This is a genomic window from Aeromonas aquatica (genome assembly GCF_000764655.1).
Classification (GTDB): domain Bacteria; phylum Pseudomonadota; class Gammaproteobacteria; order Enterobacterales; family Aeromonadaceae; genus Aeromonas; species Aeromonas aquatica.
This window is the reverse complement of record NZ_JRGL01000126.1, coordinates 1-54,530: the sequence shown is the minus strand read 5'-3', so window position 1 is coordinate 54,530 and position 54,530 is coordinate 1. Positions and strand designations below refer to the sequence as shown.

General features: G+C 61.7%; 45 protein-coding genes. 24 read left to right on the top strand and 21 right to left on the bottom strand.

Features of this window, described 5'->3' with window-relative positions:
• Positions 1–156: 156 nt before the first annotated feature.
• Positions 157–825, bottom strand: coding sequence for an alpha/beta hydrolase (locus tag LG30_RS21030; protein ID WP_152599353.1), 669 nt, complete (start codon positions 823–825; stop codon positions 157–159).
• Between the two features lie 341 nt (positions 826–1,166).
• On the opposite strand from LG30_RS21030, the gene LG30_RS0116790 reads away from it, so the two are divergent.
• Complete coding sequence (locus LG30_RS0116790) at positions 1,167–2,060, top strand: LysR family transcriptional regulator (RefSeq protein ID WP_033131845.1); 894 nt, start codon at positions 1,167–1,169, stop codon at positions 2,058–2,060.
• Between the two features lie 59 nt (positions 2,061–2,119).
• Here LG30_RS0116790 and LG30_RS0116785 read toward each other — a convergent pair whose 3' ends face one another.
• Both LG30_RS0116785 and LG30_RS0116780 read right to left on the bottom strand, forming a co-directional pair.
• On the bottom strand, positions 2,120–3,109 hold the full coding sequence (locus tag LG30_RS0116785; RefSeq protein ID WP_033131850.1) for an aldo/keto reductase: 990 nt from the start codon (positions 3,107–3,109) through the stop codon (positions 2,120–2,122).
• Positions 3,110–3,157: 48 nt separating this feature from the next.
• The gene (locus tag LG30_RS0116780; RefSeq protein WP_033131844.1) at positions 3,158–4,009 is read right to left on the bottom strand and encodes an aldo/keto reductase; all 852 of its coding nucleotides are present in this window, start codon (positions 4,007–4,009) and stop codon (positions 3,158–3,160) included.
• Positions 4,010–4,569: 560 nt separating this feature from the next.
• Here LG30_RS0116780 and pheS point away from each other — a divergent pair.
• The 9 genes from pheS (at position 4,570) to LG30_RS0116735 (ending at position 17,152) form a co-directional block, all read left to right on the top strand.
• On the top strand, positions 4,570–5,553 hold the full coding sequence (pheS, locus tag LG30_RS0116775) for a phenylalanine--tRNA ligase subunit alpha (RefSeq protein WP_033131843.1): 984 nt from the start codon (positions 4,570–4,572) through the stop codon (positions 5,551–5,553).
• 12 nt (positions 5,554–5,565) lie between these two features.
• Positions 5,566–7,953, top strand: a complete 2,388-nt coding sequence (pheT, locus tag LG30_RS0116770) for a phenylalanine--tRNA ligase subunit beta (RefSeq protein ID WP_033131842.1) — start codon at positions 5,566–5,568, stop codon at positions 7,951–7,953.
• A gap of 3 nt (positions 7,954–7,956) precedes the next feature.
• Positions 7,957–8,253 (top strand): integration host factor subunit alpha, encoded by a 297-nt coding sequence (gene ihfA / locus LG30_RS0116765; RefSeq protein WP_005300715.1) that lies wholly within the window; start codon positions 7,957–7,959, stop codon positions 8,251–8,253.
• Positions 8,254–8,307: 54 nt separating this feature from the next.
• Positions 8,308–12,243: an ATP-binding protein gene (locus tag LG30_RS0116760; RefSeq protein WP_033131849.1), complete on the top strand. Its 3,936-nt coding sequence runs from the start codon at positions 8,308–8,310 to the stop codon at positions 12,241–12,243.
• Between the two features lies 1 nt (position 12,244).
• The gene (locus LG30_RS0116755; protein WP_033131841.1) at positions 12,245–13,495 is read left to right on the top strand and encodes a response regulator; all 1,251 of its coding nucleotides are present in this window, start codon (positions 12,245–12,247) and stop codon (positions 13,493–13,495) included.
• Positions 13,492–14,106, top strand: coding sequence for a GNAT family N-acetyltransferase (locus LG30_RS0116750; protein WP_033131840.1), 615 nt, complete (start codon positions 13,492–13,494; stop codon positions 14,104–14,106). Before LG30_RS0116755 ends, LG30_RS0116750 begins: the two co-directional genes overlap by 4 nt.
• Before the next feature lie 72 nt (positions 14,107–14,178).
• Complete coding sequence (gene cobB, locus LG30_RS0116745; RefSeq protein ID WP_033131839.1) at positions 14,179–14,952, top strand: Sir2 family NAD+-dependent deacetylase; 774 nt, start codon at positions 14,179–14,181, stop codon at positions 14,950–14,952.
• Between the two features lie 86 nt (positions 14,953–15,038).
• Positions 15,039–15,515, top strand: coding sequence for a putative pterin-binding protein (locus LG30_RS0116740; RefSeq protein WP_033131848.1), 477 nt, complete (start codon positions 15,039–15,041; stop codon positions 15,513–15,515).
• Positions 15,512–17,152 carry a GGDEF domain-containing protein gene (locus LG30_RS0116735; protein ID WP_033131838.1) on the top strand — a complete coding sequence of 547 codons (1,641 nt, stop codon included), beginning with the start codon at positions 15,512–15,514 and terminating at the stop codon, positions 17,150–17,152. The genes LG30_RS0116740 and LG30_RS0116735 overlap by 4 nt, the downstream gene beginning before the upstream one ends.
• A gap of 80 nt (positions 17,153–17,232) precedes the next feature.
• Here the strand turns inward: LG30_RS0116735 and LG30_RS0116730 are convergent, their stop codons facing one another.
• The 7 genes from LG30_RS0116730 to LG30_RS0116700 form a co-directional block, all read right to left on the bottom strand.
• Positions 17,233–18,249 carry a substrate-binding domain-containing protein gene (locus tag LG30_RS0116730; RefSeq protein ID WP_033131837.1) on the bottom strand — a complete coding sequence of 339 codons (1,017 nt, stop codon included), beginning with the start codon at positions 18,247–18,249 and terminating at the stop codon, positions 17,233–17,235.
• Positions 18,249–19,181: a ribokinase gene (rbsK, locus tag LG30_RS0116725; protein ID WP_033131836.1), complete on the bottom strand. Its 933-nt coding sequence runs from the start codon at positions 19,179–19,181 to the stop codon at positions 18,249–18,251. Before rbsK ends, LG30_RS0116730 begins: the two co-directional genes overlap by 1 nt.
• A 103-nt stretch (positions 19,182–19,284) precedes the next feature.
• Positions 19,285–20,160, bottom strand: coding sequence for a ribose ABC transporter substrate-binding protein RbsB (rbsB, locus tag LG30_RS0116720; protein WP_033131835.1), 876 nt, complete (start codon positions 20,158–20,160; stop codon positions 19,285–19,287).
• A gap of 22 nt (positions 20,161–20,182) precedes the next feature.
• A complete protein-coding gene (gene rbsC, locus LG30_RS0116715; protein ID WP_025327024.1) occupies positions 20,183–21,148 on the bottom strand; it encodes a ribose ABC transporter permease in 966 nt (321 codons plus the stop codon).
• Positions 21,145–22,710 carry a ribose ABC transporter ATP-binding protein RbsA gene (gene rbsA, locus LG30_RS0116710; RefSeq protein ID WP_052101157.1) on the bottom strand — a complete coding sequence of 522 codons (1,566 nt, stop codon included), beginning with the start codon at positions 22,708–22,710 and terminating at the stop codon, positions 21,145–21,147. Before rbsA ends, rbsC begins: the two co-directional genes overlap by 4 nt.
• 21 nt (positions 22,711–22,731) lie before the next feature.
• Positions 22,732–23,151: a D-ribose pyranase gene (gene rbsD / locus LG30_RS0116705; protein WP_033131834.1), complete on the bottom strand. Its 420-nt coding sequence runs from the start codon at positions 23,149–23,151 to the stop codon at positions 22,732–22,734.
• A 209-nt stretch (positions 23,152–23,360) separates the two neighbouring features.
• A complete protein-coding gene (locus tag LG30_RS0116700) occupies positions 23,361–23,978 on the bottom strand; it encodes a glutathione S-transferase family protein (protein WP_033131833.1) in 618 nt (205 codons plus the stop codon).
• A gap of 302 nt (positions 23,979–24,280) precedes the next feature.
• Between LG30_RS0116700 and LG30_RS0116695 the strand changes: the two genes are divergently transcribed.
• Both LG30_RS0116695 and LG30_RS0116690 read left to right on the top strand, forming a co-directional pair.
• Positions 24,281–25,033 (top strand): DUF2189 domain-containing protein, encoded by a 753-nt coding sequence (locus LG30_RS0116695; protein WP_052101154.1) that lies wholly within the window; start codon positions 24,281–24,283, stop codon positions 25,031–25,033.
• A 27-nt stretch (positions 25,034–25,060) separates the two neighbouring features.
• Positions 25,061–25,726 (top strand): DUF2987 domain-containing protein, encoded by a 666-nt coding sequence (locus LG30_RS0116690; protein WP_033131831.1) that lies wholly within the window; start codon positions 25,061–25,063, stop codon positions 25,724–25,726.
• A gap of 76 nt (positions 25,727–25,802) precedes the next feature.
• Here the strand turns inward: LG30_RS0116690 and ttcA are convergent, their stop codons facing one another.
• The 11 genes from ttcA to ccoN form a co-directional block, all read right to left on the bottom strand.
• Positions 25,803–26,711, bottom strand: a complete 909-nt coding sequence (gene ttcA / locus LG30_RS0116685) for a tRNA 2-thiocytidine(32) synthetase TtcA (RefSeq protein ID WP_033131830.1) — start codon at positions 26,709–26,711, stop codon at positions 25,803–25,805.
• Between the two features lie 67 nt (positions 26,712–26,778).
• Positions 26,779–27,726 (bottom strand): universal stress protein UspE, encoded by a 948-nt coding sequence (gene uspE, locus LG30_RS0116680; protein ID WP_033131829.1) that lies wholly within the window; start codon positions 27,724–27,726, stop codon positions 26,779–26,781.
• 141 nt (positions 27,727–27,867) lie between these two features.
• Positions 27,868–28,623, bottom strand: a complete 756-nt coding sequence (locus LG30_RS0116675) for an FNR family transcription factor (protein ID WP_033131828.1) — start codon at positions 28,621–28,623, stop codon at positions 27,868–27,870.
• Positions 28,624–28,691: 68 nt separating this feature from the next.
• A complete protein-coding gene (locus LG30_RS0116670) occupies positions 28,692–29,378 on the bottom strand; it encodes a sulfite exporter TauE/SafE family protein (protein WP_033131827.1) in 687 nt (228 codons plus the stop codon).
• A complete protein-coding gene (ccoS, locus tag LG30_RS0116665; protein WP_033131826.1) occupies positions 29,362–29,550 on the bottom strand; it encodes a cbb3-type cytochrome oxidase assembly protein CcoS in 189 nt (62 codons plus the stop codon). Before ccoS ends, LG30_RS0116670 begins: the two co-directional genes overlap by 17 nt.
• A 130-nt stretch (positions 29,551–29,680) precedes the next feature.
• Positions 29,681–32,086 carry a heavy metal translocating P-type ATPase gene (locus LG30_RS0116660; protein WP_033131825.1) on the bottom strand — a complete coding sequence of 802 codons (2,406 nt, stop codon included), beginning with the start codon at positions 32,084–32,086 and terminating at the stop codon, positions 29,681–29,683.
• A gap of 99 nt (positions 32,087–32,185) precedes the next feature.
• Positions 32,186–32,674 (bottom strand): FixH family protein, encoded by a 489-nt coding sequence (locus tag LG30_RS0116655; protein ID WP_033131824.1) that lies wholly within the window; start codon positions 32,672–32,674, stop codon positions 32,186–32,188.
• Positions 32,675–32,787: 113 nt separating this feature from the next.
• A complete protein-coding gene (gene ccoP / locus LG30_RS0116650) occupies positions 32,788–33,777 on the bottom strand; it encodes a cytochrome-c oxidase, cbb3-type subunit III (RefSeq protein WP_033131823.1) in 990 nt (329 codons plus the stop codon).
• Positions 33,777–33,956 (bottom strand): cbb3-type cytochrome oxidase subunit 3, encoded by a 180-nt coding sequence (locus LG30_RS0116645; protein ID WP_033131822.1) that lies wholly within the window; start codon positions 33,954–33,956, stop codon positions 33,777–33,779. Before LG30_RS0116645 ends, ccoP begins: the two co-directional genes overlap by 1 nt.
• Before the next feature lie 11 nt (positions 33,957–33,967).
• The gene (gene ccoO, locus LG30_RS0116640) at positions 33,968–34,582 is read right to left on the bottom strand and encodes a cytochrome-c oxidase, cbb3-type subunit II (RefSeq protein WP_033131821.1); all 615 of its coding nucleotides are present in this window, start codon (positions 34,580–34,582) and stop codon (positions 33,968–33,970) included.
• A 16-nt stretch (positions 34,583–34,598) separates the two neighbouring features.
• The gene (gene ccoN, locus LG30_RS0116635) at positions 34,599–36,023 is read right to left on the bottom strand and encodes a cytochrome-c oxidase, cbb3-type subunit I (RefSeq protein WP_033131820.1); all 1,425 of its coding nucleotides are present in this window, start codon (positions 36,021–36,023) and stop codon (positions 34,599–34,601) included.
• Between the two features lie 281 nt (positions 36,024–36,304).
• Between ccoN and LG30_RS0116630 the strand changes: the two genes are divergently transcribed.
• The 12 genes from LG30_RS0116630 to uup form a co-directional block, all read left to right on the top strand.
• Positions 36,305–36,763, top strand: coding sequence for a hypothetical protein (locus LG30_RS0116630; protein ID WP_033131819.1), 459 nt, complete (start codon positions 36,305–36,307; stop codon positions 36,761–36,763).
• Positions 36,764–36,873: 110 nt separating this feature from the next.
• Entirely contained in the window at positions 36,874–37,332 is a 459-nt protein-coding gene (locus tag LG30_RS0116625; protein WP_033131818.1) for a GAF domain-containing protein, read from the top strand.
• A gap of 102 nt (positions 37,333–37,434) precedes the next feature.
• On the top strand, positions 37,435–38,073 hold the full coding sequence (gene proQ / locus LG30_RS0116620) for an RNA chaperone ProQ (protein ID WP_033131817.1): 639 nt from the start codon (positions 37,435–37,437) through the stop codon (positions 38,071–38,073).
• 8 nt (positions 38,074–38,081) lie between these two features.
• Entirely contained in the window at positions 38,082–40,097 is a 2,016-nt protein-coding gene (prc, locus tag LG30_RS0116615; RefSeq protein WP_033131816.1) for a carboxy terminal-processing peptidase, read from the top strand.
• 148 nt (positions 40,098–40,245) lie between these two features.
• Positions 40,246–42,870 carry an aminopeptidase N gene (pepN, locus tag LG30_RS0116610; RefSeq protein WP_033131815.1) on the top strand — a complete coding sequence of 875 codons (2,625 nt, stop codon included), beginning with the start codon at positions 40,246–40,248 and terminating at the stop codon, positions 42,868–42,870.
• A gap of 89 nt (positions 42,871–42,959) precedes the next feature.
• Entirely contained in the window at positions 42,960–43,181 is a 222-nt protein-coding gene (locus tag LG30_RS0116605) for a DUF2835 family protein (protein WP_033131814.1), read from the top strand.
• A 274-nt stretch (positions 43,182–43,455) separates the two neighbouring features.
• Positions 43,456–48,297, top strand: a complete 4,842-nt coding sequence (locus LG30_RS0116600) for an NAD-glutamate dehydrogenase (protein WP_033131813.1) — start codon at positions 43,456–43,458, stop codon at positions 48,295–48,297.
• A gap of 64 nt (positions 48,298–48,361) precedes the next feature.
• Entirely contained in the window at positions 48,362–49,372 is a 1,011-nt protein-coding gene (pyrD, locus tag LG30_RS0116595; protein ID WP_033131812.1) for a quinone-dependent dihydroorotate dehydrogenase, read from the top strand.
• A gap of 85 nt (positions 49,373–49,457) precedes the next feature.
• A complete protein-coding gene (locus tag LG30_RS0116590; protein ID WP_033131811.1) occupies positions 49,458–49,994 on the top strand; it encodes a cell division protein ZapC in 537 nt (178 codons plus the stop codon).
• 323 nt (positions 49,995–50,317) lie between these two features.
• Positions 50,318–52,498: a bifunctional 23S rRNA (guanine(2069)-N(7))-methyltransferase RlmK/23S rRNA (guanine(2445)-N(2))-methyltransferase RlmL gene (gene rlmKL, locus LG30_RS0116585; protein WP_033131810.1), complete on the top strand. Its 2,181-nt coding sequence runs from the start codon at positions 50,318–50,320 to the stop codon at positions 52,496–52,498.
• Positions 52,498–52,740: a glutaredoxin family protein gene (locus LG30_RS0116580; protein WP_033131809.1), complete on the top strand. Its 243-nt coding sequence runs from the start codon at positions 52,498–52,500 to the stop codon at positions 52,738–52,740. Before rlmKL ends, LG30_RS0116580 begins: the two co-directional genes overlap by 1 nt.
• An 86-nt stretch (positions 52,741–52,826) precedes the next feature.
• Positions 52,827–54,530, top strand: a 1,704-nt coding sequence (gene uup / locus LG30_RS0116575; RefSeq protein WP_033131846.1) for an ATP-binding cassette ATPase Uup, incomplete at its 3' end; no start/stop codon positions are given.

Genomic DNA, 54,530 nt, shown 5'->3' with positions numbered 1-54,530 from the left:
TTCAAGGTTAGCCTTTCAACACGTAATTGGGACAGAGCCAAAGTTAAGGGCGTAGCCATTGGCCACGCCCTTGTATGTCTGAATGAGCAGCGGCGCTACCGCCCGCCATCGGGGGAGGCGCCGCGAAAGAGGGTTCATTTCGTCTGGGTGGCGGCTTCAATGATGAGGGCTGTCACCTCGTCGGCTTGAGACCAGAGACGCATGGCTGGCCGTGAGCGTGATGCATTTGCGTGGCTGGATCCGCGCCGCCATCCGTTGCTGGTTATCCGGGCTTATCATGCGGTCTTCGCTGGAGATCTGGTACCAGCTCGGCTTCTGCTGCCAGGCCGGCGCCTGGATGTTGTTGCCGAAGGTGGAACCCAGTGGTGCCTTCTGGGTGACGGCCATCACCTGCGCCTCTTCCGGGGTGAGATCCTGGCAGAAACTGGCGTGAAACTCGCTTTGCTTTAGCCAGAGATAACCGTCACTGTCGGGGACTATGTTGGCCATGGCTACCGGTGGGCTGGCATGAGTAATGGTGCCTGGGCTCTCACCCGCATCGGGAGCGAAGGCGGCGATATAGACCAGGCCGATGACGTTGGGCATGTCGCCCATCTCGGTGATCACGGCGCCGCCGTAGGAGTGACCGACCAGCAGCACGGGACCGGCCTGCTGCGCCACCATCTTGCGGGTTCGCTCGGCATCCTCAGCCAACGAGGTCAGGGGCAGCTCAACCGCATGCAACTGGGTAAAACCGTGTCGAAACAATTGGGTGATGACTCTGCGCCAGTGCATGGCACCGCCCCAAAAGCCGTGAACCAGAATGATGGTGGGTTGTTCGTTCATGGTGCCGTTCTCCTCGTGGTAACCAGGCGGCCACTTGTGGGTCGTTGACAGTACACCAGTATAGTGACGGCCAATCCAGTGAGTCGCGGCTGGCCTGCACGCGGTTTTTGATCTGGTGGCAAGCTTGCTAACATGCCAGCCACCCCGCATCCACCCCGGCAAAAGGTCATGGGTGGCATGGTGCCGGAGATTGACGTCCCAGCTCATGCTCAATCATCAGGTCGACGACGACAAGGTTCGGCGATGCCTGTTCTCACCTTTCAAGAGGGAAGGGATGACGTGGCATCCACAGCCATGTTGTTTATTGCGGGCTCACTCGGTGATCACTCAAGGAAAAGTGCGTGCTGAAAGAAAACTTCAATGAACTCCAGCTCTTTCTGGCCGTTGCGAGAGAGCGAAGCTTCACCCGGGCGGCGAGCAAACTGGGGGTCTCCCAATCCGCCCTGAGCCATGCCATCAAGGCGCTGGAAGAGCGGTTGAATATGCGTCTGCTGACACGTACCACCCGCAGTGTGGCGCCTACAGAGGTGGGAGAGAGGATCATCGCCTGCCTGGAGCCCCGCCTGGCGGATCTCGAGCTGGCGCTGGGGGCCATCCTTCAGATCAACGGTACCGCCACCGGCAACCTGCGCCTCTCCGCCGGTGAGCATGCGGTGCGTAGCCTGCTGTGGCCGAAGCTCAAACCCTTTCTCAAGGCCCACCCGCAGATCAAGGTAGAGCTGGTGGTCGACAACGGCTTCGTCGATATCGTTGCCGGGCGCTTCGATGGGGGTGTCCGGTTGGGGGAGAGCGTCGACAAGGACATGGTGGCGGTGCGGATAGGGCCTGACATACGCATGGTGGTGGTCGGCGCTCCCGCCTATCTGGCGAGCCGGGGCACGCCGCAGACGCCCCATGAGCTGTCGCATCATTGCTGCATCAACATGCGCCTGCCCACCGCTGGCGGCCTCTATCACTGGGAGTTCGAACAAGGCGGCAAGCCATTGCGGGTAAGAGTGGAGGGCCAGCTGATCCTCAATCTGCTGGGCGAGCGGATCGAGGCCGCCGAGGAGGGACTGGGGCTTGCCTGTGTGCCGGAAGACATGGTGCAAGGGGCCTTGGGGGCGGGGACCCTGGTGCAGGTGCTGGCCGATTGGTGCCCCACCTTCGCGGGTTATCATCTCTACTACCCGAGTCGCAAGCAGCACACCCCCGCCTTTGCACTCCTGATTGAGGCGCTGCGTCATGGGCAATGAGGGCCTTGCCAGCAAGGATTGACGATAATCGCCAGACCCGAGCAAGGCCCATCTTGCCATCAACGCCCGACGTGGGCCTGCAGCGCGGCCGGATAACGATCTCCGACGATCTGCACCTGCTCGAGCAGGCCGGCTATCTGAGCAAGCTCCGCCGGTGTCAGCCCCAGCTGCGCCGCCCCCAGATTCTCATCGAGGCGCGGCAACTTGGTGGTGCCGGGAATGGGCACTATCCAGGGTTTCTGTGCCAACAGCCAGGCGAGGGCGATCTGGGCCGGGGTGACCCCTCTTTGTGCGGCCAGCGCACGGAGCAACGCCACCAGTCGCTCATTGGCCGCCAGCGCATCGGCGGCGAAGCGGGGCACCTTGCTGCGAAAATCGTCCGCCGCGAAGGTCGTACCCGTCTTGATGGCGCCAGTCAGGAAGCCTCTGCCCAGCGGGCTGAACGGCACAAAACCTATTCCCAGCTCTTCCAGCAGCGGCAAGATTTCCCGCTCGGGCTCCCGCCACCAGAGGGAATATTCACTCTGCAGCGCCGTCACCGGTTGGACCGCGTGGGCTCGCCGAATGGTCTGGGCACCGGCCTCCGACAGGCCAAAGTGCTTGACCTTGCCCTCGGCTATCAGATCTTTCACCGTGCCAGCGACCTCTTCAATCGGCACCTCGGGATCGACGCGATGCTGATAGAGCAGATCGATCACTTCCGTCTGCAGGCGGCGCAAGGAGCCTTCGACCGCCGCCCGGATATGCTCTGGGCGACTGTCGAGGGGCCGTTGTTGGCTGTCATCGCCAAGGTTGAAGCCGAACTTGGTGGCGATCACCACCCGATCCCGCAGCGGTTTCAAGGCCTCACCCACCACCTCTTCGTTGAGATAGGGGCCATACACCTCGGCGGTGTCAAAGAAGGTCACGCCACGCTCCACGGCGGCGCGAATAAGGGCGATCGCCTGGTGGCGATCGGTGGCCGGGCCATAACCCTGGCTCAGCCCCATGCAGCCAAGGCCGAGCGTGCTGACGCTCAGGCCGGATTGACCAAGAAGACGGGTCTGCATCATCAAGTTCCTCAATGGGTTATTGGTGTTCGAGTCGTGTTCGCGGGTTTAAACGTCGAGCCGGCGGCCGGTCAGCCACTCCACCCTGGCCGGATCCCGGTGAGAGAAGAAGGCGCTGGTACCGGTATCCAGGGCGGCTACCTGCAACATCTCTGCGTCGCTCAATGTAAAATCGAAAAGGTCGAGGTTTTCCGCCATTCGCCCTTTGCGCACCGTCTTGGCGAGGGAGGGGATGCCGCGTTGCAGCAGCCAGCGCAGCACGACCTGGCCCACGCTCTTGCCATGGCGCTCGCCAATGGTCGCGAGCAGCGGGTGCTGGAACAGGCCGTTGCGCCCCTCGGCAAAGGGGGCCCAAGCCTGGGGCATAATGCCGCGGCTCTGCATCCAGGGTACGGGGTGCAGCTGCTGATGGAAGGGGTTCACCTCTATCTGGTTGACCGCAGGGGGGATCTGGTTGAAGGCGACGAGATCCGCCAGCCGATCCGGGTGGAAGTTGCTGACCCCGATGGCGCGGCACTTGCCCGCCCGATGGAGCTCTTCCATGGCGCGCCAGGCGCCATGCACATCCCCGTAGGGCTGATGGATGAGGTAGAGATCCACATGGTCCAGTTGCAGCCGGTTCAGGGATCGCTCGAATTGGGCCTTGGCCCCCTCGTAACTGGCGTCCTGCAGCCACAGCTTGGTGGTGACGAACAGCTCGCCGCGCTCGATCCCGCTGCGCCTGATCCCGTTGCCCACCTCGGTTTCATTCTGGTAGGAGGCGGCGGTGTCGATGAGGCGATAGCCGCTCTCGATGGCATCGATGACGGCCCGCTCGCACTCGGCTGCCTCCGTCATCTGAAAGACCCCGAAACCCAGCTGGGGCATGGCGTTTCCGTTGTTCAATCGGACTGTTTGCATGACGTTATCCTCTCTGTGCGGTGCAGGTAGCATAACGCGGCAGCATTCATCGGATTAGATAGCGGTATCCGCTAGGGCCTATCGACCGGGCTCATCAATCGGCGTGCCTCGACCCGGATCGCACCGGACGAATCACCAGTTTTTTCGCTGTCGTCTTCACGAGGAGGGCTCTTCGCGGTGGGGATGCTCCCTCTTATCTCAGCCCCGGTTGGTCATCGCCAGCGTCAGACGCGGCTCTTGAGCAGACGAAATGCCCGGTAGACACGGGACTTGGCGGGGGAAGCGGCAAGCTGGCGGCAGGAATCCGGGGAGAAAAAATCCATCATATTGATTTGGCACTATATTCTAGAACGTGATCGGGCAGGGCATGGCCGTTGCAAAAATGACCGTCAGGCACAGGGGTCTGGTCGCCACTGACTCCGCTTGTCATAACAAAATGATTTCTCGGGAGAAAAGCCCACCTTAACTATGGTCAGCCGAGGGGCTTTTTTTGTATTATCCCCCTCTTGACCTTATTTAGCCTAACAGGCTCCTGTTCCGGGAGTGGTGACGAGGAAGACATGCAACAGCTTGAAGAAGTAGTCGGCCAGGCCAAGGCCGAAATTGAGGGCGTCAACGACGTTGCGACCCTCGACGAGATCCGGGTCAAATATCTGGGTAAAAAAGGCTTTTTTACCGAGCAGATGAAGACCCTCGGCGCCTTGTCCGCCGAAGAGCGTCCCGCCGCGGGTGCCGTGATCAACCAGGCAAAGCAACAGGTTCAGGATGCCCTGAACGCGCGCCGCGATGAGCTGGCCGCCCAGGAGCTGAACCAGAAGCTGGCTGCCGAGACCATCGACATCAGCCTGCCGGGCCGTCGCATCGAGAACGGTGGTCTGCACCCGGTGACTCGCACCGTCGAGCGCATCGAGCGCCTGTTTGGCGAGATGGGTTTCAAAGTGGAGCGCGGTCCCGAAATCGAAGATGGTTTCCACAACTTCGATGCCCTGAACATCCCGGCCCATCACCCGGCCCGGACCGATCACGACACCTTCTACTTCAACCCGGACCTGATGCTGCGTACCCACACCTCAGGTGTGCAGATCCGCACCATGCAGCAGCAACAGCCGCCGATCCGCATAATCGCGCCGGGCCGCGTCTATCGTAACGACTACGACATGACCCACACCCCCATGTTCCACCAGGTCGAAGGCCTGCTGGTAGACGAACATGCCAGCTTTACCGAGCTGAAGGGGATCTTGCACGACTTCCTGCGCAACTACTTCGAGGAAGATCTCACCATCCGTTTCCGTCCCTCCTATTTCCCGTTCACCGAGCCGAGCGCCGAAGTGGACGTGATGGGCAAGAACGGCAAGTGGCTGGAAGTGCTGGGCTGCGGCATGGTGCACCCGAACGTGCTGCGTTCGGTCGGCATCGATCCGGAAAAATACTCCGGCTTTGCCTTCGGCATGGGCGTTGAGCGCCTGACCATGCTGCGTTACGGGGTCAACGACCTGCGTGCCTTCTTCGAAAACGACCTGCGCTTCCTCAAGCAGTTCAAGTAAGGGCGAGAGAACATGAAATTCAGTAAATCCTGGGTGATGGAGTGGGTCCGCACCGAGTTGAGTGATAACGCACTGGCCGAACAGATCACCATGGCCGGTCTGGAAGTGGACGCCATCGAGGCGGTGGCCGGTCAGTTCAACAATGTCGTGGTCGGTGAAGTGGTCGAGTGCGCCCAGCACCCGGACGCCGACAAGCTGCGGGTGACCAAGGTCAACGTGGGCGAGAGCGATCTGCTGGACATCGTCTGTGGCGCGCCGAACTGCCGCACCGGCCTCAAGGTCTGCGTGGCCAAAGTGGGTGCGACCCTGCCGGGCGATTTCACCATCAAGAAGGCCAAGCTGCGCGGCCAGCCGTCCCACGGCATGCTCTGCTCCTTCAGTGAGCTCGGCATCGAGGTGGAAGCGGACGGTATCATAGAGCTGCCGGCCGATGCCCCTATCGGCACTGACATTCGCGACTACCTCAATCTCAATGACGTGGCGATCGACGTGGATCTGACCCCGAACCGGGCCGATTGCCTCGGGATTGCAGGGCTTGCCCGCGAGATCGGCGTGCTCAACAGCGTCGACGTGGTCGAGCCGAGCTGGACTCCGGCGCCTGCCACCATAGACGCCAGCTTCCCGATCCGGGTCGATGCGCCGGCAGACTGCCCCCGTTACCTCGGCCGTGTCATCAAGGGGCTGAATCTGCACGCCCAGAGCCCGCTCTGGATGCAAGAGAAGCTGCGCCGTGGCGGCATTCGCTCCATCGATGCCATCGTCGACATCACCAACTTCCTGCTGCTGGAATATGGTCAGCCGATGCATGCCTTCGATCTGGCCAAGCTGGACGGGGAGCTGGTGGTACGTCGTGCCAAGGCCGACGAGCCCATGACCCTGCTGGACGGTAACGAGGTCAAGCTCAAAGAGACCACGCTCGTAATCGCAGATAGCAAAGGCCCTGCCTGCATGGCCGGCATCTTCGGCGGCGAGCGTACCGGTGTGTCCACCGAGACCACCGACGTGCTGCTGGAGTGTGCCTTCTTCGCGCCGCTCTCCATCACCGGCCGCGCCCGTGCCTATGGCCTGCACACCGACTCCTCCCACCGCTTCGAACGTGGGGTGGATCCACAACTGCAAGCCAAGGTCATGGACCGCGCCACCCGTCTGCTGCTGGACATCTGCGGCGGCGAAGCGGGCCCGGTGGTCGAGGTCAAGTCTGACGCTCATCTGCCGAAGGCTGCCCCCATCAAGCTGCGCCGCACCAAGCTCGACAAGGTGATCGGCATCAGCGTGGGCGATGCCCAGGTACTCGAGATCCTGACTCGCCTCGGCATGCAGGTGACGGTAGAAGCCGATGGCTGGACCGCACTGGCGCCGTCCTGGCGTTTCGACATCGCCATCGAGGAAGACCTCATCGAGGAAGTGGCCCGTATCTACGGCTACAACAACATCCCGAACCTGAAACCGGCGGCCTCTCTGGCCATGGTCGAGCAGGCGGAAGGTCAGGTGACCCTCAAGCGGGTGCGCGACTTGCTGGTGGACCGTGGCTTCCAGGAAGCCATCACCTACAGCTTCGTGGATCCCAAGGCCCAGCAGACCCTGTTCCCGCAGAGCGACGCCATCGTGCTGCCGAACCCCATCTCGGTCGAGATGTCCGCCATGCGCGTCTCCCTGTTCCCGGGGCTGGTGCAGGCGGTGGTCTACAACCAGAACCGTCAGCAAGGTCGTGTGCGTCTGTTCGAGCAGGGCCTGCGCTTCATCAAAGACGAGAGCGCCGAGAACGGCATCCGTCAGGAGCCCATGCTGGCCGGCATCATCACCGGCAACCAGAGCGACGAGCACTGGGACATCAAGAGCCGTGGCAGCGACTTCTTTGATTTGAAAGGGGATCTGGAAGCCGTGCTGGATCTCACCGCCGAAGGGGCAACCTTCAGCTTCGAGCGCACCGAGCACAGTGCCCTGCACCCGGGCCAGAGCGCGGTCATCCTGCGCAACGGCGCCGTCATCGGCCATATCGGCGTGATCCACCCGAGCCTCGAGAAGAAGCTGGGTCTCAAGACCCGTGCCATCATGTTCGAGCTGGAGTTGAACAAGCTGATCCCCGCCAAGGTGCCGGTTGCGGCCGAAGTTTCCCGCTTCCCGGCCAACCGCCGCGACATCGCCGTGGTGGTTGACCACCAGGTTCTGGCCGGTGATGTGCTCGCAGTAATTAAAAAAGTTGGCGGAAATCAGTTAGTTGGAATAAACTTGTTCGACGTATACCAGGGTGCTGGTATGGCAGAGGACAAGAAGAGCCTGGCCATCAGTCTAGTTTTACAAGACAACCAGCGCACCCTGGAGGAGAAAGAGATTGCCGAGACCGTAGACAATGTCGTGCGGGCCCTCGGTGAAGAGTTGAATGCATCCTTGAGGGATTGATCTATGGCGCTTACCAAAGCCGACATTGCAGAGCACCTGTTCACCCAACTCGGGATGAGCAAGCGTGAAGCCAAAGATATGGTGGAAGCCTTCTTTGAGGAAATCAGACAGGCGCTTGAGCGCGGTGAACAAGTCAAGATTTCAGGCTTCGGTAACTTCGATCTTCGCGAGAAGAACCAGCGTCCCGGACGTAACCCCAAGACGGGCGAGGATATTCCCATCAGCGCCCGGCGGGTGGTGACCTTCCGGCCTGGCCAGAAGCTCAAGGCCAGGGTAGAAAATGTTGAACCCAACGAGTAATAGAAAGCCAGGCAACCGCCTGGCTTTTGCGTTTCGATGAGAAAAATACTCCTCCTGTTGGGGGCGCTGCTGGCCTTGCCACTGCGCGCCGCCGTGCTTCCCCTGTCGTCTGAGACCCAGGCGTATGTCGATTCACTCAGCGAACTGACCTTCTGCTATCCCGCCCTGCAGCGCCCTCCCTATCTGGAAAAACAGGGGGGATTGCTCATCGATCAGATGAAGCGGCTGGCACAGCAACTGCCGGTACCCCTGCGCTTCGAGAAGCTGCCCAACTGGTCGGCGGTGGAGCAGGGGCTGCTCGACGGGCGTTGCGATCTCATCCCCCATGTCGGCCCCTCCTTACAGACGCTGCCGGGCATGGCGCTGAGCCGGGCCATGCTGGAAGCGGAGTCCGCCATCCTCTATCAGGGGGAGCTCGAGCACGCCACCTTTCTGGTATCGCCCATCTGGCAGGCACAGGAGACCCTCAAGCGGCTCTATCCCCTTTCATCCCAGCAGGAGCTGACCGATGCCGATAACTGGTATGGGGCGCTGATCGCAGGCAGGGGCAGCGCCTATCTGGGGGATTATCTGCAACTGCGCTACCTGATGCGCGAATACCCGGACGAGGGGCTACGCCTGCGGCGCCTGCGCAGCGACGATCTGGTGATCGGCTACCGGCTGATGATGCGCGATCGACCCGAGTTGCTGCAACTGGTGGACACGGCGATCCGTTTCCTGCCGCCGGGCAGTCTCTATCGGGATCTGGGGCGCTATCTGCCCCAGAGCGAGCAGGACATCAATCCGCTGCACTTCAACGACAAGGAGCAGGCTTGGCTTATCGGCAACGCCCGCACCATCAAGCTGGTGGCGGATCCCGGGTTCATGCCCTATAGCGGCGTCAATCAGCAAGGGGATCTCGTCGGCTGGAGCGGCGACGTGCTGCGGCGGGTGAGCCGGCAGACCGGGCTGGATTTCGAGCTCATTCCGGTGGCCAGCAAGGAGGAGGCGCTGGCCAAGCTGCGCAGCGGGGAGGCCGTCATGATGGCCGGCCTGCTGGAGTCTCCGGCGCTGGAGGCGGAGTTCGACTTCACCCGTACCGTGGCCATGAGTCGTTACGCCCTGATCAGCCGCAAGCGCATCGCTCATCAGTCCCTTGCCGAGGTCAAGGGCAAGGTGGTGGTGCCCAAGATGCTGTATGACACCAGCCTGCTCGCCCTCTTCGGGCAACATGAATGGGTGGAGGCCGACGATCTGGTGCAGGGGCTGGCGGCGGTGCAGGACGGCAAGGCGGAGGCCATGCTGGCCGAGCTATATCAGTTGCAGTATCCGCTGCGCAACAACCAGCTGAGCGAGCTGACCATCAAGGAGCTGCCCCAGACCTTCGGGCTGGGGTTTGCCATCCGATCTGATCAACCCAGGCTGGCGGGGGTGATCGAGCAGAGCCTGATGACCATCAACGATCGGCAGGTGGATGAACTGGTCCAACGTTGGCGCCGGCTGATCCTCACCCAGCAGGAGGGGGTCAGTTACGGCTTCTGGCTCGGCTCGGTGTTGCTGGCGCTGCTCGTCAGCGCGGCCGTGATCTGGTCGGTCTGGCGCTCCCGTCAGCAACTGGCCCAGGAGGCAAGGGAGCGGCGCAAGGCCGAACAGGCGCTGGCGCTGGAGAGCAAGTTCCGGGAGTCCCTGTTCCAGGCGCTGCCCGTGCCGGTGTTCCTGCGCAATGCGCAGGGGGAGATCATCAAGCGCAACAAGCGGGCCAAGCGGCTGGAGGCGCGCTACTCCGCCGCCCTGGTCCTGCCTGCGCCCCAGTTGCAAGGGGCGGAAGGGGAGTTTGCCCTGCGCGAGCAGATCTTCTCCTACGCCCAGATCCCGCTGCGGTTGGGGGAGCAGGCGCCGGCCGGCGATCTCATCGCCCTGTCCGACATCAGCGCCCTGCGCGAACGCACCCGGTTGCTGCGCCAGGCGGAGCGCCGTCTGCGCGCCCTCACCAATACGGTGCCCGGGGTGGTGCTCCAGTTCACCCTGCACAGGGGCGCCATCTCCCGGGTGGAGTTTGTCAGTCGCGGCAGCTATGAGCTGCTGGGGCTGGCCAGCCAGCAGATCCGGCTCAATCCCAACGAGACCCTCACCCGGCTGGCACACCAGGACAGGCGGGAGATGCGGGCGCCCATGCTGACCATGTTGCAGATGGGGCGCCCCTTTGCCCATCTGCTGCGCTATCGCCATCCGACCAAGGGCACCTGCTGGCTGCAGTTCTCCGGTCGGGGCCGTCGTCAGGGGGAGGGATGGCGCATCTATGGGGTGGTACAGGATGTGACCATCCGGGTCGAGCAGGAGAAGGCGCTGCAGATTTCACACGAGCAGGCCCAGCAGGCCGTGCTCGCCAAGGGACGCTTCCTCGCTGCCGTGAGCCACGAGATCCGCACCCCCATGAACGCCATTCTGGGGTTGCTGGAGTGGCTCGATCAGACCGAACTCTCGCCGGAGCAGGCATCGGCGCTGACCCACGTCAGGCAAGCGGGTAACGAGTTGCTGGGGCTGCTCAACGACGTGCTCGATTTTAGCCGCAACGAGACGCGCCAGCTGCGGCTCTCGCCCCAGCCAACCGATCTGGTGGAGCTGTGCGAGCACGTGGCGGCGGTGCACTGGTCCAAGGCGCGCTCCAAGGGGTTGCAACTGCGCCTCGCACTCGATCCCGCGCTGCCGGCACTGATGGAGCTCGATCCCCATCGAGTGCAGCAGGTGCTGCATAACCTGATTTCCAATGCCATCAAGTTCAGCTCGGTTGGCGAGGTGGTGATATGGGCGCGGCGCCAGGGGGAGTGGATCGCGTGCGGGGTGGATGACGAGGGGCCCGGCATCAGTGCCGAGTTGTTGCCCCGGTTGTTCCTGCCCTTCGAACAGGGGGAGGCGCCGGGTCAGACGAGGGCGCAGGGCACCGGGCTCGGGCTTGCCATCTGCCGTCAGCTGATGGAGCAGATGGGAGGCACCATCGGGGTCGAGTCACTGGCCCATGGCGGCAGCCGCTTCCGCTGCACCTTGCCCCTGCGCCCCCTGCAGGAGGGATCTCCCTGGCAGCCAAGGGTGCGCGAGATCTGCCTGCAACTGGTGGGTGAGGAGCTTGACTACATGCGCAGCTGGCTGCGCGAGGTAGGGGTGACGGAAACACCGACCGGGCCCTGCCTGAGCGCCACGGTGGATGAGCGGGGCCTGCGCCACTGGTACTGGCAGGACGAGCCCTGGATCCCGGGCTCAGTGGTCACCCTGTTGCAACCCAGGCTCAGCCAGGGGCCCGAGGAGATGACCAGCCTGCCGGGTGCAGGCATGTGCGTCTTGCTGGTGGAAGATCACGAGGTGAATCGGGTATTGATCAGCATGCAGCTCAGCCAGTTGGGTGCCCGGGTACTGAGCGCCGCCAACGGTCGTCTGGCGCTCGAGATCCTGCAGCACGAGTCGGTCGATCTGGTGCTAACCGACCTGCAGATGCCGGTAATGGACGGCGCCGAGCTGTGCAAGCAGTTGCGGGGCTCTGCGGCCTGGCAGCATCTGCCGGTCTATGTGATCACCGCCGACTTGAGCGAGCAGGCGGCAGAGCGGCTGGCCGACTGCGGTTGTCACGGTCATCTGGACAAGCCGGTCCTGTTGAATGATCTGGCCATCTTGCTGCGTAGCGTCTCCGGCCAGGGGGGCGAGCTTGCGATCGCGCAGGAGGAAGATGCCGTAGGTCGGTCCGATAGCACGTTGATCCCGCTCAGCCCCGAGCTTGTCAGCCTCTATCTGGCATCGACCAGGCAGGATTTGGCCGACATTGAGCGCTGTGTCACACAAGGGGATGGGACAGCCCTCAAGACTGCTTTACACAAGATGAAGGGGGCCGCCAAAATGGTGGGGGCCAGCCAGCTGGTACAGGTCATCGAAACCTGGCAGCAGGATCCTGAACACCCCTTGATTGAGCCGCTGACAGAGGCCGTGGATGAGGTCTGTCGGCAACTGAACAAGAGAACATGAGATGATCATCACAGAGGAAGAGTTGTTAGCGCTGCTGGAGGAGGACGTGAGCCTGGAGTCCCTGTTCCACCCTGTCAGCATCTATGCCCTGGATGCGGTCTCCTATCAGGCGGTAAAAGCGGTGGGAGTACCTGCCTATGCCAGCTTGCATCGCACTCAACCCGACGCCGACTGGCGCTGGGAAGGGGGATTCACCGCCAGTGACATCGCCCTGTTCGATCCGGCGGCCCATGTGGGAAAGGCCTATGCCGAGCAGTTGATGACCCCGGGACGGGGGATCTTCCAGATGACGGACCCCTGGCTTGCGGGACTGCAGGAGCGAGAGCAGCGCTGGCGCACTTGGCTGGCGGGATTGCGGGTGCTGTTACTGGAGGATCACCCCTTCCAGGGCGCCTGCATTGCGCAGGAGGTTCAAGGGCTGGGTTTGCCCTGCCACTGGGTACAGAATGGTGACGCCTGCCTCCAGGCCCTGGAAGGGGGCGAGGTGGGGCTGCTGATTTGCGATCTCAGCCTGGCGGAACAGGATGCCATCAGCTTGCTGATGGGCCACCCCCAGTCCTGCCGCAATGGTCTGCCCATCATTTTGCTCTCCGCCCACGATCAGACTCTGATCGACGGTGCCCGTCGCCTGCTGCACGATGCCGGTTTCAATGTGCTGGCGGCACTGGCCAAGCCGCTCAAGAACAACGATCTGCTGCGTCTGCTCAAGGCGCTGTATCTGGGGCCGCAATACCCGCTGAGGCTCGGCGGCTTGAAGCGGACCATCCGCAGCTGGCAGGGGGATCCCCTCGGCCAATTCGGCTTGCTGGCGGATGCCGCCTCATCGAATTTGCCCATCTGGCTGGCTGTGAGCGGGCTGCCTCCCTACTGGGATAAGCTCAAGGCGTGGCTGGAGCAGCACGGCCGGCAGGCGGTCGAGTTGACCCTGGTGGTTCACAAGCGGGATCAGGTGCTGAGTCAGGCGGATCGCTTCGCCTTGGCGTTGCAGGCGAGCATGGCGGGGGGACGCCTGGCGCTGCTGCTCGACAACGCCCAGCATCTGCCATTCGATGAGCTGGAGCGGTTGCCGTTCCAGTACCTGTTGCTGGGACAGCAACTGTTGCAGGAGCTGGAGGCGATGGCGGTGGACTCCCTGCTTGGCCGCTTCATCGGCCGTGCCAGAGAGTTAGGCATCGCCCTCTATCTTGACGATCCCTTCAACGTGCAGGATGTCGCCCTCTGGCAGGATCGCGGCATCTCGGGGCGCTGGTGACGCGCTATCTGTGCTGGCCGGCCGACGAGGCGCGTCTGCGCGCGGGGCTGGCGGGCTGGCTGCATCCCGCCGGCCGGAGCGCGCTGCCCATCATGATGGTGGTGGGTGGGCGAGATTGCTGGTTGCGGGAGCTGGCGGGCTACGACAGCGCCCTGCTTGAGACTGCCTACGCCGCCCAGAGCGAGCAGAGTATTTATCTGCGCTTCATGCGCCCCAAATTGCCCCCCAGTGCCGAGCAGGTCGCCTTTTTTATCGATTATCCTCGTGCTCCCCAGATTGGCCTGCTACTGACCGATGCGGACGGCGTGCCTCTGGCCATGGCCCAGTCCATCCAACGCCGGTTGCACCCGGATCGGGCCGAGTTCTCCTGCATAGTCGCAGACCACTTTCAGCATCGCGGGGCCGGGCGGCGCATCTTGCTGGCGCTGGCCCTGCTGGCGCGGGCGGAGGGGATCCGGGAGTGGACGGCGGAGGTGCTGAGCCAGAATCGCCCCATGCTGGCCCTGCTCAAGGGGTTGGGGTTGCCGCTGACCCTGGTGACGGGGCGGGAGATGATATTCGTCAGGCTGGACTTGAGCGTGCTCGACGGCCTGGATCAGGATCGCTCATAAGACCAAGGGCGAATGTGCCTGCTTCGCCCCCTGTGCTAAGGTCAGGCTGTCATTCGTCGGAGGAAATCCACCATGGTGCAGTCAGCCAAACATATCGTGATCCTCACCGGTGCCGGCATCTCGGCAGAGTCCGGCATCAAGACATTTCGGGCCAGCGACGGCCTGTGGGAAGAGCACAGGGTTGAGGATGTGGCGACGCCGGAGGGCTATGCCCGGGACCCCGTGCTGGTGCAGCGCTTCTACAACGCGCGCCGTGAACAACTGCAAAGAGCCGAGATCCACCCCAATCCGGCCCACTACGCTCTGGCCAGGCTGGAGCGTTTGTTGCCGGGGCGGGTGACCCTGGTGACCCAGAACATCGACAACCTGCACGCCGAGGCGGGCAGCAAGAGCCTGATCCACATGCACGGGGAGCTGCTCAAGGCACGCTGTCCTGTGTCGGGCCAGGTGATCGAGTGGCGCGGCGATCTGCATCAGGATGAGCTCTGCTCTTGCTGTCAGCTACCCCAGCCGCTGCGACCTCATGTGGTCTGGTTTGGCGAGATGCCGCTCGGGCTGGACAGGATCTATAGCGCCTTGGCGCAATGCGATCTCTTCATCTCCATCGGCACCTCCGGGGCCGTCTATCCAGCGGCTGGCTTCGTGCACGAGGCCGGTCTCAACGGTGCCCACACCATAGAGCTCAATCTGGAACCGAGCGAGGTGGGCAGCCAGTTTGACGAGAAGCGCTACGGTCCGGCGTCCGTGCTGGTACCGGCCTTCGTGGATGAGCTGCTGCTGCAGCTGGGCGTGCATCAGCCCAAGGCCATCCCGGGGCACAACTGGATGGAGATGCGCGGCCAATAACTATTGCGTAACAACACAGTTGCAATGGGTTAATGAAGTCGCCACACTGGCCCATAAAATCCCGAATGCAGCTGGCGCGACCCAAGATGCGTATCTCCAAGCACTGGTTTTCTTGTTTATTGCTGGCGCTGATCACCTTCGGCGCCCAGGCCTATTCCCCCCTGCTGCAGCTGGTGCTGGCTGACAAGCGGGTCGTCAATCTGGATGAGGCGGCGCTGGCCGCCTTGTCCCAGACCGAGTTCAAGACCCAGACTCCCTGGACCACGGGCACCCACAGTTACCGTGGCCCGACCCTGGCATCCGTGCTGGCGGCGCAGGGGGTCGAGCACGCGAGTCTTATCGAGGCCTCTGCCCTCAACGGCTATCAACAGCAGCTGGATCTCTCCCTGTTCGAGCAGGTGCCGCTGGCGCTGGTGCGTTATCAGGATGACAAGCCGCTGACGCGCCGCAACAAGGGGCCGCTCTGGCTGTTGATGCCCTTCTCGGCATATCCCGAGCTGGATGTGCCCACCATTCACAGCGGCATGGTGTGGCAGGTGATCCGCATCGAGGTCATCAAGTGACCCGTCGTCAACGCCACAATCTGCTGCTCGCCCTCATCTCGCTCTCCTTCCTGTTCTCCTCCGTCTGGGGTCTCTACCTGCAGAGCCGGCACGAACAGCTGGTCGATATCTTCTATCGCAACACCCACTGGAATATCAGCCAGGCCATGCTGGAGTCCCAGCGCTTCCTCTACGATCTGCGACTCTATCGGGTGGGCGAGCTGGACATGGCCACCCTGAGCCTGGATTACGATCTGTTGTGGAACCGGCTGGACATCTTTTTGGTCAGCAGCGAAACCGCCGATGCGCGTGCCCGGCACGGACTGGGGGAGGTGCTGGCCAAGATGTTTTACCAGATAAAACTGCTGGAGCCCCAGATGCAGGCCGGCGCACTGCAGGAGGGGGAGGCGCTGGACCGGATCCAGACCAATCTTGCCGAGCTGACCCGCCAGGTGGAGCAGATCGGGGAGCATATCCTCTCCGGCCAGGAGCGGGAGGCCTCGGTCAACCAGATGCGCCAGAGCCTGTTCTGGCTCCAGATCTGGCAGCTTATCCTGCTGCTGACGGGGGGAATCCTGGTGCTTGCCCTGATTAGGGCGAACCTGCAAAACCGTCGCCTCTCCCTGATCGACCCCATGACGCGGCTGGGTAATCGCCGTGCCCTGCAGGCGCAGTTGAGACAAGCCTTGTTGAAGAGCCCGACCTCAAGCCTGGTGGTGCTGGATCTGAAGCGTTTCAAGCAGGTCAATGATCTGCTCGGCTACCAGGTCGGCGATCGCCTGCTGCAGACGGTTGCCGCCAAGCTGCGGCAGGCCCATCCCGGGCGAGCCTATCGCCTGGGTGGCGATGAATTTGCGGTGTTCCTGGCCGGCGATCAGGCGCAGACAGATGAGCAGATGACCGCCTTGCAAAGCCTGTTGCAGTTCGAGTTTGTGACCCGGGAGAGCAGCTTCGATCTTGCCTGCCGCTTCGGGGTGGCACGGGCCGAGCGGGGGACGGATGGCAATCTGTTGCTGGAGCAGGCCATATTGGCGCTCAATCAGGCCAAGCGGGACAATGCTGCCTTGGTCTGGTTCCAGCCCGGGATGCGAGCCGCCCTGAACGTGCATCAACGCCAGCTGCATCAGCTGCGGGGCTGGCTGGAGGGGGTGGCAACATCCCCACTGGAGGCCGTGCGGGATGAGCTGGAAGACGAGCAGGGTGAGCGGGTCGTGGCCATCAGCCTGCGCTGGCGAGCAGGCCAGGAGTGCGAAATGAGCTGGCTGCAGGCGCATGGCATCCTGGGCCCAGTGGTGGCTCGGCTGCTGGCTGACGCAACCGGTTCGTTACCGCAACTTTTCAGGCTGCAGCAACAGGCGCAATTGGCCCATGTGCTGGCCTATTTGCCTGCACTGCCCGAGGGGAGGTTGATCCTGGCGTTGCCGACCCTGGTGCCGGATGCCGTCTTGCTGGCGCAGGTACGCCAGAGCGGCTGCCTGCTGGCGCTGCGTGAGCTTGGCAGCCAGGCGCCTGAGCTGCTGCAGGCCGGTTGGCCAATTCGCTACTGGCTGCCAGCCCCTTCCGAGTTCGAGGCCTTGCTGCAACCCCTGGCGACCAGGCTGGCATTGCGGCGCCTGGTCAGGACCGCGCCGGCGCAAGGCGAGGTTGGCGTGGCCTGAGTTCGCGCTGTGAATGGAAAAAGAGAAGGGCAGCCAATGGGCTGCCCTTCTCATTATCTCTTGCTCTTGCTCGCGTCGGTTCAGTCGAGCAGGGGAAGGAAGGGAGCGCAGGAGTCCCTGATCACCAGGTCAGGGTCGACGGTGATCATGTGATTATCGATGGTCTCGCCGTTGATCCTGGCCAGCAGGCGGGTGACGGCGAGGCGACCCAGCTCCTCTTTCGGCTGATTGACCGTGGTCAACGGGGGCGACATGTATTGGGCCAGGGCCACGTTGTCGTAGCCGACGAGGGAGAGATCCCGCGGGATGGCGAGGCCTGCGCGGTGCGCTGCGCTGATGACCCCCATGGCCATCATGTCGTTGCACACGAAGAGCGCACTCGGTCGTGTCGGCAGAGCCAGCAGGTGGAGCATGGCGTCGTGACCACTGGCACAGTCGAAATCCCCCTCCAGGATCCAGGACGGGTTGATGGCCAGGCCAGCCTCCCGCATCGCCTGCTCGAAGCCCGCCAGGCGCTGATCGGCAGGGGCCCGGCTCTGGGGGCCCGTGATGCAGCCGATATCGCGGTGACCGAGCTCGATCAGATGGCGGGTGGCAAGATAGCCCCCCTGATGGGAGTTGTCGGCGATGAGATCCACCTCGCGGCTCTCCATGCCCCAGTCCATCACCACCACCGGCAGGCTCTTGAGCCAGTCGAGCTGGTTGAACACCTCCTGTTGCCCCTCGCTGCACATGATGAGCAGGCCATCCACCCGTTTCCTGAGCATCATCTTGAGGTAGGAGAGGGCGGTCTCGGCCTGGCCCTCGGTGTTGCCCAGCATCAGGTTGTAGCCTTGCTCGAAACAGTAACGCTCCACCCCGCGCACCACCTCGGCGAAGAAGGGGTTGCTGGAGGTGGTGACCAGCATGCCGATGCTGTTGGTCTCCTTCACCTTGAGGCTGCGGGCCACCAGACTGGGGGCGTAGTTGAGCGCCTGCATGGCCGCGAACACCCGCTCCCGGGTCTCCTGCGCCACGACGCGGGTCTCGTTGATGACGTGGGACACCGTGGTGGTGGAGACTCCCGCCCGCGCCGCGACCTCCTTGATGTTGGCCATCAGTGTCCCTGCGCGGCTTGCGCGAGCAGGAATGTGTCGACTTCGGCCTTGGCCGGGATGGAGCTCTGGGCACCGAGTCGGGTGACCGACAGCGCCGCCGCCCCGTGAGCGAAGCGCACCGCAGCGTTAAAATCGGCTCCCGCAAGCTCAGCCGCCAGCAGGGCGCCATTGAAAGTGTCCCCTGCGGCAGTGGTATCCACAGCTTCTACCTTAAATCCAGGTGCAAGCATCTGTCGGGAACCGTTGCTGCAATAGACCCCCTGGGAGCCAAGGGTGATCATCACCTCCGCGATGCCCATCTGGTGGAAGCGGGCGGCTGCCTCTGCGGCGCTGGCCTCGTCGGTCACCTTGACCCCGGTCAGCAACTCGGCCTCGGTCTGGTTGGGGGTGATGAGATCCACCAGCGCCAGCAGATCGGCTGACAGCGGTTGGGCGGGCGCCGGATTGAGCACCACCCGGGTGCCCTGGGTGCGAGCCAGCCTGGCGGCTTCGAACACGCTCTCGAGCGGCACCTCCAGCTGCAGCAGCAGGGTATGGGCGTTGGCAATCAGGGTCTCATGGCGCTTGACCATGGCGGGGGAGAGGGCGCCATTGGCTTCGGCGGAGATGCCGATGCTGTTCTCCCCCTCGTCGCTCACATAGATGATGGCGATGCCGGTGGGCAGCCGCTCATCCTGCTCCACCGCGCTGACGTCGATGCCGTCGCCGGCGAAGCCAGCCTTCATCTGATGGCCGATGGCATCATCGCCGATGCGGGCGATAAAGGAGACGGCCGCACCGAGGCGGGCGGCGGCCACCGCCTGATTGGCCCCCTTGCCACCGGGGACGACCTGGTAGCCGTGGCCGGTCAGGGTTTCACCGGGACGGGGAAAGTGGGGGACGCGCAGCACATGATCCGCATTGACGCTGCCGAGAACTACGAGACGATTCATATCGATCACCCTTGCTTGAGAACATCTTGGCTTGAGTGGGCCCAAGCCGAGCGGCTCTGTAAGAACCAGCAAAGGGGGAGGCTCGCCTCCCCCTTTATCAGACTTATTTGCTGACGATTTGCAGCGGCACCGGGATGGATTGCTCCACCGGCTGACCCTTGAGCACCTTGTCGGCGGTTTCCACGCCGATGGCACCGATCAGGGCCGGTTGCTGGGCCACGGTGGCGGCCAGTTTACCCTTGGCCACCGCCGCCTTGCCATCGTCCGTGCCGTCGAAGCCGACGATCATCACCTCTTTGCCGGCCGCCTGTACGGCGCGGATGGCACCGAGCGCCATCTCGTCGTTCTGGGCGAACACGGCCTGCACGGTGGGGTGGGCGGCCAGCAGGTTCTCCATGACGTTCAGACCCTTGGTGCGATCGAAGTCGGCGGGTTGGGAAGCCAGCACCTGCAGCTTGTTGGCGGCCACCGCCAGGGCGAAGCCCTCACCGCGGTCACGGGCGGCTGAGGTACCGGCGATCCCTTCGAGCTGGATCACCTTGGTGCCGGTACCCAGTTTCTCGGTGATGAAGTCACCGGCCAGCTTGCCACCGGCCACGTTGTCGGAGGCGATGTGAGCCTTGACCTCACCTTGGGCCGCGCCGCGGTCCAGGGTCAGCACCGGAATGTTCGCCTTGTTGGCCAGGCGGATGGCGTTGCCCACGGCCTCGGAGTCGGTCGGGTTGATCAGGATGGCGTCGACCTTGCGCACGGTGAGATCTTCCACGTTGGAGAGCTCCTTGGCCGGATCGTTCTGGGAGTCCAGCACCACCAGCTCGTAGCCAAGCTCCTTGGCCTTGGCTTCGGCCCCTTCTTTCATGGTGACGAAGAAGGGGTTGTTGAGGGTGGACACCACCATGGCCAGGGTGTGATCGGCAGCCTGGGCAGTGCCCAGCACGGACATGATGGCGGCGGCGAGCAGGGTATTGAGCTTTTTCATCGTTTCATTCCTTGTGTGTGCATTACTTGCTTTTGTTATCGATCATCACGGCGAGCAGGATCACGCTGGCCTTGGCAATCATCTGGTAATAGGACGAGACGTCGAGCAGGTTGAGGGCGTTGTTGAGGAAGCCGATGATGAGTGCCCCGATCAGGGTCCCCATGATGCGGCCCTTGCCCCCCATCAGGCTGGTACCCCCCAGCACCACGGCGGCGATGGCATCCAGCTCGTAGCCCATGCCGGCGGTCGGCTGGGCCGACGACAGGCGGGAGGTGACGATGAGGCCGGCCAGGGCCGACAGCATGCCGCACAGGCCGTAGACCGCGAGCTTGACCCGGGCCACGTTGATGCCGGAGAGGCGGGTGGCCGACTCGTTGCCGCCGAGGGCGTAGATGTAACGGCCGAGGCGGGTGTGATTGAGCAGGTACCAGGCCAGCAGGAAGACGATGGCCATCAGCCAGATGGGCACCGGCAGGCCAAACAGGTAACCGGTCCCCAGCCAGGCGAAGTGATCGGCACCGTCGCTGAAGCCGGTGGAGATGGGGCGCCCCTCGGTGTAGACCATGGTCACGCCGCGCAGGGCTGTCATGGTCACCAGGGTGGCGATGAAGGCCTGCACCTTGCCCTTGGCGATGATGAGCCCGCTGACGCCGCCGAGCAGGGCGCCGGCGCCCAGGGTGAGCGGCACCACCAGCCAGATCGGCAGCTCCATGGCCACCATGGTGGCGGCCAAGGCGCCGCACAGGGCCAGCACGGAGCCGACCGAGAGATCGATGCCGGCGGTGAGGATGACCAGCGTCATGCCGACCGCCATGATGGCGTTGACCGAGGTCTGGCGCAGTATGTTGAGCAGGTTGTCGGCGGTGAAGAAGTTCGGGCTCAGGAAGGAGACCACGCCGATCAGCACCAAGAGGGCTACCAGGGATTTGTTCTCGATCCACCAGGCCTTGCTCATGACGCCACGGCGGGGAAGGGTTTGGGTTGTCATTGCTGTGCCTCTTGCTCTGCTTGCCACTGTTTACCGACTGCCGCGGCCATCAGTTTCTCCTGATTGGCGTCACGGGACATGAATTCTGCGCTGATGCGTCCCTCGTGCATCACCAGGATGCGGTCGCTCATGCCGAGCACCTCCGGCATCTCGGAGGAGACCAGGATGATGCTCATCCCCTCCTTCTTGAACTGGTTGATGAGCTGGTAGATCTCTTTTTTTGCCCCCACGTCGACGCCGCGGGTAGGCTCGTCGAGGATCAGCACCTTGGGACGAGTCAACAGTCCCTTGGCGATGGCGACCTTCTGCTGGTTGCCGCCGGAGAGCAGCTTGATCAGCTGTTCGCCGCTCGGGGTCTTGATGTTGAACAGCCGCACGTAGTCGGCCACCGCCTGGCGCTCCGCCTTGCCGTCGATCCGGCCACCCTTGTTGAATTCGTTAAGGGCACAGAGGCTCATGTTCTCCCGCACCGACAGCTCCAGCACCAGGCCATCCCCCTTGCGATCCTCGGAGATGTAGGCGATGCCGGCCTTGAGGCCATCGGCGGGGCTGCGGGGCCGCAGGGCGTGACCATCCACGGCAATCTCACCGGCGCTGATAAGGTTGGCGCCGTAGATGAGCTTCATCAGCTCGGTGCGCCCCGAGCCCATCAGGCCGCTGAAGCCCAGGATCTCTCCCTGGCGCAGGGAGAAGCTCACCCCGCGCACGCCGGGGCCGCTCAGATCTTTCACCTGCAGGCTGACGGGGCCGAGCTCGCGGGCGAGGCGCGGGTACTGCTCCTCCAGCCGGCGGCCGACCATCATCTCGATGATCCTGTCCTCGTCCAGCTCGCTCACCGCCTGCTCGCCAATCCACTTGCCGTCCCGCAGCACGGTGACGCGGTCGCAGATCTGGAAGATCTCCTTCAGGCGATGGGAGATGTAGACGATGCCGCAGCCCTGCTCACGCAGTTCGCGGATGACAACAAACAGCTGCTCGGTCTCGGTGTCGGTCAGCGCATCGGTGGGCTCATCCATGATGATGACGCTGGCATCGAACGACAGCGCCTTGGCGATCTCCACCATCTGCTGTTCACCGATGGAGAGATCCCCGAGCCGGGTGTCCGGGCCATGCTTGACCCCGAGTCGAGCCAGCAGGGTGCCGGCCCGCGCGCGCAACTGCGGGTGATCGATGTTGCCAAAGCGGGTGCGCGGTTCGCGGCCGAGGAAGATGTTGGCGGCAATGGAGAGCTCCGGCAGCAGGTTCAGCTCCTGATGGATGATGCTGATGCCCTGATCCTGAGAGTCTCGCGGCCCCTTGAAGTGGACCGGCTGGCCGCGATAGCTGACAGCGCCGCTGTCGGCCTGATAGATGCCGGTCAGCACCTTCATCAAGGTGGATTTGCCGGCGCCGTTTTCACCGAGCAGGGCCATTACCTGGCCCGGGTAGACTCGCAGGCCGGCCTCATCGAGGGCGCGCACCCCGGGGAAGGTCTTGACGATCCCGGTGAGCTCCAGAATGGGCGAGGGGAGGGCCTTGGCGTTCCCGGTGAGGTCGGGGGAAGGCGAGGAGAGGGTGCTCATGGCAGTTTCCTTAGGATGGCCTTAAAACGCCACGCCGGCGCAGAGGATGAGGTTGGCGTAGGGCGTCACCTCGCCGGTGCGCACTATGGCCTTGCTCTGCCGGGTACGGCTCTTGAACGTTTCGTGCAGGCAATATTCGACGGCGATGGGCTTGCCCTGATCGAGCGCGTGCGACGCAATCTGATCGAGCAGTGCCTGGTGAGCGAGCGGACTGATCAGCTTGAGCTCGCTCGCCATGATCACCTTCTCCACCACCAGATCGGTAAAGAGTGCGGTCAGCACTGCCTCAAGGCTGGGGGTGCCCGCCATCAGCGCCAGATCGATGCGCTCCGGGCCCGCCGGGATCGGCAGACCGGCATCGCAAACGGTGATCTCGTCGGTGTGACCCATCTGTGCCACCAGGGCACTCAGGGGGGCATTGAGCAGCTTGCCTCGTTTCATACAGCACCTCGGCGGGTGGACCCCGCATCTCTGTTATCCTGTCAGGCAACCGGTTACGCAACCGGTTGCGTCTTGAGGCGAAAGATAGGCGCTAACCGTTAACGGGTCTAGCGACAGATGATGAAAGTGTGAAAACGATCTCAATGCGGGTGGGACAGTGGGGCAAAGCGGGTGCCAGAAGAGCACTGGCACCCGATCATGCGAAAAATTCAGAGGGAGAGGGCCTGCTGCACGGCGGGGCGGGCCAGCATCCGGCGACTGTGCGCCGCCACCTTGGGGAATTCGTCGATAGCGACGCCGTCGTTCGCAAGCCAGCTGGCGACCACGAACAGATAGATGTCGGCCAGGCTGAACTGCTCACCCAGCACCCAGGGGCCGGCAAGGTAGTGGTGCTCTATCTCGGCAAAGCCGTCACGCATGTTTTGCGGCATCTTGGCCTGCATGGCGGCGATGGCCTGTTCGTCGTCGGCCCAGCGACTGGCGCGCCGGCCGTGGGCATGAGAGACGTGCACAGTGGAGGCGAGGAAGCTGTTGACCTCCTGCATGCGGGCCAGCAGGAAGGGATCCTCAAGCGGGGCGAGCCGTGCTGCCGGGAAGCGCTGAGCCACATAGAGCAGCAGGGCCGGGGTTTCGGTCAGCACGCCGCGCTCGGTGACCAGCGCCGGCACTCGCCCCTTGGGGTTGATGGCGAGATAGGCGGGGGAGCGCTGCTCACCGGCGGCGAAGTCGAGCAACTTCAGCTGGTGCGGGGCGTCGGCCTCCACCAGGGCGATGCGGACCGCCATGGCGCAGGTGCCGGGGGCGAGATAGAGCGTCAGGTCAGACATGGCAGATCTCCTTGTGTACGGGTTATGCAGCGAGTCAGGTTTCGCCCGGCGGGTAACCGGGCGAGCCTTCGGCATCCTACCCCCATGTGCCGCCCGGGCCAAGGGAGGCTTGTTCGAGTCGCTGCCGTGGTCGCGTCAGGGCCTCATAGTTGTATGGAAAAACTGAACACCCCTCAGTGAAATCAATGGCTTTCTGAACAGAAGATAACAGGAAAAACGGCTACGCATGCCCGGTCAAATCGCTATAATGTGCCACCTTGGATCAGTCGCTTTCGATGTTGGATAGTCAATTGAGTAATAAAATGCGGATCGGTGGAACCCTCGAACAGTCCCTCAACCAGGGATACCGTCTGGACCTGCAAGAGGTGTTGAAAGAGGGCTGGCAACAGACCCGCCGCACCGGTTTCGGCCTGGCGCTGGCCATCGGTGGGGTCATGGCGATCTGGATCCTGCTGAGCAACCAGCTGTTGGCGCCCTATGTCAGCCAGGAGGGTGACATGGACATGGCGCTGGTGATCAGCCTGCTCATCACCGTTATCATGTCCCCCATGACCTCCTCCCTCGACATGCTGGGATTGCAGCAATCGGTGGGGGTTCGGGCCCGTCCAAACCAGGTGTTCGACTTCTTCCGCCACTTCCTGCGCCTGGGCAGCCTGAGTCTGCTGGGCAGCCTCATCACCAGTCTGTTTGGCCCGCTGTTCGAGCTGGTGGGGCTGCCGGTGGTGCTGGCCTTCATTCCCTCCGCGCTGGTGGGCATGGGGCTGGTGTTCACCGTGCCGCTGGTGCTGGAGCGCGGCCTGTCGCCCGCCCAGGCCATTCTGGTCTCCCTCAAGCTGTTTGCCCGCGGCTGGCCCAGCATAGTGCTGCTGCATGGCGTCATGATGGCGCTGTTCTTCCTGGCCTTGATCCCCATGGGGTTGGGACTTATCTGGCTGGCCCCCCTCTATTTCAACTGCAAGGGGATCCTCTATCGGGACTTGTGCGGGATCGCCGTCGAGGTGACCGAGGTGGGTGATAACAACCCCGAGGCCGGCCCTGATCATTTCAATGCATGAACCATGCGTGACGCAAAAGGATGGCACATGAAGCGGTTTCGATACGGCGCGGCGGCAAGCTTGCTGATGCTGCCGGCCCTGGTGCTGGCGCAGCCCTCCCTTGAGCTGCAATACGGCACCTTCTACAGCCAGATGAAGACCTTTGCCAAGGGCGAGTTTGGTCAGGCCCGGCTGGGGTTTTATCTGACCGATCCACAAAACGGTCAGCGCTGTACCCTGACCTCGGCGCGGGTGACGACGGCGGATCGGGAGGTGGCCGCCGAGGTCACCATGGACAGCGAGCTGCGCCTGCCCTATGACGACGATCTCAACCTCGACAAGGCCAGCGTGCTGGTCGAATTGGGCGAGCCTCATGAGCGCTGCGATCTGTCGGTGCAGGTGATGGCGGATGTGCCCAAGGGGGCGCTTGAGGTGAGCGCATTGCAAGCAGGCCAGCAGGACATGCAGAGGCTGTTGGACAAGCTGGCGGGCATGATCGGCAAATACTTCCTGCCCAGCATGGAAGGGGTGCGGATAAGCCTGGCGCAGCCGAGCGGCACCGCCTATCTCATCGACGGCGCCCGCCAGCAGGCCTTGCCCTGGCAAGGGGGTCAATTGCTGCTCGGCAACGAGCAGCTCACCGAGTTTGCTGCGGGTTCATTGCAAGTGCAGGGGGAGATCCTGCGCCTCACGCCCTGGCTGCACAAGGAGTGAGGGCGTCAGACCGATGAATGAAAAAGGAGCGCCGGGCGCTCCTTTTTCATGGTTGCATGATGGGGCTAACGCGGGTTTACCGCACCTCGATCACATCCAGCACGTCCATCTCGTCGATGTTGAGCAGGGGCGCGGTCGGCAGCTCGGGCGGATCGAAGGCCTTGTCACCGCCATCTATGATGCCGGAGTCGCGATTGATGCTCTTGAAGTCAAACAGCTTGTGATCGAGCAGGTGGCTCGGGATCACGTCCTGAATGGCGGTGAACATGGTCTCGATGCGGCCGGGGAAGCGGCGATCCCAATCCTGCATCATCTGCTTGATGGCCTGGCGCTGCAGGTTCTCCTGGGAGCCGCACAGGTTGCAGGGGATGATGGGGAAGGCCTTGACCTCGGCGTAACGCACCAGGTCCTTCTCCTTGCAGTAGGCCAGCGGGCGGATCACCACGTTCTTGCCATCGTCACTCACCAGCTTGGGGGGCATGGACTTGAGCTTGCCGCCGTAGAACATGTTGAGGAACAGGGTCTCAAGAATGTCGTCGCGGTGGTGACCCAGGGCAATCTTGGTGCAACCCAGCTCCAGGGCGCTGCGGTAGAGAATACCGCGACGCAGGCGGGAGCAGAGGGCACAGGTGGTCTTGCCTTCCGGTACCTTGTCCTTGACGATGGAGTAGGTGTCCTCCTCGACGATCTTGAAGTCGATGCCGAGGGTGGCCAGGTACTCTGGCAGCACGTGCTCGGGGAAGCCGGGTTGTTTCTGATCCAGGTTGACGGCCACCAGATCGAAATGGATGGGGGCGCTCGCCTTGAGGCTCATCAGGATGTCGAGCATGGCGAAGCTGTCTTTGCCGCCAGACAGGCATACCATGATCTTGTCACCCTCTTCAATCATGTTGAAGTCGGCGATGGCCTGACCCACGTTGCGCCGCAGGCGTTTCTGCAGCTTGTTGAAACTGTATTTCTCTTTGGCGTTAAGCTCTTCGTGCATGGCCTCAAACCCGGGACAAAAATAAGCGGCTTATTATAGCCATGTCCCGGGGGAGGGCAAGAAACGCTTATGCCGGATGGCGCCTGTCATCCACCGGGCAGCTGTAATCGTCCGGTTTGAGGATCAGGATGTCGCAGTTGAGCCGATCCACCACATGCTCCGCGGTATTGCCGAGCAGGGCGGCGGAGAGGCCGGTGCGGCCGACGCAGCCCATGATCATCAGGGTGGCCTTGAGATCGTCCGCCATGTCGGGCAGCACCTCTTCCGGCAACCCTTCGGCGACCCGGGTCCACATATGGCCGATACCGAACTGATCGGCATGCTCGCGCAGCAGATCCTCGTGGTGTTTGCGAATGGCGTCGTTGTAGGCGTTGGGGTCGAACTCGGGCAACTCGATGGCCACATTGACCGGGGTACCCGGGTAGGTGTTGACCAGATAGAGGTTGGAGCCGAGCAAGTCGGCGATGGCGATACCCTCGCGGGTGATGCGCTCGTTGAGCACCTTCTGCTCCAGATCGTCGCTCGAGCAGTTGATGGCGGCGATGATGTTGCCACCGCGCTGCCAGTGACCCTCCTTGACCAGCAGGACGGGGCAGGGGCACTTGCGCAGCAGGTGCCAGTCGGTCGGGGTGAAAATGAAGGTCTGCAGGAAGGAGTGTTTGTGGGTCGCCTTGACCACCAGATCATGGCGCTGGGTCAGCACCTCCTGGATCACGCACTCGAAGGGACGATTGTGCCAGAGCACCTTGATCTCGCACTCCAGCCCCCTGGCGCGATAGGGCCGCAAGATCTCGTCGAGCCATTCCCGGCGCTGGGAGATGACGCCGTGACGCATCTCTTCGCGCTCATCCACCGACAGCATGGCGGTCATCTCGTACGAGAAGTCGTAGATGGTCAGCAACAGGGTCAGCTGGGCGCCCTCGTCCAGCTCGGCGACCTTGACCGCGCGTTCGAGCGCGATCTGGCGCTCCTCTTCCGGGTTGATCACCACCAGAATGTTTCGGTACTTGACCATGTTCTCCTCCTTGGCAAAAAGCCAATGATGGCAGTTCTTTAGCTTTTACAGCTTAGTCCAAGGGGGGGCACGAGAAGGTGTGCCGGATCAAATTTCGGGTCAAACCGATCCGGCTGGGGATAAATTGTGCGGGGCAGCAGATCAGCCGCAGGAGGGGCGGGTTGCACCGGCCATGACGCCGAGGGCCACGTGATCCAGCACTGTGATGTACTTGCCCTTGACGCTGATGAGGCCGGACTTCTGGAAGCGACCGAGCAGACGACTGATGGTCTCGACGGTGAGGCCGAGGTAGTTGCCGATGTCACCGCGGGTCATGGAGAGACGGAACTCCTTGGCGGAGAAGCCGCGCTCGGAGAAGCGCACCGACAGATTGTGCAGGAAGGCCGCGAGACGCTCTTCGGCATTCTTCTTGGAGAGCAGCAGTATCATCTCCTGATCCCCCATGATCTCGCTGCTCATCAACCGCATGATCTGTTGACGGAGCTTGGGCATCTTGCCGGAGAGATCGTCGAGCACATCGAACGGAATTTCACACACCATGGCAGTTTCCAGCGCCTGGGCGAAGGAGGGGTGTGCCTGTTTGTGGATGGCGTCGAAGCCGACCAGATCGCCCGCGAGATGGAAGGCGGTGATCTGCTCGTCACCCTGTTCGGTGATGGTGTATGACTTGATGGTCCCGGAGCGAATGGCATAGAGCGACTTCAGCTCATCGCCGGCCTTGAACAGTTCCTCACCCTTCTGGATCGGCTTCTTGCGCTCGATGATGCTGTCCAGCTGATCGAGCTCGCTGTCGTTCAGCGTGAAGGGAATGCAGAGCTGGCTGATGCTGCAATCCTGGCAATGAATTGCACAGCCACCGCTCTGAATACGTCTGCCAGGTTTCTTGTCCGGGATCATAGGCTCATATGAATAATTGATTTATATCAAACAAGTTTACCATTAACTCATCCGTTTTGGATAGGGTTTCAAAAGGATGCAATGCTGATCCAGAGGGTATGCAGTCCATACAGGATGAGCAGCAGAGCCCCTCCGACGCGCAGGCTGCGCAGGGTCAGCCAGTAACGCAACCTGTCCGCCAGACCGCCCAATGCAAACAGGGTCGGCAGGGTCCCCAGGCCAAAGCTCAGCATGAGGAGTGCCCCGCCGCTGGCCGAACCCGCCGCCGCGCTCCAGGTCAGCATGGAGTAGACCAGACCACAGGGCAGCCAGCCCCACACCATGCCGAAGGGGAAGGCCTGCAGGGCCGAGTGGAAGGGGATGAATCTACCTGCCAGCGGCTTGATATAGGGCCAAAATTTCGCACCAACACGCTCCAGTAGCAGAACGCCCTGCCACCAGCCCGCCAGATAGAGGCCAAGGGCGATCATCAGCAGGGCCGCCACCAGCCTCAGGCCGGCGATGGCGTGTTTGCCGGCCCCCAGCTCGCCGGCGGTGGCCAGCAAGCCTCCCACCAGGGCGCCCGCGATCACATAACTCAGGAGCCGGCCAAGGTTGTAGTTGAGCAGGTAACTCAACCTGCCCCAAAAGTGCTGTTTCTCGGGAGGAATGGCCATGGAGAGGGCGGCGGAGACCCCGCCGCACATGGCGATGCAGTGGCCAGAGCCTGCCAGCCCTACCAGCAGGGCTCCCATCAGATCAAGACTGCTGGTCATCACGCTGCTTGTCCTGCGGCTTGGTCATGCGCTCTTCCTCGTCGAACAGTATGTTGGAGCCCTGGCGGTCGAGATCCTCGAATTGTTCGGAGCGAATGGCCCAGAAGAAGACGACCCCGGCGATGATGACGAACAGGATGGCGATGGGGATGAGGACGAAGATGATGTTCATGGTCTCTACCTTGGCAGTGGTGCCTTTGGCGGCGAAGCCCCATGGTAACCCTGTTCGGGCCCGGGGCCAGCCGCCATCGGCCAGAAATGTGGCCTGCGACGCAGGCAGGCCATGAATGTAGCGATGGGAGTCAGCGGTTCAGGCGCATGGAGTTGGTGACCACGATGAGGGAGCTCAGGGACATGCCCGCCGCCGCCAGATAGGGGGGCAACCAGCCGCTGGCCGCCAGCGGCAGCACCAGCAGGTTATAACCGATGGACCAGGCGAAGTTCTCCTTGATGATCTTGCGGGTGCGCAGCGCCAGGGTACGGGCCGTCAGCAGGCGGGAGAGATCGTCCGCCAGCAAGATGGCATCGGCACTGTTCTTGGCCAGATCCGTGCCCCCCGCCATGGCAAAGGAGGCGTGGGCACCCGCCAGCACGGGGGCGTCGTTGATGCCATCCCCCACCATGATGCTGATGTCCCCCGCGGCCTCCCGCGCCTTGAGGTAGGCGAGCTTGCCATCGGGGGTCATGCCCTTCACCAGCTCATCCACCCCGAGCTCGCGGGCCACCGCATCGGCCTCGGTAGAGCCGTCGCCGGTGAGTATGGTGGTCTTGAGGCCAGCGGCCTGGAAGGCCGCAATGAGCGCCTTGGCATCCGCTCTCACTGTGTCGGCCAGGCTGAAACGGGCCAGCAGCCGGCGGTCGTCGGCCAGGTAGATGGCGAGGCCGCTCTCCTGGTTATCCTGCCCCTTATCGCCTGCCAACCCCAACCAGCGGGCACTGCCGATCCGGTATTGGGTGCCTGCTACCAGACCCTGAATGCCGTATCCAATCACGGGGGTGACCTCGCTGGCCGTCAGCAGGGCATCGGTGGAATCCAGGTGCTTGAAGGCGCGGGCGATGGGGTGCTCGGAATGGCTCTCCAGGGCGCAGGCGATGGCGAGACAGTCGGCCTCACTCAGTTCGGCCAGCAGTTGGGTGCTCACCAGGCTGATATTGCCCGTGGTCAGGGTGCCGGTCTTGTCCATCACCACCCGGTTGGCGCGGGTCAACACGTCCAGTACATGGCCACGGCGCAGCAAGATGCCGTTGCGAGTGAGATTGGCGGTGGCCGAGGTGAGCGCGGTCGGGGTGGCGAGCGACAGGGCGCAGGGGCAGGTCGCCACCAGCACCGCCAGGGTGACCCAGAAGGCCCGCTGTGGCTCGTGGAAGTGCCAGAAGGTCCAAACCGCGGCCGCAATGAGGAGCAGTACCAGAATGAAGTGGCGGGAGAGCACATCGGCCAGCTGCGCGATGGCGGGCTTGTCATCGAGGGCGCTGTCTTGCAGCCGCATGATCTGGGCGAGGCGCGACTCCTCGATGGCGTGGCTGACCCGGATCTCCAGCGGCGCATCGGTATTGATGGTGCCGGCATAGACGGGATCTCCCCCCTGCTTGAGCAAAGGCAGCTGCTCGCCGGTCAGCATGGATTCGTCGAGGCTGGCGGTCCCCGCCACTATGATGCCGTCGGCGGGCAGGGTGGCACCGGCCAGTACCCGCACCCTGTCGCCGACGCGCAGGGTCTTGGCGGCCACCTCGTGCTCGCCGTCTTCGTCGATGCGGGTCGCCATGATGGGCACCAGCCGCGCCAGGTTGGAGCTCGACTCCGACGCCTTGCGCCTGGCCCGCAGCTCAAGCAACCGGCCCAGCAGCAGGAAGAAGACAAACATGGTGATGGAGTCGTAATAGACCTCACCTGTGTTGAACACCGTGGCCCAGATGGAGGCGGCGAAGGCACCGATCAGCGCCAGCGACACCGACACGTCCATGGAGAGGTGGCCCTGTTTCAGGCTTCGCCAGGCCCCCACGTAGAACGGCTGGGCGGAGTAGATCATGATGGGGGTCGAGAGCAAGAGGCTGATCCACTTGAAGTAGATCATGAACTCTTCTTCGACGCTGATGAAGAGATCCATGTAGAGCGCCACGGCGCACATCATCACCTGCATGGAGCCCAGACCCGCCAACGCCATGCGGAACATGTAGCTGCGCACCTCGCGGGCGTAGAGTGCCTCCTGGCTGTGGGTCTGGAACGGATAGGCGCGATAGCCAATTTTGGCGAAGCCCTTGAGGATGTCGCTCAACGAGAGGGTGGCCGGATCCCACTTGATGCGAGCCCTGTGGGTGGTGGTGTTGACGTTGACATAGTGCAGGCCGGGCAGTTTGGTCAGGTGGCGCTCGATGAGCCAGGCGCAGGCGGCGCAGGTGAGACCTTCCACGCTGAGCTGTATTTCGCGAAGTGTTTGACTGCCAGAACCGGTTTCCACCACGAAATCCTGCTGCACCTCGGCCAAATCGTAGTGGGTGAGGGCGGCCAGCTCGCTGGGTACCAGCTCCCCCTTGATGCCGGGGGCGGTGCGATGTTCGTAATAACTGGCGAGGCCGCATTCGAGAATGGTCTGGGCCACGGCCCGGCAGCCGGGGCAGCACATGGGTTGCACTATGCCCTTGATCTCGAGGGCATAGTCGTGACTGCCATCGGGCACCGACTCACCACAGTGAAAACAGCCGGTCATGGTATTGATGCCTCCTTGAGATGGCGATCCGAAGCGGAGCAAGGGGTTGTCGTGCGTGGGATGGATTAACCGCGGTGAACACTGCCGTCCATGGGGGGCTTATCGCCCCTTGGGATCCAGCTCTATGGGGGCCTTGGTCGGCAACTGGACTGTCTCTTGCAGGCGCCAGTCGTGGTCGAAGGCATCGACCCTAATGTGCCACTTGCCGGTGAGGGGCTTGTCCAGCATGAGGCGATAGACGCCATTGCCGTCGGCCGTCATCAGGTGCTCGCTGTCATGGCCTGCCAGGGTCGGGTGGAACAGGGAGAGGCGCAGCGCCTGACCGGGGGGGATCTCGCCGGCCAGCGGCTTGAGGGTGAGTTCGCGGTCGCTGACCTCGAGGGCGATGCGGATGCCCAAAGCCTCGGCGCGATCGAACTTGCTGAGATCCTGATTGATCTCCTTGCCCTGTTTGTAATAGTCCTCGGCCACCAGATTGACACCGTCCTTGCTGGCGATGATGGCGGTGGCGATGCTCGCGACCACGGCGGCGCAGGGGAGGGCGATGATGAACCAGGGCCAGAATTGGCGATACCAGGGTTGGGTCATAGTGCTACCGAAACCTATGATTAACAAAATGGAGGGGTTTTAGCCAAGACAAGATAACAAAAAGCCTCGAAGAGTCGAGGCTTTTTGCTGCGTAATCACGTGCTTATCACATGTTACTGCTTACTTTGCTCTGTATTGTGGGACAAGCTGTAGACGTAGGATGCCAGCAGTTGGACCTTGTCTTCCCCCAGAATATCCTTCCAGGCGGGCATGACCCCATGACGGCCGTGGGTGATAGTCTGTTCGACCACCTGACGGGAGCCGCCGTACAACCAGGTGTTGTTGGTGAGATCCGGGGCGCCGAAGGCGGTGCCGCCCTTGGCATCCGGGCCATGACAGGCGGCGCACATGGCGAAACGGGCTTCCCCCTTCTTGGCTTCCACCAGATCGACCTTGCGACCGGACAGGCTCAGCACATAGGAGGCCACCTCCTTCACCCCGTCCTGACCCAGGATCTCGCCCCAGGCCGCCATGACCCCTTGCCGACCGCCCATGATGGTGGTCTTGATCTGGTCTGGCTGACCGCCCCATTGCCATTCGCTGTCGGTCAGGTTCGGGAAGCCGCGCCCGCCACGAGCATCGGAGCCATGGCACTGGGAGCAGTTCTGCAGGAACAGACGCTGACCCACCTTGCGGGCCTCCGGATCGGCGGCGATCTCCTCGATGGCGCGATAGGTCTTGCCATCGGCCTGATAGGCCAGCTCGCGGAACTTGGCGCCGTAGACGGCATCGGCCTTGGCGAGCTCGCGATCATACTCGACCGCGCGCCCCTCGGCCTTGGCGGAGGCAACCGCTGCCTTGGACTCTTCCAGGGAGCGAATGTCCTGGTTGGAGCTCTGCCAGCCCAGCAGTCCCTTGAAGTTGCCAAGGCCCGGGAAGGCGAGCAGGTAGATGAGCCCGGTTACGATGAAGAAGAGGAACATGTAGGACCACCACTTCGGCAAGGGGTTGTTGATCTCCTCGATGCCGTCGAAGGTGTGCCCCATGGGTTGACCTTCTTCGGTGCCCATCTTGTCCTTCATGCACCACATCAGCAGCAAGAAGCAGCCGATGATGGTGCCCAGACTTATGACGGTCACAAAAATGCTAAACAAAGTGCTCATTATTGCTTCGCTCCTGCGTTCTTGTTATCAGCACTGGGTTGCTCGTCGTCGGCAAAAACCAGGTTGGCAGCCTCGTCGAAGGAGGCCTTGCGGCGCTTGCTGTAAGCCCAGACGATGATGGCGATCATGATGATCATCAACAGCAGGGTATACAGGCCGCGAAATGTGCCGTAATCCATATCCCGACTCCTTATTTCAGGGCATGACCCAGTGATTGCAGATAGGCCACCAGGGCATCCAGCTCGGTCTTGCCCTTGACGGCTTCGCTCGCACCTGCGACGTCGGCATCGGTATAAGGCACGCCGAAGTTGTCGCGGAACAGCGCCAGCTTCTTGCCGGTCAGCTCGCCGGTCAGGACGTTGCGATCAAGCCAGGGGTAGCCCGGCATGTTGGACTCGGGGACCACGTCGCGCGGGTTGATCAGGTGAGCGCGGTGCCAGTCGTCGGAGTAACGACCGCCGACCCGGGCCAGGTCCGGACCGGTACGCTTGGAGCCCCACAGGAAGGGGTGCTCCCACACGCTTTCGCCGGCGACCGAGTAGTGGCCATAACGCTCGGTCTCGGCGCGGAACGGACGGATCATCTGGCTGTGGCAGTTGGTGCAGCCTTCGCGGATGAAGATATCGCGGCCTTCCATCTGCAGCGCGGTGTAGGGGGTGAGGCCCTCCACCGGCTCAGTGGTCTGCTTCTGGAAGAACAGCGGGGTGATCTCGACCAGGCCCCCCAGGCTGATGGCAAAGATGATGCCGACCACCAGCATGGGGACGCTTTTTTCGAAGATCTCGTGACGGTTATTGTTGCTCATGCTTGGACCTCTTCAATCATGCGGGCTGGGCGACGGGTTCCAGGGAACCCTTGGGCGCAGTGATGGTGCGATAGGCGTTGTAGGCCATCAGCAACATACCGGTGACGAAGAAACAGCCACCCAGGAAGCGCACGAAGTAGAAGGGATAAGAGGCCTGCAGCGCTTCCACGAAGCTGTAGGTCAGGGTGCCGTCGTCGTTGACCGCGCGCCACATCAGACCCTGCATCACACCGGAAATCCACATGGAGACGATGTAGAGCACAGTGCCCACGGTCGCCAGCCAGAAGTGAATGTTGATGAGACGGATGCTGTACATGCGGCCCTGCTCGAACAGGTTCGGGATCAGATGGTACACGGCGCCAATGGATACCATGGCAACCCAGCCCAGGGCACCGGAGTGAACGTGACCTACGGTCCAGTCGGTGTAGTGGGAGAGGGCGTTGACCGTCTTGATCGCCATCATGGGGCCTTCGAAGGTGGACATGCCGTAGAACGACAGGGACACGATCAGGAAGCGCAGGATGGGGTCATAGCGCAGTTTGTGCCAGGCGCCGGACAGGGTCATGATGCCGTTGATCATGCCGCCCCAGGAGGGAACGAACAGGATGAGGGACATCACCATCCCCAGGGACTGGGCCCAGTCTGGCAGCGCGGTGTAGTGCAGGTGGTGCGGACCGGCCCAGATGTAGAGGGAGATCAGCGCCCAGAAGTGGACGATGGAGAGGCGGTAGGAGTAAACCGGACGTCCCGCTTGCTTGGGCACGAAGTAGTACATCATGCCAAGGAAGCCGGCGGTCAACAGGAAGCCTACCGCGTTGTGACCATACCACCACTGCACCATGGCATCCATGGCACCGGAATACATGGAGTAGGACTTCATGCCCGACAGCGGCACCTCCATGTTATTGACGATGTGCAGCACGGCCACCGTGATGATGAAGGCACCAAAGAACCAGTTCGCCACATAGATGTGGGAGGTGGTGCGCTTGACCAGGGTACCGAAGAAGACCACGGCGTAAGCGACCCAAACCACTGTGATGGCGATGTCGATGGGCCACTCCAGCTCGGCGTATTCCTTGGCGGAGGTGAATCCCATCGGCAGCGAGATGGCGGCAGAGAGGATGATGGCTTGCCAGCCCCAGAACACGAAGGAGGCGAGTTTGCCGCCGAACAGTCGGGTCTGGCAGGTGCGTTGCACCACGTAGAAGGAGGTAGCCATCAGGGCGCTGCAACCAAATGCGAAGATGACCGCGTTGGTGTGCAGGGGACGCAGGCGGCTGTAAGTCAGCCAGGGGGTGTCGAAGTTGAGGGCAGGCCAGATCAACTGGGCTGCGATCAGTACGCCTACCGACATGCCGACAATTCCCCAGACGATCGTCATAACGGTGAACTGGCGCACAACGGTGTAGTTGTACTCAGGGTGGTTTGTTGTATGGCTCATCGTTGTTTTCCGCTTCCGATGCTGTTGTTTGTTTTTTGTCCGGTGACCTGGACCATTTTCACCCCATATTTGCGAAATTCTCTCGTTAACATCTGTTAATAAAAGGAAAAGCAAAAGGTGGTTAAATGAAAATTCATTGGGAATGATACTGAACTGACCGGTAAAATAACAGTACAAACAGTGATATATTTGGCTCCGGCGGGTCCCGTGCTTGTCAGTTTTTACCTTGCGCGAGATCACGAAAATGGCATTTTTTAAGTACCTTACAGGGCTGTTTTTTCATGAAAGAGAGACTCACTTCACGCAAAATCGGACACTTGGCGATAGTTCTGGCTATTTTGCTCTCCCTGGTGGCCTATCGAACCTGGTTTTCGGGCCCGCAAACGACGGTCGCCGCGGGAACAAATGATCAGATTTGTGATCTGTCCCACAGCCCGTGCCCCCTGCTGGTCGGCGACAAGCCGCTGACGGCCGGCGTCGAGACGCTGCCGGTCAAGGCTGAACATGACTTTGTTTTGCGTCTTCAGGGCGGAGATGCCGCCATCACCCCGGTCAACGCCTGGCTGGAAGGCAAGGAGATGTTCATGGGCCGGATCCCGGTGCAATTTGAGGCCAGCGACGGCGGTTGGCAGGGAAAGGCTCAGGTCGGTTCCTGCACCTCGGCGACCATGACCTGGCTGCTCAACATCGAGTGGAGCAATGGCCAGCGCCAGCAGTTGGCGCTCTCCGTCTCCCGTTAAATCTGCGTATTATTTGGAGCCAAGCGGGGGGAGTAAGTGAAATTTGATTTGAATTTTTCAGGCAGGACGGTACCTTGCAGTGATTATCAAGGAGTGAAGTTCATTTAATCATGATTGAAAAACAAGCATTTTATCGCACCCTCAACCAGCAGGCCCAGGCGCTGCTGGAAGGGGAGCCGGATCTTATCGCCACCCTGGCGAACCTCTCTGCCTTGCTCAATCAGGAGCTGACCGATATCAACTGGGTCGGCTTTTACCTGCTGCAAGGGGATACTCTGGTGCTGGGTCCCTTCCAGGGCAAGCCTGCCTGTGTGCGCATTCCGGTGGGCCGGGGCGTCTGCGGCACCGCGGTGGCCGAGGGCAAGACCCAACTGGTGGACGATGTGCATCAGTTCGTGGGCCACATCGCCTGTGACGGTGCCAGCAACTCGGAAATCGTGATCCCGCTGCGCCGGGGTGGCGAGATCATTGGGGTGCTGGATATTGATAGTCCGATTTTTAACCGTTTCGACGCCGAAGACCGCGTTGGTCTGGAAGAAACGGTGCAAATTTTGGAAAGCATGCTCTAAGTCATTGCTAGATGGTTCGCAAAAGGCCCCAAGCTCTCTATAATAGGGCCTTTGTTGTGTTCGGGGTTGCCCCGTACGTCTATATGAAAGCCAAGGTTATACATGGAAAACACTGAAAAGCTGAAGAACAGTAAAGAGATCGTTGCCTACCTGGTCGAGAAATTCCCGGCCTGCTTCATCGCTGAAGGAGAGGCCAAGCCACTCAAGATTGGCATCTTCCAGGATCTGGCCGCGCGTCTTGCTGACGACGAGAGAGTCTCCAAGACCATGCTGCGCTCTGCTCTGCGTCAATACACCTCCAGCTGGCGTTACCTGCATGGCCTCAAGGCTGGCCAGGCCCGTGTCGACCTGGACGGCAATCCGGGTGAAGTGCTGACCGAAGAGCACATCGAACATGCCAAGCAGGCGCTCAAAGAGAGCAAAGAACGTGTCTTTGCCAGCCGCCGCACCAATACCAAGGAAAAGGAAGACAAGCCCAAGCAGCCGCGCCGTCCCGCGCCGCGCAAGGCCGATGCCGCCCGCTCCGACAAGCCTAAAGCCGCTCCCAAGGCTGCCCCCGTTGCCGAAGCCCCGCTGGTGAAAGTCGATGCCGCTACGCTGAAGGTGGATCAGGGTGTGCGCGTGGTGCTCGGCAAGTCTCCTGTGCCTGCGACCATCAAGGAAGTGACCAAGGATGACGTACAGGTTCAATTGCAGACCGGCATGATGTTGCGGGTCAAGTTCGAGCATCTGGTTCTCTAAGGAGACAAATGTTGAAGCATGGCGTAATTCGTTTTTCCCTCGTTGCCTGTAGCCTGGCGCTTGCCGGGCTTGCACAGGCCATCGAGCCGGTGCTCAAGGAAAGTGATTTGCCTGTGTTGGCTCAAGAGAGCCAACATGCTACGGCCAGCAAGCGAATTGCCAATCTGTTTACCCGCTCTCATTACAAACAGTTCAAGCTGGATGATGCCTTTTCTTCCGTGATCTTCGACAAGTATCTGGAAAACCTGGACTTCAGCCGTAACCTGTTTTTGGCCTCTGACATCAGCCGTTTTGAAAAATACCGTACCGGTTTTGACACCGACCTCGAAAGAGGGCGGCTGGCGCCGGCCTACGAGATGTTCAACCTGAGTCAGCAGCGGCGTTACGAGCGGTTCGAATACGCCCTTAAACTGCTCGACACTCCCTTCGATTTCACCCAGAAAGATAACTACATCTTCGATCGGGAAGGGGCTGCCTGGCCCAAGGACGAGGGCGAGCTCAACGAGCTGTGGCGCCAGCGGGTCAAATTCGACGCCCTGAGCCTCAAGCTCAGCGGCAAGGAGTGGCCCGAGATCAAGGAGCTGCTTGGCAAGCGTTACAACAACGCCATCAAGCGGATGTCCCAGACCGAAAGCGAGGACGTGTTCCAGCTCTTCATGAACTCCTTCGCCCGTGCCATCGAACCGCACACCAGCTATCTGTCGCCGCGCAGTGCCGATCGCTTCAACACCGAGATGAACCTCTCGCTGGAAGGGATAGGGGCCGTGCTGCAGGCGGAGGATGACTTCACCGTCATTCGATCCCTGGTGCCTGGTGGCCCGGCCGCCAAGTCCAATCACCTCAAACCCGATGACAAGATCACCGGGGTCGGGCAGGACGACGGCAAGATTGTCGATGTGATCGGCTGGCGTCTGGATGACGTGGTCGAACTCATCAAGGGTCCCAAAGGCAGCAAGGTGAAGCTGGAGATCCAGCGCGGCAAGGGTGCCAGCGCCAAGACCGAGCTGATCGAGCTGACCCGTGACAAGGTACGTCTGGAAGACAGGGCCGCCAAGTCCAAGGTGATCAATGCGGAAGGCAAGAAGATAGGGGTACTCGAGATCCCGAGCTTCTACGTCAATCTGCACGACGATGCCATCAAGGAGCTCTCCAGCCTCAACAAGCAGAAGATCGATGGCCTCATCGTCGATCTGCGCGGCAACGGCGGCGGCGCCCTGACCGAAGCCTCGGCCCTGAGCGGTTTGTTCTTCGCCAGCGGTCCTGTGGTGCAAATTCGTGATCACATGGGCCGTATCACGGTCAATGGCGACGATGACGGCAACGTCTACTACGGCGGCCCCATGTCGGTGATGATCGACAGATACAGTGCCTCGGCCTCCGAGATCTTCGCCGCCGCCATGCAAGACTACGGCCGCGCCCTGATCCTCGGCGAGAACTCGTTCGGCAAGGGCACGGTGCAGCAGCATCGCAGCCTCGCCAAGGTGTACGACTTCTACGAGCAGCCGCTGGGTAGCGTGCAGTACACCATCGCCAAGTTCTACCGGATCAACGGTGGCAGCACCCAGAACAAGGGCGTGGCACCGGACATCGGTTTCCCCACGGCCGCCTCGTCGGACGAGACCGGGGAGAGTCAGGAGTTCAACGCGCTGCCCTGGGATCAGATCGCCTCGGCCAGCTACGGTAAACTCGGGGACTTCAGCAGCCTGTTGCCCAAGCTGAAGGCGGATCACGAGGCGCGGATCAACAAGGATCCGGAATTTGCCTACGTGATGCAGGACATCAAGGAGTATCAGGCGGACAAGGACAAGAAGTCCGTCTCCCTGAACGAAGCCGAGCGGCTGGCCGAACAGGCCAAGCAGGACGAGAAGGCGCTGGCGCGAGCCAACGAGCGACTGACCCGTCTTGGCAAGCCGACGGTGAAGAGTCTGGATGCCTTGCCGACCGATTTTGAGGCACCGGACGAGTATCAGGTTGAGGCCGCCAACATCACGGCGGATCTCGCCGGCCTGAGCAAGAAAAGCTGACACATCACAGATATCTGTGTTGAAAAGGGCGACTTGGGTCGCCCTTTCTTTTTGTCTGCGCCGGGCACTGAATGCAAACTATTTGACCCTGCCGGAGCGTTGTGACAGCCTCTGACACGTCTATAACAACGCGTGGAAGCAGATAATAATGACCGATCACTCCCAGGCCATGACGGCCAAATATCGCCAGGATTACCGGGCGCCGCTCTACTGGATCGACAGCATCGATCTCGACTTCCAGCTGCAGGAGCCGCTGACCCAGGTCACCGCCATCTCCCGCCTGCGTCGCAACGGCGAGCACAAGGAGCCGCTGGTGCTCGATGGCGAGGGACTCTCCCTGCACAGCATCAGCGTGGATGGGGTGCCCTTCACCCAGTACGAGCAGGGAGAGAGCAGCCTGACCCTGTTCAACCTGCCGGCCGAGTGCGTGCTGACCGTCGTCACCCTGCTGGATCCCGCCGCCAACACGGCGCTCGAGGGGCTCTACAAGTCCGGCGACGCCTACTGCACCCAGTGCGAGGCCGAAGGTTTCCGTCGCATCACCTATTACCTGGACAGGCCCGACATCCTGGCCCGTTACAGCACCCGCATCAGCGCCGACAAAGCCAAGTATTCCTTCCTGCTCTCCAACGGCAACAAGGTGGCGAGCGGCGATCTGGACGGCGGCCGCCACTTCGTGCAGTGGCAGGATCCCTTCCCCAAGCCGAGCTATCTTTTTGCTCTGGTGGCCGGTGACTTCGACGTGGAGCGCAGCAGCTACCACACCAAGAGCGGCCGCGAGGTGGCCCTCGAGATCTTCGTGGATAGAGGCAACCTGGATCGCGCCGGCTTCGCCATGGAGAGCCTGATCAACGCCATGCGCTGGGATGAGCAGCGCTTCGGCCTCGAGTACGATCTCGACATCTATATGATCGTCGCGGTGGACTTCTTCAACATGGGTGCCATGGAGAACAAGGGGCTGAACATCTTCAACTCCAAGTTCGTGCTGGCCAACCCCGCCACCGCCACCGACGGCGACTACCACGGCATCGAGCGGGTCATCGCCCACGAATACTTCCACAACTGGACCGGCAACCGCGTCACCTGCCGCGACTGGTTCCAGCTCAGTCTGAAAGAGGGGCTGACCGTGTTCCGGGATCAGGAGTTCTCCTCCGATCTGGGCTCGCGCGGGGTCAACCGCATCAACAACGTGCGCACCGTGCGCGGCCCGCAGTTTGCCGAAGATGCCGGCCCCATGGCGCACCCCATCCGCCCGGATGTGGTGATCGAGATGAACAACTTCTACACCCTGACCGTCTACGAGAAGGGCTCGGAAGTCATTCGCATGCTGCATACCCTGCTGGGTGAAGCCAACTTCCAGGCTGGCATGAAGCTCTACTTCGAGCGCCACGACGGCTCCGCCGCCACCTGCGACGACTTCGTGCAGGCGATGGAGGATGCCTCCGGTGTCGATCTCGGCCGTTTCCGTCGCTGGTACAGCCAGTCCGGCACCCCGGAGCTCACCGTGACCGACGAATACGACGCCGCCACCGGTATCTATCGCCTGCACGTGCGCCAGCACACCCCGCCGACCCAGGATCAGCCCCAGAAGCTGCCGCTGCACATCCCGCTCGACATCGAGCTGTATGACGAGCGCGGCGCCGCCATCCCGCTCCAATATCAGGGCGAGAAGATAGGCCAGGTGCTGAACGTGCTGGAAGAAGAGCAGACCTTCGTGTTCGACCATGTTGCAGTGAAGCCAGTGCCCTCCCTGCTGCGGGACTTCAGTGCCCCGGTCAAGCTGCACTATGACTACAGCGACGAGGCGTTGGCCTTCCTGATGCGCCATGCCCGCAATGAGTTCGCCCGTTGGGACGCGGCCCAGATGCTGGTCAACAAGGCGGTGATCGCCGGGGTGGCGAAGGTTGGGCAAGGGCAGGCCGTTCGGGTCTCCGAGTCCCTGCTGGCCGCCTTCGTCGCCATCTTCGACGACGCCGCGCTGGACCCGGCCCTCAAGGCGGAGATCCTGGCGTTGCCGGGGGAGGCGACCCTGGCCGAGCTGTTCGACTGCGCCGACATCGACGCCATCCATCAGGTTCGTAACGCCATCCAGGGCGCGCTGGCCGAGGCATTCGGCGCACGGCTGGCGGCGACCTACCAGAGCCTGCGCCTGACCGGTTATCGGGTGATCCACGAGGATGTGGCCAAGCGTGCCCTCAAGGGGGTGGTGCTCGGTTATCTGGCGGCCCTGAGCCCGGCCCAGGCCGATGCCCTGGTGCGCGAGCAATACGCCGCAGCGGACAACATGACCGACACCCTGGCGGCGCTACAGGTGGCCAATGGCTATCTGCTACCGTGCCGCGCCGAGCTCCTGGCCGACTTCGAGGGCAAATGGGCCCATGACGGCCTGGTGCTGGACAACTGGCTGCGACTGGTGGGCAGCAAACCGGCGAGCGATGTGCTGGTCGAGGTGAAGCAGGCCATGGCGCACCCCACCTTCAGCATCCGCAACCCGAACCGGCTGCGGGCCCTGGTGGGCAGCTTCGCCATGAGCAACCAGGTGCAGTTCCACGCCCGGGACGGCAGCGGCTACTGCTTCCTGACCGATCTGTTGATCGCGCTCAACGAGGTCAATCCCCAGGTGGCATCGCGCCTCATCACGCCGCTCATTCAGTTCAAACGGCTGGACGAGCAGCGCAAGGGGCTGATCCGCGCCGAGCTGACCCGACTGGCCAAGCTGGATGGACTGGCGCGCGACCTGTTCGAGAAGGTAAGCAAGGCGCTGGCGCAGTAATAGGCCACGAGCCTTAAACGCGGGCAGGGGAGCCAGGCTCTCCTGCCCGTTTCATTGTGACAACCCCATGGCACGAGGAGACATCCACCATGAGGCAATATACCTTTCGACTGGCCCTGAGCCACGAGGAGATCATGCTGATGTATCGGGGCCAAGCCAGGCGGCTGGTGGTGCGCACCGAGCAGGGGCTGACCCTGGAGCTGGGGTTGGATAAAATTCGACCTTTCGTCGCTTTGAGTGGTGTATACGGCTACTTTTCACTTCAAACTCAGGACGATCATCGATTCATTAGCCTTAAACGCATAAATTAACAAAAACGGCACATTTTTCCGCGTAAATACCCGCTTAAAGTCATTATCTATCCGGTCAATCCGCTTGAAGCCAGTTGTATTTTCTGAATTTTGCCAACTTGGCAAAATTTACCACAACCCAAGCCGTGATCTGCCCCTTGTTTTTAACATCTCGTTAGCACCTTTGCTCGCCTTCCTGGATCCAAGCCATTACACTTCGCAGCAACTCTGTACCGGCGGGCATCCAGGGTGGGTGCCGCCGTGTCGGTGATGTCGTCCGATAAGGAAACTAGCAATGGCATTGAAAGACGCCCCTACCTCAGTTCTGCTCGAAAACGTTCTCAGCCTGATCCACCAAAAGTTGCCCAAGAAGAGTGCTTCTCTGGTCGAGTGCTTCGTTGCCAAGTTCTACGGCAACATGGCCAGCACCGATCTGCACGATCGCAATGACAGCGATCTCTACGGGGCGGCGCTGAGCCTGTGGAATGCGCTCAACCTGCGCACCGGCACGGAGCCCTATATCCGGGTCTACAACCCCGAGCTGACCCGCCACGGATGGCAATCTCCCCACACCATTGTCGAAATCATTCTGCAGGATTCCCCCTTCCTGGTGGACTCCATTCGCATGGCCCTCAAACGCCGGGGCATCACCGCCCACATGATGCTGCATCAACCGCTGCACCTCATTCGTGGCGATGAAGGCAAGATAGGCGCCATCCTGGATCTCGACAACACCGATGGACAGACCTCGGTGGAGACCGCCTTCCTCATCGAGATCGACCATCTCACCAGTGAAGAAGAGATGGAGGCGCTGACCGCCGAATTGAACTCGGTGGCCGGTGAAGTGGCGCTGGCGGTGGGGGACTGGCAGCCGATGCTGGCCCGTCTCAACGAGATCATCGACGAGCTGCCGAGGCGCAAGAACCCGGTCAGCCAGGCCGAGGTGGACTCCAGCGTCGCCTTCCTCAAATGGGTGGCGGCCAACAACTTCACCCTGATGGGCTATCGCCGTTATGACGTCAAGGCGGTGGAAGGGGATCACGAGATCCTGCCGCTGGCGGAGTCTAGCCTCGGCCTGATGAAGAACTCCATCAAGGACGAGGGCCAGCGCCTGGGCAACATGCCCGCCAGCGCCCGCCACGCGGCCCTGAGCTCGGATCTGCTGATCCTGACCAAATCCAACAGCAAGGCCCGCGTGCACCGCCCGGCCTATGTGGACTACATCGGCATCAAGCGCTTCGACGAGCACGGCAAGGTGGTGGGGGAGGATCGCTTCATCGGTCTCTACGCCTCTTCCATCTACAACACCAGTGCCACCCAGATCCCGCTCATCAGCCACCGTCTCGAGCGCATCATGGCCGCCTCCGGTCACGAGAAGGGCTCCCACGCCTACAAGGCGCTGCTGAACGTGCTGGAAACCTACCCGCGCGATGAGCTGATCCAGGCCCGGGAAGAGGAGCTGCTGGCCACCGGTCTCGGGGTGCTGGAGATGCAGGAGCGCGACATGCTGCGCCTGTTCGTGCGCCGGGATGTCTATGGCCGCTTCTTCTCCTGCATGGTCTATGTCACCAAGGAGCGCTACAACACGGCGCTGCGGGTCAAGACCCAGCAGATCCTGCAGCAATATTTTGGCAGCAGCTTTGATGTGGAATTCAACGTCTACTTCTCCGAAGGCGTGCTGGCCCGGACCCACTACATAGTGCGGGTCAACAATAACAACGTGGATGTCGATGTGAACGAAGTACAGAACAACCTCATTGAAGCCGCCCGTAGCTGGGACGACCGACTCGACTCAGTGCTGCTCTCCCACTATGGGGAAGCCCGTGGCAACGCCCTGCGCCGTCGCTTCAGCACCGCCTTCCCCCGCGCCTATAAAGAAGACGTGCTGCCGGGCTCTGCCGTGGCGGACATCATGGCGCTGGATGGTCTCAGCGAAGCCGAGCCGCTCGGTATGTTGTTCTACCGTGCCCAGGAGGAGGAGAACGATCGCCGGGTGCGTCTCAAGCTATTCCACCGCACCGAGCCCATCCATCTCTCCGATGTCCTGCCCATGCTGGAAAACATGGGACTGAGGGTCATCGGCGAGACTCCGTACCAGGTACGGACTCCCACCGGCGAGGTGTTCTGGATCCTCGACTTCTCCATGCTGCTGCGCGGCGAGCAGCCGTTCAGCCTGGCCCAGAGCCAGCAGCGCTTCCAGCAGGCCTTCGCCGCCATCTGGAACAAGACCCTGGAAGATGACGGCTTCAACCGTCTGGTGCTGGGGGCCGGTCTCTGTGGTCGTCAGGTCTCGGTGCTGCGCGCCTATGCCAAATACATGCGCCAGACCGGTGTCTCCTTCAGCCAGTCCTACATCGAGGAGACGCTGACTCGTTACCCCGACATCGCCCAGCTGTTGTTCACCCTGTTCGATCTGCGCCTGAACCCGGCCGTGAAACAGGACGCCAAGGCCCAGACCAAGCTGCACGAGCAGCTGGCCGCCAAGCTGGATCAGGTTGCGAACCTGGACGACGATCGCATCATCCGCCGCTACATGGAGATGATCGACGCCACCCTGCGCACCAACTTCTATCAGCTGGACAACGAAGGTCAGATCAAGCCCTACATCTCCTTCAAGCTGGCCCCCTCCAGCATCACCGACATGCCGCTGCCGCTGCCGAAGTTCGAGATCTTCGTCTACTCGCCGCGAGTGGAAGGGGTGCATTTGCGCTGGGGCAAGGTGGCCCGTGGCGGCCTGCGCTGGTCCGATCGCAAGGAAGACTTCCGCACCGAGGTGCTGGGTCTGGTGAAGGCACAGCAGGTCAAGAACACCGTTATAGTGCCGGTTGGCGCCAAGGGTTGCTTCTATTGCAAGCAGATGCCGGTGGGCGCCCCTCGCGCCGTCATTCAGGAGGAGGGCAAGGCCTGTTATCGCCTCTTCATCCGCGGCCTGCTGGACGTGACCGACAACATCATCGCCGGCGAGGTGATCCCGCCCCGTGACGTGGTTCGCCACGACGAGGATGACTACTACCTGGTGGTCGCCGCCGACAAGGGCACCGCCACCTTCTCCGACATCGCCAACGAGCTGAGCCACGAATACGGCCACTGGCTCGGCGATGCGTTCGCCTCCGGCGGCTCGGTTGGCTACGACCACAAGAAGATGGCCATCACGGCGCGCGGCGCCTGGGAGTCGGTCAAGCGCCACTTCCGCGAAGTCGGCCTCAACTGCCAGACCACGGACTTCACCTGCGTGGGGATCGGCGACATGGCGGGCGATGTGTTCGGTAACGGCATGCTGCTCTCCGCGCACACCCGGCTGGTGGGCGCCTTCAACCACATGCACATCTTCATCGACCCGACACCGGATGCGGCCAAGAGCGTCGTCGAGCGCCAGCGCCTGTTCGATCTGCCGGGCTCGAGCTGGGATGATTACAACCGCGAGCTAATCTCCGAAGGCGGCGGCATCTTCCTGCGCTCGGCCAAGTCCATCAAGCTGAGCCCGCAGATGCAGACCCTGCTCGGCACCGACAAGGCCAGCATGGCGCCGAATGAGCTTATCAAGGCGCTGCTGTGCCTGAACGTGGACTTGCTCTGGAACGGCGGCATCGGCACCTATGTGAAGAGTGCCCGCGAGAGCGATGCGGACGTCGGCGATCGCAGCAACGATGTGTTGCGGGTCAACGGTCGCGATCTGCGCGCCAGGATCGTGGGGGAGGGCGGCAACCTCGGCTTCACCCAGCTCGGTCGGGTGGAATACGCGAGCCAGGGCGGTCGCATCAACACCGACTTTACCGACAACGTGGGCGGGGTGGATTGCTCCGACAACGAGGTCAACATCAAGATCCTGCTGAACCAGCTGGTGGCTGCAGGAGACATGACCCTCAAACAGCGCAACCAGATGCTGTACGAGATGACGGACGCGGTGGCGCAAGTCGTCATCACCAACGCCTATCGCCAGTCCCAGTCCATCTCGGTCACCGCCTTCCGCGGCGCCGAGCAGCTCAAAGAGCAGCAACGCTTCATCCAGGGGTTGGAGCGCGAAGGCAAGCTGGACCGCGCGCTGGAGTTCCTGCCCTCCGATGAGGAGCTGTCCGAGCGGATGGCCGCAGGGCAGGGTCTGACCCGCCCAGAGTTGGCGGTGCTGGTGGCCTACGGCAAGATGGTGCTCAAGGAGCAGCTCAACTGCCCGGAAGTGACCGACGAGCCCTTCCTCGCCAACATGCTGGTGACCAGCTTCCCGGCTCAGCTGCAGCAGCGCTTCGGGGCAGAGCTTGCCCAGCATCCATTGCGCTCCGAGATCATCGCGACCCGGGTGGCCAACATGCTGGTCAACGACATGGGGCTGAACTTTGCCAGCCGGATGAAGGACGAGACCGGTGCCTCCGTGGCCGAAGTGGCCTGCTGCTTCGCCATGGCCCGGGAGGTATTCGGCCTGAACCAGCTGTGGCGTGACATCGAAGGGTGTGACAACCTGGTGGCGGCAGAGACCCAGCTCGAGCTGATGTTCTACAGCCGCCGCATCGTGCGCCGTGCCACCCGCTGGTTCCTGCGCGCCCGCAACCGCAGCTGGAGCATCAGCGAAAACATCGCCTTCTTCCGCCCGGCCTTCGAGACCCTGGGGACGCACCTCTACGAGGTGATGGACGAGAGCGAAGTGGCCGAGCATCAGCAGAAGGTCGCCGATCTGGTGGCCAAGCAGGTGCCCGAGCACATCGCCCGTCAGGTGGCGCACATGAGCAGCCTGTTCTCCAGCCTGGACCTGGCGCAGATCGCCGCGGAGCACAAGACCGACATCCTGCGCGCCGCCAACGTCTACTACCGCCTCGGCGCCAAGCTCGACCTGCACTGGTTCCTCGAGCAGATCAACCATCAACCCGTGGGCAACCACTGGCAGGCGATGGCGCGGGCCTCCTTCCGCGAAGATCTGGACTGGCAGCAACGCAGCCTAACTTCCGTGGTACTGGAAGGGTGCAAAGAGCAGGGCGAATGCGCTACCATACTGGCCGACTGGATTTCGGAGCATGAGCAACTCTTGTCCCGTTGGACCCACATGTTGGCCGACTTCAAGACCACCAGTACTCACGAGTTCGCCAAGTTCTCGGTGGCCTTGCGAGAGTTGAACCTGCTCCAGTTGAATTGCCGAACCTCGATATAACGTTTATTGGCATCATCACACCAAAAGCCCCGGCCAGTTGCCGGGGCTTTTTTAAGGAGCAAACATGCTGTACCCCCTCGCAAGGCATTTCCTGTTCAAGCTCAATCCTGAACAGGCACACGATCTCTCCATCAAATATTTGCCCCGCCTTCTCGGTACGCCACTCGATTGTTTCTTCCGCCATTCACTGCCCAAACGCCCCGTCACCTGTATGGGGCTTAATTTTGCCAATCCGGTGGGATTGGCCGCCGGTCTGGATAAAGACGGGGAGTGTATCGATGCATTTGGCGCCATGGGGTTTGGCTTTATCGAAGTCGGCACCGTGACCCCCAAACCCCAGAGTGGAAATGACAAGCCTCGCCTGTTCCGGGTTATTCCGGCGGAGGGGATCATCAACCGCATGGGGTTCAACAACAAGGGTGTCGATCATCTGGTGGCCCGGGTCAGGGAAGCCAAATATCAGGGCGTCATCGGCATCAATATCGGCAAGAACAAGGACACCCCCATCGAGCAGGGCAAGGACGATTACCTGATCTGCATGGACAAGGTTTATGATCATGCCGGTTATATTGCGGTCAATATTTCCTCTCCCAACACCCCGGGCCTGCGTCAATTGCAATACGGCGAGGCGCTGGATGAGTTGCTGGCGGCACTGAAAGTACGGCAACAGGAGCTGGCGGCGAAATATAAAAAATACGTGCCGCTCGCCGTTAAAATTGCCCCTGACTTGAGCCTGGATGAAATTAATCAGGTAGCCGCGTCCTTGATCAAAAACGGGATCGATGGGGTCATCGCCACTAATACCACCCTGGATCGCGAGATGATCTATGACCTGCCCCACGCCGGTGAGGCGGGTGGCCTGAGCGGTCGCCCGCTGCAGTACAAGAGCACCGAGGTGATCCGCCTGCTGGCCAAGGCCCTCGATGGCGCCCTGCCGATTATCGGAGTCGGGGGCATCGACAGTGCCATGGCCGCCCGGGAGAAATTGGCCGCGGGTGCCACACTGGTCCAAATTTACAGCGGCTTTATTTATAAAGGTCCGAGTCTGGTCAAAGAGATCGTCACCCATATTTAAAAAATAATCCGTTGCCCTTATTTAAAGTTGCTCAAATTCTCGACATGGAATAAAGTCGAGTAACGGCTTAAGTAAGGGCAACTTCATGTGTATCCAACCCAATGACAATTGGCAGTGGCATTATGATGCTCAGGATGATCGTCTGATGCTGGATTTATCCGATCGCATGATATTTGCCACCGAATATAAAGGGCGACAGCTGGTGCCTTGCTCCTTCACCACTCAGCCATTCTGTGTGGACGATGCCGCCCTCTATTATCAGTTGATGGACAAGATTGCCGAACTCAATTGGAGTACACCCCATCAGGTTCAACTGGTACTGAATGCCATCGCCGTCAGCCGCTTTTATAAACCCCTGATGCCACAAAGCTGGTTCTTTAATGAACAGCATGCGCAATGTGCACTGGAAACAGGCACCCTGGTCTGTATGCAAACCGCACATGGCAAGGGCGAATTTATGGTGATCGAGGCGGGGGAACAGGCGAGTGTCTGCCTGAACCTGACCGAGGATCTGATATTGACCACCAGCAAGATCCTGCCCCGTTTCGGGGTGATCAAGGTGATGAATAATCGCATGCAGCTCAGGGTTGCGCCCGCGGCGCAATATCGACAAGTTAGCTGACGGATAAAGAGATCGTCAGACAGATCCTGTATTGGTGTTTATTTTCTATCCCTTCCTTCCCTCTCCGATATCCGGTTATTGCTGCGCGGCGACCCTATGAGCTGCCGGTTCATCGTGGGCAAGGTGGTAGCATGTTGCACTGCCCCCTATCGATAAAACAGTTCAAAACTGCTGTCAGATTGCACTATAGGCACATAACCCCCGATTGCAGGCCGGATGTCGGCGATATCCCGCTCTTCCCTTGGCCGTTCTCCAGGCCGCTGGCCCTTTATATTCCCGCGGGACCCAAGGTTCGGATGCCGAGTGCAGGCCGATAAGGTATAATGCGGCACTATTTTTATGGCATCCCCGTGAGCGTGATGAAAGAATTCTTTGCAACCTGCCCCAAGGGGCTGGAAAACCTGTTGGCCGACGAGCTGACCACCCTGGGCGCAGAGCAGGTCCGTGAGACCGTGGCCGGCGTGCATTTCAAAGGCGAACTGGCGATGGGCTACAAGGCCTGCCTGTGGAGCCGCTTCGCCTCCCGCATCGTGCTGGTGCTGTCCGAATTCCAGATGAACGACGATCTGGATCTCTATCTCGGCGCCCACACCATCCCCTGGGAGGAGCACTTCCCCGGGACCTCCACCATAGCGGTGGACTTCACCGGTACCAACCCGGCCATTCGCAATACCCAGTATGGCGCCCTGAAGATCAAGGATGCCATCGTCGATCGCTTCACCAAGCGTGGTCATGTGCGCCCGGACATCGACAAGAAGTCGCCGGATATCCGCATCATGGCGCACCTTGGCAAGGGCAAGGCCAACATCACCCTGGACTTGTCCGGTCCGGCCCTGCACCAGCGTTTCTATCGCCAGGGCACCGGTGAGGCGCCGCTCAAGGAGAACCTGGCCTGCGCCATGATAGCCCGCAGCGGTTGGGCCGGTGAGCCGATGATGGACCCCATGTGTGGCTCCGGCACCTTGCTTATCGAAGCGGCCTTCATCGCCGCCGACATGGCACCGGCCCTGCGCCGCGAGCGCTTCGGTTTCGATCGCTGGCTGCAACACGATGCCGAGCTGTGGCAGAGCCTGATGATGGAAGCCCAGGTGCGTGCCAAGCGCGGCATGCAGCGCTGCGAGGTCAAGCTGTTTGGTTGTGACGCCGATCCCCGGGTGCTGATGAAGGCCCGTGACAACGCCAAGGCCGCCGGTGTCGCTCACCTCATCACCTTCAAGCAGGCCGATGTGAGCGCGCTGGAAAACCCGCTGCCCATGCCGACTGGTGAGGATGAGGCTCGTCAGGTGGGGATGTTGATCTCCAACCCGCCCTATGGCGAGCGCCTCGGCGAATTCCCGGCCCTCTTGGAAGTGCACCAGGCGCTGGGCGATGCCCTGCGTCGCAGCTTCCAGGGCTGGCGCGTCTCCATTCTGTCTGCCTCGCCGGAATTGCTGAGCTGCCTGCGTCTGCGGGCCGACAAGCAGTATCGCCTGTTCAACGGCGCGCTCGAGTGTCAGCTGCGCAACTACCAGATAGCGCTGGACTCCGTGGCCTCCCAGAAAGAGGTGGCCCAGGACTTCGCGAACCGCCTGCGCAAGAATTTGAAGACCCTAGAGAAGTGGGCGCAGAAAGAGAACATCGACTGCTACCGCATCTACGATGCGGACCTGCCGGAATACAACGCCGCCATCGACCGCTATCAGGATTACCTGGTAGTGCAGGAGTACGCCGCGCCCAAGGACATCCCCGCCCAGAAGACCCGTCAGCGTCTGCTCGACATGGTGCAGGCCGCCATCAAGGTGACCGGCATGGACGGCGAGAAGGTGATCCTCAAGGTGCGCGAGCGCCAGGAAGGCAAGCAGCAGTATCAGAAGCTCTCCACCGAGCAACACCGGATGGAAGTGCAGGAGTACGGGGTACGCCTCTGGGTCAACCTCTACGACTACCTGGATACCGGTCTGTTCCTGGATCACCGTCAGACCCGCCGCATGCTGGGTCAGATGGCCAAGGGCAAGCGTTTCCTGAACCTGTTCGCCTACACCGGCAGTGCCACCGTGCACGCGGCGCTGGGTGGCGCCAGCGAGACCACCACGGTGGACATGTCTTACACCTACCTGGATTGGGCGCAGGACAACATGCGGCTGAACCTGCAGGTGGGTCGCCAGCACAAGTTCGTGCAGGCCGACTGCCTGAAGTGGCTCTCCGAGGCGGACGGTCAGTACGACCTCATCTTCATCGATCCGCCCACCTTCTCCAACTCCAAGCGGATGGACGAGAGCTTCGACGTGCAGCGAGATCACCTGCTGCTGATGCAACACCTCAAGCGCCTGCTGGCAGCGGACGGCACCCTGGTGTTCTCCAACAACAAGCGTCACTTCAAGATGGACTTGGCCGGTCTCGAGGCCACGGGCCTCAAGGCCAAGAACATCACCCAGCAGACCCGGCCCAAGGATTTCGAGCGCAACCAGCACATCCATAACTGCTGGATCATCACCCACGCCGACAACGCGGCAGATGCCGTCTGATGCTGACCCTGTTTCATACCGACGGCTGCCACCTGTGCGAGCAGGCGTGGACGCTGGTGGAGCAGGCGGGATTGGCCGCCCACAGCCGTCGCTGCGACATCCTGGACGATGAGGAATGGCTGGCGGCCTATCGGGTACGCATTCCGGTGCTGCGGGATGAAGCCGGCCGCGAGCTGGGCTGGCCCTTCACCCTGGCGGATCTCCACGCCTGGGTAGCAGCCAATCCGGATCAGAAAACATAGGCCAGCCAGCATCGGGCCAAACAGTATAACGAAGAAGAGGGCCGGCGCAGTTTGGCCCGCTTTTTCATGAAGGATAAGGAAAAGACATGGCTTTATTAACGTTGCATGGCGCTCATCTGTCGTTCAGTGATTTCCCGCTGCTCGACAATGCGGAGCTGGCGATCGAGCGCGGTGAGCGTCTCTGCCTGGTGGGACGCAACGGGGCAGGCAAGTCCACCCTGATGAAGGTCATCGCCGGCGAGCTGCCCCTCGATGACGGTCGTCTGGTGTTGCAGCAGGATCTGAAGGTGACTCGCCTCGAGCAGGATCCGCCCGCCTCGAGCGATCTGACGGTGTTTGACTACACCGCCGAAGGGTTGGCAGGGGTAGGGGAGCTGCTCAAGCAGTATCACCATATCGCCCTTGAGCTGGGTCACGATCCCTCCGACGCCAACATCCGCAAGATGAGCGAGTTGCAAGAGCAGCTCGATTACCAGAATGGCTGGCAGCTGGAGACCCGGATCAGCCAGGTGCTGACCCTGCTCAACCTCGATCCCGACGCAACCCTCGACAGCCTCTCTGGCGGCTGGCTGCGCAAGGTGGCGCTGGCCCGCGCCCTGGCCTGCGATCCGGATCTGCTGCTGCTCGATGAACCGACCAACCACCTGGACATCGAGGCCATTCACTGGCTGGAAGAGTTCCTGAAAGATTTCCGGGGCGCCATCGTGTTCATCTCCCACGATCGGGAGTTCATCCATAAGCTGGCGACCCGGATCATCGATCTCGATCGCGGCGAGATCACCTCCTGGCCCGGCAATTACGATCAGTACCTGCAAGGCAAGGAAGAGTGGCTGCGAGTCGAAGAGCTGAAAAATGCCGAATTCGATCGCAAGCTGGCGCAGGAAGAGGTCTGGGTTCGCCAGGGCATCAAGGCCCGTCGCACCCGCAACGAAGGTCGGGTGCGCGCCCTCGAGGCGATGCGCATGGAGCGTAGTCAGCGCCGCGAGCTGCAAGGCAAGGCCAAGCTGCAGATGGACGACGTCAACCGCTCCGGCAAGCTGGTGTTCGAGACCGAGGGGCTCGGCCTGGACTTCGGCGATCGCACCCTGTTCCAGGGGCTGGATCTGCAGGTGCTGCGCGGTGACAAGATTGCGCTGGTGGGCCCGAACGGCTGCGGCAAGTCCACGCTGATCAAGCTGCTGCTGGGGCAACTCGAGCCCAGCCGTGGTGTGGTCAAGGGCGGTACCAAGCTGGAGGTGGCCTATTTTGACCAGTACCGCGATCAGCTCGATCCCGAGCAGACGGTGATGGAAAACGTGGGGGAGGGCAAGCAGGAAGTCATGGTGCGTGGCCGCTCTCGTCACATCCTGGGCTATCTGCAGGACTTCCTGTTCGAACCCAAGCGGGCGCGGACCCCGGTCAAGGCCTTGTCAGGGGGCGAGAAAAACCGTTTACTGTTGGCCAAGCTGTTCCTGAAGCCCAGTAACTTGTTGATTTTTGATGAACCAACCAACGATCTGGATGTCGAAACGCTGGAATTGCTGGAGGAGTTGCTGTCGGATTATCCCGGTACTCTGCTGCTGGTCAGCCATGATCGTCGTTTCATCGACAACACGGTCACCGGTTGCTGGCTGTTTGAAGGGGATGGCCGGATCAGCGATTATGTGGGCGGCTATGCCGACATGATGGAGACCCGTGCCCTGCAAGAGGCACAGCAGGCGGTCAAGGCAGCGGCCCCCAAAGTGGCAGAGCCTGTCGCAGTGGCGGTGGAGCCGGCGAAAAAAACACGTAAACTCTCTTACAAGTTACAG

Coding starts and splice junctions, on each gene's coding strand:
- ttcA (WP_033131830.1), bottom strand. CDS start 26,711: ATGCACGAAGAGCTTAACGCCAAAGAGAAATACAGTTTCAACAAGCTG.
- LG30_RS21030 (WP_152599353.1), bottom strand. CDS start 825: ATGAACGAACAACCCACCATCATTCTGGTTCACGGCTTTTGGGGCGGT.
- pyrD (WP_033131812.1), top strand. CDS start 48,362: ATGCTGTACCCCCTCGCAAGGCATTTCCTGTTCAAGCTCAATCCTGAA.
- proQ (WP_033131817.1), top strand. CDS start 37,435: ATGGAAAACACTGAAAAGCTGAAGAACAGTAAAGAGATCGTTGCCTAC.
- cobB (WP_033131839.1), top strand. CDS start 14,179: ATGGTGCAGTCAGCCAAACATATCGTGATCCTCACCGGTGCCGGCATC.
- LG30_RS0116590 (WP_033131811.1), top strand. CDS start 49,458: ATGTGTATCCAACCCAATGACAATTGGCAGTGGCATTATGATGCTCAG.
- rlmKL (WP_033131810.1), top strand. CDS start 50,318: ATGCGGCACTATTTTTATGGCATCCCCGTGAGCGTGATGAAAGAATTC.
- LG30_RS0116780 (WP_033131844.1), bottom strand. CDS start 4,009: ATGCAAACAGTCCGATTGAACAACGGAAACGCCATGCCCCAGCTGGGT.
- prc (WP_033131816.1), top strand. CDS start 38,082: ATGTTGAAGCATGGCGTAATTCGTTTTTCCCTCGTTGCCTGTAGCCTG.
- LG30_RS0116695 (WP_052101154.1), top strand. CDS start 24,281: ATGCGGATCGGTGGAACCCTCGAACAGTCCCTCAACCAGGGATACCGT.
- LG30_RS0116655 (WP_033131824.1), bottom strand. CDS start 32,674: ATGACCCAACCCTGGTATCGCCAATTCTGGCCCTGGTTCATCATCGCC.
- LG30_RS0116755 (WP_033131841.1), top strand. CDS start 12,245: ATGATCATCACAGAGGAAGAGTTGTTAGCGCTGCTGGAGGAGGACGTG.
- ihfA (WP_005300715.1), top strand. CDS start 7,957: ATGGCGCTTACCAAAGCCGACATTGCAGAGCACCTGTTCACCCAACTC.
- pepN (WP_033131815.1), top strand. CDS start 40,246: ATGACCGATCACTCCCAGGCCATGACGGCCAAATATCGCCAGGATTAC.
- LG30_RS0116580 (WP_033131809.1), top strand. CDS start 52,498: ATGCTGACCCTGTTTCATACCGACGGCTGCCACCTGTGCGAGCAGGCG.
- LG30_RS0116690 (WP_033131831.1), top strand. CDS start 25,061: ATGAAGCGGTTTCGATACGGCGCGGCGGCAAGCTTGCTGATGCTGCCG.
- LG30_RS0116700 (WP_033131833.1), bottom strand. CDS start 23,978: ATGTCTGACCTGACGCTCTATCTCGCCCCCGGCACCTGCGCCATGGCG.
- rbsK (WP_033131836.1), bottom strand. CDS start 19,181: ATGAATCGTCTCGTAGTTCTCGGCAGCGTCAATGCGGATCATGTGCTG.
- rbsA (WP_052101157.1), bottom strand. CDS start 22,710: ATGAGCACCCTCTCCTCGCCTTCCCCCGACCTCACCGGGAACGCCAAG.
- pheT (WP_033131842.1), top strand. CDS start 5,566: ATGAAATTCAGTAAATCCTGGGTGATGGAGTGGGTCCGCACCGAGTTG.
- LG30_RS0116670 (WP_033131827.1), bottom strand. CDS start 29,378: ATGACCAGCAGTCTTGATCTGATGGGAGCCCTGCTGGTAGGGCTGGCA.
- LG30_RS0116625 (WP_033131818.1), top strand. CDS start 36,874: ATGATTGAAAAACAAGCATTTTATCGCACCCTCAACCAGCAGGCCCAG.
- LG30_RS0116675 (WP_033131828.1), bottom strand. CDS start 28,623: ATGATCCCGGACAAGAAACCTGGCAGACGTATTCAGAGCGGTGGCTGT.
- LG30_RS0116785 (WP_033131850.1), bottom strand. CDS start 3,109: ATGCAGACCCGTCTTCTTGGTCAATCCGGCCTGAGCGTCAGCACGCTC.
- ccoO (WP_033131821.1), bottom strand. CDS start 34,582: ATGAGCAACAATAACCGTCACGAGATCTTCGAAAAAAGCGTCCCCATG.
- uspE (WP_033131829.1), bottom strand. CDS start 27,726: ATGGTCAAGTACCGAAACATTCTGGTGGTGATCAACCCGGAAGAGGAG.
- ccoS (WP_033131826.1), bottom strand. CDS start 29,550: ATGAACATCATCTTCGTCCTCATCCCCATCGCCATCCTGTTCGTCATC.
- rbsB (WP_033131835.1), bottom strand. CDS start 20,160: ATGAAAAAGCTCAATACCCTGCTCGCCGCCGCCATCATGTCCGTGCTG.
- LG30_RS0116630 (WP_033131819.1), top strand. CDS start 36,305: ATGAAAGAGAGACTCACTTCACGCAAAATCGGACACTTGGCGATAGTT.
- rbsD (WP_033131834.1), bottom strand. CDS start 23,151: ATGAAACGAGGCAAGCTGCTCAATGCCCCCCTGAGTGCCCTGGTGGCA.
- LG30_RS0116660 (WP_033131825.1), bottom strand. CDS start 32,086: ATGACCGGCTGTTTTCACTGTGGTGAGTCGGTGCCCGATGGCAGTCAC.
- ccoP (WP_033131823.1), bottom strand. CDS start 33,777: ATGAGCACTTTGTTTAGCATTTTTGTGACCGTCATAAGTCTGGGCACC.
- ccoN (WP_033131820.1), bottom strand. CDS start 36,023: ATGAGCCATACAACAAACCACCCTGAGTACAACTACACCGTTGTGCGC.
- LG30_RS0116605 (WP_033131814.1), top strand. CDS start 42,960: ATGAGGCAATATACCTTTCGACTGGCCCTGAGCCACGAGGAGATCATG.
- rbsC (WP_025327024.1), bottom strand. CDS start 21,148: ATGACAACCCAAACCCTTCCCCGCCGTGGCGTCATGAGCAAGGCCTGG.
- pheS (WP_033131843.1), top strand. CDS start 4,570: ATGCAACAGCTTGAAGAAGTAGTCGGCCAGGCCAAGGCCGAAATTGAG.
- LG30_RS0116600 (WP_033131813.1), top strand. CDS start 43,456: ATGGCATTGAAAGACGCCCCTACCTCAGTTCTGCTCGAAAACGTTCTC.
- LG30_RS0116645 (WP_033131822.1), bottom strand. CDS start 33,956: ATGGATTACGGCACATTTCGCGGCCTGTATACCCTGCTGTTGATGATC.
- LG30_RS0116740 (WP_033131848.1), top strand. CDS start 15,039: ATGCGTATCTCCAAGCACTGGTTTTCTTGTTTATTGCTGGCGCTGATC.
- LG30_RS0116730 (WP_033131837.1), bottom strand. CDS start 18,249: ATGGCCAACATCAAGGAGGTCGCGGCGCGGGCGGGAGTCTCCACCACC.